Here is a 55,694-nt window from a genome sequence, read left to right as displayed (position 1 = left end):
CTCGGCAATCGCTTTCAGGTCGGCTTCGGCATAGGACTTGTCGCCCGGTTGCAGCGTGACTTCGATGGCCAGGGATTTCTGGCCTTCGGGCACGCCCTGACCGCGGAAGTCATCGAACAGGCGGACGGCGACGATGTTGGCCTTGTCCGCGCTCTTCACGGTGCGGACCAGATCACCGGCTGGCAGAGCCGCATCGACCAGGAACGCGAAGTCGCGCGTCACGGCCTGCAGCGCGGGGGGCGCATAGGCGCTGCGGGCGAACGTCGCCGCGCCGCGCTTGCCCGGAATGGCTTCCAGGAACAGTTCCACCGCCGCCACCGGCACACCGATGTCGAACTGCTTCAGCGTGGCCGGATGCAGCATCCCGAACCGCGCCAGCACCGTTTTCGGTCCCAGCCGCAGGGTGCCGGACTGGCCCGGATGGAACTGCGGACCGGCTTCGCCCATGACAGCCAGGTTATCGACCGGTGCGCCCGCTTCGGCCAGCAGCGCCAGCGCTTCGGCCTTGGCATCGAACGCGTCAAAGGCCTGCGCCTTGCCAGTTGCCCAGCCGCGCGGTGTCTTTTCCCCGGCCAGCACCGCGCCCAGCGTCAGGCGCTCGTCGCTCGCGCCGTTCGCTCCGCGCAAGTACCGGCGACCGAGTTCGAACAGGCGCAGGCTGGCGGCACCGCGATCGACGTTGCGGCGGACGGCCGACAGCAGGCCGGGCAGCAAGGATGGGCGCATCGCCTTCATGTCTTCGCTGATCGGGTTCGCCAGCACCCACAGTCCGTCGTTGCCCGTAGCGAAGGCCTCGGCTTCGGGCACCGGCAGGAAGGACCACGTCACAGCCTCGTTCAGGCCGCGCGCGGCAGCGGCGCGGCGGACGCGGCGTTCCAGCTTCTGCGCCGGGGTCGCGGTCGGACGGGCAACGCCATCAGCGCGCGGGAGAGCGACGCTGGCGACGTTGTCGATCCCGTGGATGCGGACCACTTCTTCGACGAGGTCGGCTGCGCCGTCCACGTCCGGACGCCAGGTTGGCACGGTCACGTTCCAGCTGTCGTCCGCGATAAAGCCCAGTGCCGCCAGCATCGCGCGCTGCGTATCGTCGGGGATCGTCACCCCGCCCAGCCAGAGCGAGCGGGCGGGGTCGTAGGCGATGACCCTGGGCGTGGCGGGCGGGGTGCCTGCGCGGACCACTTCGGACGGCTCACCGCCGCAGATCTCCAGGATCAGTCCGGTCAGCAGGTCCAGCCCGGTATCGAGGAACGCCGGATCGACCCCGCGTTCGAACCGCTGGCGCGCATCCGACGTCAGGTTCAGCTTGCGGCCCGTATCGCCGATCCGGACGGAATCGAAGTAAGCAACTTCCAGCAGCACATCGGTGGTCGATTCCGAACAGCCCGAATGCTCACCCCCCATGATCCCGGCAATGTCGTGGACGCCGGCATCATCTGCGATCACGGTCATGCTGCTGTCGAGCGCGTATTCCTTGCCGTTCAGCGCCAGCACGGATTCGCCGTCCGCCGCGCGGCGGGCGAAGATCGCGCCGGTCAGTTTGGCCAGGTCATAGGCGTGCGCAGGGCGACCAAAGGCGAGCATGACGTAGTTGGTGATGTCCACCAGCGCCGATATCGGGCGCTGACCGGCACTCAGCAGGCGGGCCTGCATCCAGTCGGGCGAGGTGCCGTTGCTGACGCCCTTGATCACGCGGCCATAGAAGGCCGGACAGCCCGCCGGATCGTCGGTGCGGATTTCGGTCGGGCAGGGGAAGCTGCCCACCACCGCCTTGGCCGCAACCGGCTTCATCGTGCCAAGGCCCGCCGCCGCCAGATCGCGGGCGATGCCGTACACGCCCATGCAGTCCGGGCGGTTGGGGGTGATCGCCACGTCGAACACCGGGTCGCTGCCGTGATAATCGGCAAAGGCCATGCCCAGCGGCGCGTCTTCGGGCAGTTCGATGATCCCGTCGTGATCCTCGCCCAGTTCCAGTTCACGGGTGGAGCACATCATGCCGTTGGATTCGACGCCCCGGATCGCGGACTTTTTCAGTTCCATGCCACCCGCCGGAACGATCGCACCGGGCAGGCCGAGCACGCCGATCATACCCGCCCGCGCGTTGGGCGCGCCGCAGACGACTTGCAGCGGGGTGCCATCGCCCACATCAACCGACAGCACTTGCAGCTTGTCGGCATCAGGGTGGCGGGCGGCGGTGAGGACCTTGGCAACGCGAAAGCCGGTCAGCTTTGCAGCGGGGTCTTCGACGCCTTCAACCTCAAGCCCGATGGCGTTGAGCTTCGCGGCGATTTCATCGGCCGTGGCAGTGGTTTCCAGATGATCCTGAAGCCAGGAGAGCGAGAATTTCATGGTCCGTCCCTCCTCTTATGCTGCCGTGCCGACGCCAGCCGACAGGGTCGGTGCGTCATGCGCGGAGAAGCCATAGTGGGCGAGCCAGCGGGCATCGCCATCGAAAAACGCACGCAAATCATCCATCCCGTATTTGAGCATCGCAATCCGGTCGACGCCGATGCCAAAGGCAAAGCCCTGCCATTCGTCCGGGTCCAGCCCGCCCGCACGGATCACGTGGTGGTTGACCATGCCGCTGCCCAGCAGCTCCATCCAGCCATGCCCCGGCGCATCGCCGCTGCCGCCCAGCACGCGCTTTCCATTCACAATCGCAAAGCCCACATCGACTTCAACCGAAGGCTCGGTGAACGGGAAATAGCTGGGGCGAAGACGCAGCACGATATCGTCACGCTCAAAGAACGCCTTCAGGAAGGTTTCCAGCGTCCACTTCAGGTGGCCCAGATGAATGCCCTTGTCGATCACCAGGCCTTCGACCTGGTGGAACATCGGGGTGTGGGTGGCGTCGGAGTCCGACCGGTAAACCCGGCCCGGTGCGATGATCCGGATCGGCGCGCCGCCGGGATTCGCCTTGACCACGTCCAGCATGGTGCGGATCTGCACCGGGCTGGTGTGGGTACGCAGCAGCATCGAGCGCCCTTCGGCGTCCTTGTCCGGGAAATAGAACGTGTCATGCATCGCGCGGGCCGGGTGGCTTTCCGGAATGTTGAGCGCGGTGAAATTGTGCCAGTCGTCCTCGATCTCCGGCCCGGTGGCGACGGCGAAGCCCATGTCGGCGAAGATTTCGGCCAGCTCGTCCAGCACCTGGCTGACCGGATGGACGGTGCCGCGCGGCGCGCTGGGGGCGGGCAGGGTCAGGTCGATGCTTTCGGTGGCGAGGCGCGCTTCGAGCGCGGCGCTTTCCATCGCGGCCTTGCGGGCGGTCAGTGCGCTTGTTGCGCCTTCGCGCAAGCCCTGGATTTGCGGGCCAACGGTCTGGCGGTCTTCGGGTGACATCCCGCCCAGCGTTTTCATCAGGCCGGAAATCGAACCCTGCTTGCCCAGCAGTTCGACCCGCAGCTGTTCCAGCGCGTCAAGGTCAGCCGCATTGGCAATGCGCGCCAGCGCCTGTTCAAGGGTTGCTGCGTAATCCACGTTTGATCGTCCCGCCCGAATACCAAGTCTGAACCCGCGCCTTTAGCCATGCAGCGCGGCGGGTCCAACTGGTTTTGCGTGCGGGCACCCGGTTTTGCCTCAGGCGGCGTTGGCAGGTGCGTCCACACTGCTGGGGCTGGTTCCCTCCGGACGGTCCATCGTCTGGACTGCCGCGCCGTGCATCCGCATGCGTTCCTGCATGAAGCGGTTCAGGATCGGATGCGGGCGCGCGGCATATTCACGCGGGTTGGTGCCCATGAATTCGTGGAAGTCGCGCACGAACTGGGCCTGATCGTGATACTGGCTGTCGATCGCACCGATCCATTTCAGCGAGGGGTCCAGCATATACTGGGTCAGGCTGCGCATGAACCGCTGGCGACGCAGCAGCACTTTGGGAGAAAACCCGAACGCGCGCGAACAAGTCCGCTCGATCGTCCGCTGTCCCATCCCGACTTTGTCGACCAGTTCCCTGACGTTGCCGATCGCGGGATCGACGATGGCGTTGTGAATCCGCAGGATGCGGTCCGTTTCCAGGCCCTTGGCGGGTGGAAAGCTGCGAAAGAACGCGATGATCCGGGCCAGTTCCGCTTCCTCGCAAGGTTCGCCCTGGAACACCTTGTCGGCCAGTACGCGGAACGGGGCGCAATCCGGGTGTTCATAGCCGCAGGTCAGGGAATTGGCGCAAAGTGCCGCCTCACGCGGCATGTACCGTGCCCAGCCTAGTGGCAGCAGGCCAATACCCCACATCCGCGTGGCGGGGATTTCGAAATTGATCGCTTTCGATGACGGCCCGGTCACAACCATCCGCGAACCAGTCAGCACCGGCCCGCCTTCGACCCAGGCAGTTGGCGTGCCGCCGGAAAACACCCGCAGGTTTGCCCATTCCGGTTGCAGGGCATCCTTCACGGTGGCGCCTTCCGGCAGGTCGATGGTGGTATGATAAAACGTGGTGAAATAGCGGCGGAGATCTTCCGGTGGGGAATAGAACCGCACTTTTACAGCGATTTGCGATGACACAGAAGCAAGTCCCTCATTCGCGTTCAGGCTTAGCATTGCCCAGCGCGCGGCGCTTGGCAAGCGGTGTGCCGGTCATAAATTATCAGGGGCGGTGCAGCGCCTGCACTGCCGCTCCGGCTGCTGCGGCGCGGGCGCGCGCTGCGGCGCGCAGGACGGGATGGTCAAGCGCGGCATAACGGCTGGGGCTCATTCCCATGAAACGTTTGAAATCACGCACGAAATGCGCCTGATCGACATACTGCCAATCCAGCGTGCTGATCCAGGTGAGCGAGGGATCGAGCATGAACTGCGCCAGACTGCGCAAAAACCGTTGGCGGCGCAGCAGCAGTTTCGGTGAAAAGCCGAATGCCCGCAGCGACAGCCGCTCCAGCGAGCGCGAAGACATTCCCAGTCGGCCGGCCAGTTCGCTGACGGAGCCGACTTCCTGATCGACCAGTGCGGTGTGGGCGGTGTGGATTCGCGCTTCATCATCGGCCGGGGGGCGCTGTTTCAGCAATGCCAGCAGGAAGGCGTCAATCCGCGCGGCTTCACCTGCCGGGTCCGGGATCCCCGCATAGATCTCGTCCAGCAGCGGCGCAAACGCTGCAAATGCTGCACAATCGGTGCCATCGCAGAACCGGTCAACGAGATCTGCGGCCGGACCATTGCAGAACCGTGACCAGCCCAGCGGCTGGATGCCGATGCCCCAGGTGCGAAACGGGCCGGACACGAAGTGCCCGGCCAGACTGGTCGGGCCGGTTGCGATCATGCGCGGTGCGGCGCGGAGCGGTTCATCCCCCACGGCGGCCCGCATGTTGGGGTTTTGGGCAAAGCGGATATTGGCCCATTCGGGATGCAGCCAGTCCTCCACCTCGTCCGTCTCTGAAACTTTGACTTCGGTCAGGTAAAAGGTTGTAAAATAGGGCGCGAGTTCGGGGGATGGCATGAAAAAGCGCACTGTAATGGCATCGCCGATTACCTGCTTCATCATGGAAATTGTCCCCTGGTGCCCAACCAGCCAGCTATTGGCCGCTACAGTCAAGAAACTAGACTGCCGCAGTTGCGAATAACGGGCAAGTGCCAATTGTCGGCCAAATGTTTGTGCAGGCAGGGCAAAAAGAAAAGGGCGCGGCAGGTTCTCCCGCCGCGCCCCGATCTTGTTATCGCAAGTGCGATGCTCAGGCAGCCGGCAATGCAGCCTTGGCCTGTGCGATCACGGCGCTGAACACGCCGCCTTCGTTCATGGCCAGATCGGCCATGGACTTGCGGTCCAGCTCGATCCCGGCCAGCTTGGTGCCGTGGATGAACTGCGAATAGGTCAGGCCTTCAGCGCGGACCGCCGCGTTGATGCGCTGGATCCACAGGGCGCGGAAGCTGCGCTTCTTAACCTTGCGGTCGCGATACGCATACTGGCCAGCCTTTTCGACGGCCTGCCGCGCGACGCGGATCGTGTTTTTCCGGCGGCCGCGGTAACCCTTGGCCTGTTCCAGAATATTCTTGTGCTTGGCGCGGGTGGTAACACCCCTTTTGACACGTGCCATACTTCAGTACTCCTCAGTTCAGCCCGTAGGGCGCCCACTTCTTGATCGTCTTCGCATCAGCGTCAGAGATCGTGTCGGTGCGGCGATGCTGGCGGATGTACTTGGCGTTGTGGCTGATCAAACGGTGCCGCTTGCCAACCGCACCGTGCTTGATCTTGCCGGTTGCGGTGAGCTTGAAGCGCTTTTTGACGCCGCTCTTCGTCTTGAGCTTGGGCATTTCAGTCTCCTTGTTCAGGGACACGTCCAATCCGCCCTGGCAGCCCTTGTTAGCCAGGCGGACCATCGAAATCGTGTCGTCGAAGAGCGCGCCCCTAGGGCCGAATCAGCAGGAAGGCAAGCGCTAACCGCCGTGCGAGCCCCGGAATTGCGGCATTCCCCGGCTTTCCAGCCAGTGCCGGAAATCGCCGTCCGCGATCGGCTCGGCCCCGGCAGGCAGCGGGCGGTTCCAGACATAGACCTGCGCCGAGCCGCCGCCGGTCAATTCCAGTTCCTGCCGGAGATAGAGCGAGGCGGCAGGATTGGCCGGATCGAAATCCTCATAGCGGTCCATTGCGGCAAGGTCGGCAGCCCCGAACCCGGCGCGCGCGGCATAGAGTTTGCCGTGCGCCAGCCCATCGCCGACCACCAGCGCCGGGAACCAGCCGAGCGCATCGGGAACGGCAAACAGCGCGCCGTGGACCGTGGCCGGGCCGACCGGTTCCAGCAGCGCATGGATCGCCGCTGCGACCGGATTGTCGCTGCCATCCAGCAGCGTGCCATAGAAGAAGAAGGGCATCACCGGCCCGGTCTAGCGTGAAGCGGCGTTCAGGCCCAATACGATTTGCAGCAGGCGTTCGGGTTCATCCGCCATCACGTCGTGCCCGCCGCCCACTTCGTGCAGTTCCCAGTTGCCTTGCCCGATCACCTGATTGCGGAACCGGGTGAACGGGGTGGGGTTGTAGCCGGTGGCATAAATGTAGACGCGGCGGCGGACCTTTGCCTCCTCACCGGTGAAATGGACCGGCTCGGTCAGGGTCAGCAATGGGTGACGGCCATAGCCCGGTTTCCCGCGTGAGGGCGGAAAGGGCAGCACCAGCCCCGGCGCATCCTTTTGCGCCTCGATGTAATAGTCGTGTTCCCACGTGCCGGTGATGTCCCACAGCGACTGGCCGTCGGCGGGCAGGAACGCGTCGATATAGCAGATTGCGTCGATCCGCCCGCCCAGCCGGGTGGCGACCCCGGTGATGACCATCCCGCCCCACGAATGGCCGCACAGCACGAACCGGTCGAACCCGGCATCGGCAATCTGCGCGGTCACATCGTCGATATGCGTGGTCAGCGTGATCGCGGGGTTCAATTCCGCCGCGCGGCCGCCCAGCCCGGTCAGCTGCGCCACCAGCACGCGGTGGCCGCGCGTCGTCAACTCACGCGCCAGCCGGTCATAGGCCCAGCCGCCGCCCCACGCCCCGTGGACCAGGACGTAATCGGTCATGCCCCGCGCTCCATCAGAGGCCGTGCTTCCGGTTATAGGCGGCGATCCATTCCACCGTCTTCACCATCCCCCCGAACGGATAGAAGTGCAGCCGCACCCGGCCATGTTCATCGCCCAGCCCGCGCGCGAACGCATCGACCAGCTTGTCCGGCCCGGCGCTGCCGATCAGGTTGGTGAGCGAGATGCCGTATTTCTTCAGTACGCTGGCTGACGCACCCACGCCGCAGCGCGTGGCAAAGCGGAGCAGCGCCTTGATGCTGGCGGGCCCCGGCACGCCGATCCGCACCGGCACGTCCAGTCCGTGCGCCCGCAATTGCCGGAGCCAGGCCAGAAACGCGTCCGGATCGAACCCGAACTGCGTAACCACCAGCGGCGCCATGCCGCGCGCTTCGATTGCGCGGACCTTGCTTTCCAGCACGGCCCAGCATTCCGCCTCGGTCATGTTGGGATGCCCTTCGGGGTGCCCGCCAACACCGATCGCCTTGATCCCCGCCCGCTCGAACGCGCCAGTGGCGATCAGGGCGGACGTATCGAAATAGGGGCCTTGCGGCTCAGGCGGATCGCCCGCCACGATGAAGCAGCGGGTCACGCCGGCGCGCTCGACCACCGCTTTCAGATAGCCTTCGAAATCGTCTTCAGAGGTGATCCGGCGGGCCGAAAAGTGCGGCATCGGTTCAAACCCCAGCTCGCGCACGGCCATGGTGGCGGCAACACGGGCTTCGGCGTCCTCACCGGGCAGGAACGTCACGGCCACAGGGGTGTCGACCGGGATCAGGTGCGCCGCTTCGCGCAGCGAATCGATGTCCTTGGCGGTCATTTCCAGGCTGAAGCCGTCAGTGATCCCTTCGGGCGTCTTGTCCCAGTTGGGGTGAATCAGCGGTTTGGCCATCGGTGCATCCTCTTGGACAGCCAGCGCAGCCCGCGCGCCATTGTGACGCTGCGGGCTGCCCGGCCCTGGTCAGGCTCAGCGGCCGGTGCGCCAGCCTTCTGCGTAGTTTTCACGGGCCACGCGGCTGTAGGGAATGCTGCTGACGATGGCGCGTACTTCGATCTGCTTGTGCGGTTCGACGGTGGTCTTTTTCGTGCCGCCGTTTTCTTCGCCCCAGACCACGCGCACTTCGGTGCCAACCGGGATTTCCGGATCGACCGTGGCAAGGCTGAGCGCCTGCTTTTCATTGTAGGAGAAGCCGGTGAACATCGACAGGCCGACCGTCTTGCCGTCCGCATCGACCACGCGGTCATAGTTGGACGAGGCATAGTTCGCTAGCGGCACGTCGAAGAACTTGTACTGATCACCGTCCGGATCGAACAGCGAAGCCATGATCTTGGCCATGTCTTCGGGGTTCCACGCCAGCGTCACCTTCTTGCGCTGCGCCGCCGGGTCCAGCGCTTCCAGCGCTTCGCGGCCGTGGAAGTCATGGTCGAACTTCACGAAGCCGCCGTAACCCAGTTCCCACGGGTTGAGGTAGTAATCCTCGATGTTGTCCGACACGAACGAACCGCCGATCGAACCGGTCGCTTCATACGAATCGGCACCCAGCCACTCACGGAAGCCCTTGAGCTTTTCGCCGGTGTAGATCGCCGGGAGCGGCGAGGGGATCCAGCCCGATTCGAGCGTGTTCGACGGATAAGCGCGGCTGCCGCACGGGATCAGGCCGAATTCCTTGCCCGCTTCCAGAATTGCGGCGCGGATTTCTTCCTGCTCCGCATAGGGACCCCAGATTTCAAGGCCCGGCGCGCCCGACATGCCGTGGCGCAGGGTGCGCACGGTCTTGCCGGCGATGTTCATCGTGCTCATGTTGAAGAACTTGAGCTGTTCCAGCGGCCCGCCGTGCAGCTTTTCGATCACGGCCCAGGCGTTCGGCCCCTGAATCTGGAAGCGCCATTCCTTGCGGGTGACCGGCTTGCCCATCGGGCGCATCGGCGAACGGTCGTCCAGCTCGATCTCGACGTCATAGCCGCCGGTCGCGCCGTGATAGCGCAGCCAGTTGCTGGCGGGCGCGCGGCCGACATAGGTGAAGCTTTCTTCTTCTTCCCAGAAGATGATCCCGTCACCGATCACGTGGCCATAGGGCGTGGTCGGCACGTATTGCTTGGCCTTGCCGACCGTCCAGCCCTTGGCGCTGTTGACCATGGTGTCGGACAGCAGCTTCAGCGCGTCCTTGCCGCGGATATACAGGTTCACCATGTGGTGCGACTGGTCGAACAGCACCGCGCTGTGCTGCCATGCCCACTGTTCGCTGCGCCAGTTGGAAAATTCAGGTGCGACGACCGGGTACACATAAGCCCCCAGCTGCGAATTGCGCAGCATGTCGACGATGTTGCCCTGTGCGTTCAGTACCTGCTCAAGATTGGTGATGGCCATTTTGCCCTGACTCCCGCTCCGGTTGAAAATTTTGCCGTTTGCAATTTTGTATGCACTGCATACTATATTTTGCTATCGGTGCAAATGAAAAGCGGAACCGCTAACCCGCTTCGTGATATTGGGAGACTTGCTGATGGCCGAGGTTCAGATCCTCACCCTGTCCTGCTGCGACCGTGCCGGGATCACCGCGCGCGTAACCGGCTATCTGTTTGAAAATGGTGCTAATATTCTGGAAGCGCAGCAGTTCAACGATCAGGGCAGCGGGGATTTCTTCATGCGCGTGGCGTTTGATCCGGGCAGCGCGGACGTCGCCGCGATTCGCGCCGGATTTCAGCCGCTGGCCGCCGAATATGCAATGCACTGGAACCTGCGGGCCAAGGGCGCACCGCGCAAGGTGGTGCTGATGGTCAGCAAGTTCGATCACTGCCTGGGCGATCTGCTCTATCGCAACCGGATCGGCGAACTGAACATGGATGTCGTCGCCGTGATCGGCAATCATCCCAAGGAAGCGCTGTCGATCTCGCTGCTGGGCGATGTGCCTTATTACCATTTCCCGATCACCAGGGACACCAAGCCCCAGCAGGAAGCGCAGATCAAGCAGGTTGTCACCGAAACCGGGGCCGAGCTGGTGGTGCTGGCGCGCTATATGCAGATCCTGTCGGATGATCTGGCCCGGTTCCTGTCGGGTCGCTGCATCAATATTCACCACAGCTTCCTGCCCGGCTTCAAGGGTGCCAAGCCCTATCACCAGGCCCATGCGCGCGGGGTGAAGATGATCGGCGCGACCGCGCATTATGTCACGGCCGACCTCGATGAAGGTCCGATCATCCATCAGGACGTCGAAACCGTCACCCATGCCGATTCGCCCGACGACATGGTCCGCAAGGGCCGCGATATCGAACGCCGCGTGCTGGCCGAAGCGGTGAGGATGCACCTTGATGACCGGGTGCTGCTGAACAAGGACAAGACGGTTGTGTTCCGCAGCTGAGTGGGCGGAACAGGTTTCGGCCCAAAGCTCGCTCGTGCTGAGCTTGTCGAAGCACCGCATTTGCCCTTTGCGTCGGCCTTGTGGCGCGCAGAAACAGGGCAGTGCTTCGACAGGCTCAGCACGAGCGGAGTTGGGGTGGTGAGTCCGTATTGAAAGGGATGGGGATATGCAGGTCAACGCGCTCGATCACGTCAACATCATCACCGACCGGCTGGACGAGACGGCGCGGTTTTACGCCGCGCTGCTCAGTCTGGAACGCCGCGACGGCCCGCCGCCGCTGACGCGCGACAACGCGCAGTGGATGGTTGACGCGGGCGGCAAGGCGATCATCCACATCAACAGCACCGATTGCCCCCGCGCCTATGACCGCGCGGTAGAGCCGGGTGCGCTGACCGGCGCGGTCCACCACGTGGCGCTCAACTGTTCCGGCTATGATGCGGTGATGGACCGGATCGCCGCCATGGGGCTGGACCACCAGGTCAATCTGGTCGAGGCTATCGGCCTGCGCCAGATCTTCACCGCCGATCCCAACAACGTGCTGCTGGAGCTGAACTTCTTCGGGGATTGAGCTGAGGATATTTCCATTTATTAATGTCCCTCAACTAACCGGATGGGGCTGATAAATGGAAAATGTTGGCGTATTGCAGCCGCACGTTGAGCGTATGATGCTTGTGTGCGGAGCACAGAATGATGGCAAAACTTGGCTCCTTCAAAACATGCTCAGCGATAGGCGCTTGGCTGGTATTGTTCGCCGCAGAAACACGACGCCAATTAGTCTTTCGAAAGAGAGGGGCCTTGTAGTTCGCTCGGCATCACCGCACGAGCGAGGACTTTCGACGACCAGTTTTCATGACGAAATTCGTCGAGCACTCCAGGATGGGAAAAAGCATGGTTGTCGACGGATGAACTTCGCTTACGCTGTTCAGCCTAGGCCGACGAAGAGGCGTGAAGGGAAGTTGGACAAAATCCAAGGGATTGTTTCAGTATGTAGTGATTTGATAAAAGCCTTTGCGCCTGAGCGGATAAGAGTAGTGCAATTATCCCCTAACCAATTTGGTTCATCTGGAAATTGCCTTACTGTGTTTGAAGTTGACGGCTTGCGGAATCTTGACGTTGAAGTCATTGCCATCGATGCCCGTAGGGGGGGTAACCCCATAGAAGCTGGGAATGTCAGGGTGTTGGCCGATTATTTCGACTTTTCCTGAAACCTGAATTTCCAGTACAAAATTCCTAAACCGGCCGCTCTCCAGCCAGCGTGGTGCGGTACATTTCGCGCCGGTAACCGTCGTAATCATTGGCGGCGAGGTGCAGGGCGGTGCGGTTGTCCCACAGCGCGACCATGCCTTCGTCCCAGCGCAGGCGGCAGGTGAAGTGGTGCTGGGTGATGTGCTGGATCAGGAATTCCAGCAGCGGGCGGGCCTCTGCGCTGGTTAGCCCGTCGATGCCGACTGCATAGACTTCGTCCAGATACAGCGCCTTCTCGCCCGTTACCGGATGGGTGCGGACCAGCGGGTGGCCGGTGCCTTCCAGCGCGGCGGCGCGGGCGGCGTCGCTGGCGAAGGACAGTTCCTTGCCGTCGGCCAGCTTTTGCGTGAAGGCGTTGTTGCGCGCGCTCATCCGCACTTTCAAAGGGGCGAGCATTGCCTGCATCGCGGGGCTGAGTGTGCGGTAGGCCAGCGCGCAGTTGGCCCAGACGGTATCGCCGCCATAGGGCGGGATCTGGACCGAGCGCAGGATGGTTACCCCCGGCGGTTCGGGCAGAAATGGTGAATCCGTATGCCAGCCGCTGCCGAACAGCCCCTTGCTGCGGTGGTCCGCTTCCTTGATCACCGGCTGGACATGGGGATGGCCGGGGACGCCGTGGGTATAGGCATCGGGCGCGAACTCGCCCCAGCGGCGGGCGAAGGCCTCATGCTCGGCATGGGTCAGGTGCTGGTGGCGCAGGAACACCAGCTTGTGCCGCCACAGCGCGTCCTGCAATTCAGCGAAGCCTTCATCCGACAAGTCCGTCAGCGACGTGCCGACCACTTCCGCGCCCATTGCCGCCGCAATCGGCTGCACGGTGATGTGGCGGTAATCGCGGGCCGAATTATCGAACCCGCCCGATGGGCTGAGGCGGACTTCACGCATGACTGGCTCTCTCCCGTGCTCAGCCCGGTATCGCAGCGATCAGCGCGTCCGCCAAGGCCTGCGCAGCGCACAGGTAGGGCGAATGATCGCTCTCCAGCGTGACCACGCGCGCGCCGGGGGATAGCTGCTGCATCAGCCGCTGGCTGGCGATGGGAATCGTCCGGTCCTGTGTGCATTCGACATAGGTGCGCGGAAGGCTGCCCCAGCGCGCATCCGTCAGGTGCAAAGGCTCGCTGCGCGGTCCGTGCGGTTCGGCCAGCAGGCGCGGCAGTGCGGCGGCGACCAGTTCGGGCGGGGAGAGTTGCGCGAATACCGGCCCGGCCAGCGCGGGATCGACCACGGTTCCGGCGCCGTGGTGGACCTTGGAAATCAGCGCGTCGAAGGCCGGGGTCGGCTCTTCCAGCGCCTTGAATTCGGCGCGGCTCATGCCATCGGGCAGCATCATTGCGCAGATATAGACCAGTGCGCCCATCGCCGAAGGATCGGCTTCGGCGGCCGTGCTCACCACGATCCCGCCGCGCGAATGGCCGCCCAGCACGACCGGCGCGCCGCCCAGTTGCTCCTGCAGCGCGCGGCACTGCGCGGCGGCGAAATCGCCCCAGCCTTGCAGGGTGGTGGCGCGCAGCTGCGCCTCGTTCCCGCCCATTCCGGGCAGGGTCGGGGCGATAACCGTGTGACCGGCAGCGCGCAGGCGGGCGGTGACTTCATCGAAGCACCAGCCGCCATGCCAGCTGCCGTGGATCAGAACGAAACCGGCCACGGTTTACCGGTCGCCCGACCAGGTGCGCAGGCCCGGCGTGGTGCGGTCTTCGCTTTTCAGCGCCTCGGCCACGGCGGGGCGGGCGGTGACACGGTCCCGCCAGTCGACCAGACGCGGATACTTCGCCGCGATTTCCAGTTCGGGGAACATCCGCTCCACCATCATCCCGCAGTGCGAGTAGAAATTGATGTCGGCCAGCGTGTAGGTATCGCCCGCCAGCCAGCGGGTCTGGCCCAGCTGATCCTCGATTTTGGCCAGAGCATAGACGATCTTGTCGGTCGCGTTGGCAAGGTCGCTTTCCGAAAAGCCCGAGCGCGCGGTCATCCACTTCTTGCGCTGGTCGGGCAGCGGGATGTTTTCCATCAGCTTTTCGAACTCGCCGCTGTCAATGCTGCGGGCGATCACGCCCACCATCCGGTGCCAGCCGTGCATCGACACGAAGTTCATCACGTGCTCGTCAACGAACTTGTTCCAATAGCGCATTCGCGCTGCGCCAACCGGATCGCGCGGGCGCAGCGGGGCATCAGCGGGCTGGGCATCGGGGAAGGCGTCTTCGAGGTATTCGTTGATCACCGTGGTGTGGGTGATGATGATGCCGTCATGGTCCAGCACCGGTACCTGGCCTTCGGGATTTACGCGCACGAACCAAGCCTGATGCTGCTCGAACTTGTGCAGATCGACATAGACGCTTTCGTAGGCCAGCCCCTTTTCCTTGAGCGGCACCATCGATTTCAGCGAGTTCGCCAGCGGTTCGGCGTGGTAGTATTTCAGGCTCATTCTGTTTCCCCTTCATCCGTTCGTGTCGAGCGAAGTCGAGACACGTTCGCGCAGATGTGTCTCGACTTCGCTCGACACGAACGGAGACTTTTCATTACAATCTCAATGTCCCCAGCACGCCGCCATCGACAGCCAGCGACTGGCCGGTGATGTGGCTGGCGCGGTCGGACAGCAGGAAAGCGGCGACGTCCGCCAGCTCGCAGGCCTTGCCGGTGCGGCCCTGCGGCGTGGCGGCGGCCATCGTCGTCAGCGCATCCGGCGGCAGCGTGTCCAGCATCGGGGTTTCGATGAAGCCGGGGATGATACAGTTGCAGCGCACGCCGTGCGGCGCAGCTTCCAGCGCGACCGCGCGGGCGAGGCCCAGTACGGCGTGCTTGGACGCGACATAGCCGACATTGCCCGCCATCCCGCGTTCCGACGCCAGACTGCCGGTCACCAGAATGCTGCCGCGCCCGCGCTCCACCATACCCGGCAGGACATTGGCAATGGCCCAGAACGGCGATTTCAGGTTCACCGCCAGCACGGCGTCGAGCACATCATCGGCATAGTCCTGCACGGGCGCGAAGGCGCCGCCTGTTCCGGCGTTGAGGAACAGCGCGTCAATCGGGCCATTCTGCGCGGCGGCGCTGTCCAGTGCGGCGATCAACTGGGCCTTGTCGCCGACATCGGCGGCGGCCCATTTCGCGCCTTCGCCCAGTTCCTTGCAGGCTTGCTCCAGCAGTGCCGCCCTCCGGGCGATCAGCGTGACCCGCCCGCCCAGCTCGGCGATCCGGTCCGCCGTCGCTCGCCCGATCCCGGTGGATGCGCCGGTGATGACGACATGGCGGCCGGTGAAGTCCACGCGGAGTGCCTCAGGCCAGACCCAGCAGGCGCGCGGCGTTGTCCTTCATGATGCCGGGCAGGACTTCGTCCTTGAAGCCAACCTGCCGCGCGGCATCGAGCCACTTTTGCGGGTGGATCAGCGGAAAATCGCTGCCGAACAGCATCTTTCCGCGCAGCTGCGTGTTGGCATACTGGATGATTTGCGGCTGGAAATACTTCGGCGACCAGCCCGACAGGTCGATGAACACGTTGTCCTTGTGCAGCGCCATCGACAGGCTTTCATCGACCCACGGCCAGCTGGGGTGGGCGAGGATCACCTTCATGTCGGGGAAATCGACCGCAACATCGTCGACCAGCATCGGCTGACCATACTTCAGCCGCACCCCGCCGCCGCCGCGCATCCCCGTGCCCATGCCCGAATGGCCGGTGTGGAAGATCGCGGGCAGCTTGTATTCGTTGATCACCTCGTAAATCGCGTAACCGACCTGCGCGGCGGGCTCGATGTTCTGCATGATGTGATGGAACTTGAAGCCCTTCACGCCGCAGTTTTCGACCAGATCGCGGGCCTCGCGTGCGCCCAGCTTGCCCTTGTGCGGGTCGATCGAGGCGAACGGGATGCAGATGTCGTCGTGCTTTGCGGCGAATTCGGCCACTTCGTAGTTCGACACGCGCTTGGCCCCGATGCCGCTTTCGCAGTCGACCGTGAACATGCAGAACGCGATCTGCTGTTCGCGGTAGATTTCGGCGATTTCCGGCATCTTGGGCCGTTCGCGCGGGGCCTTGAAATAGGCGCTGGCGGCATCGAAGAACTGGCCCATCACCGGGTCTTCGGGATCGTGGCAGCTGACTTCCGCATGGACGTGGACGTCGATGGCTTTGATCTTGGACAGGTCGATTGCCACGATTGTACTCCTTGAAAATTGGCAGCGGACGGGGCGGGGCGGCGCGTCGGCGCTTCCCCGCGCGCCGGATTACAGCTGGATGATGACCGTCTTGGTTTCCATATAGGCCTCGATGCCCTGACGGCCCTGTTCGCGGCCCAGGCCGGATTCCTTGAAGCCCCCGAACGGCAGCGCGGTATCGATCACGGCGTGGCAGTTGCCCCACACGGTGCCCGATTTGATCCTGGACGCCAGCTTGTGCATCGTTGCCACGTCCTTGGTCCAGATGCCCGCGCCCAGCCCGAAACAGGTGTCGTTGGCGGCCTTGGCGACTTCGTCGATGTCGTCGAAGCGCTGGGCGACCACGACCGGACCGAAGATTTCCTCGCGCACCACGCTCATTTGCGGGTTCACGTCGACCAGCACGGTCGGGTTGACGTAATAGCCGCCGTCGGATGCGGCGGCATCGCCGCCCACGGCGACGCTGGCACCGTCACGCTTGCCCGCCTCGATATAGCCCATCACGCGGTCGAACTGTTCCTTCGATACCAGCGGACCCATGTGGGCTTCGGGATCAAGGCTGGCGCGCGGCGCCCAGAACGGGGTGGTGGCGGCGATCCCTTCGATCACTTCGTCGAAGATCGAACGGTGCGCGTAAATGCGCGAACCGGCGACGCAGACCTGGCCCGAATTGAAGAAGATTGCGCCCGCCGCGCCGGGGGCCACAGCGGCCACATCGACATCGGGCATGATCACCACCGGCGACTTGCCGCCCAGTTCCAGCGTCACGCGCTTCAGGCTGTCGGTGGCGTTCTTGTTGATCAGCTTGCCGATTTCGGTCGACCCGGTGAAGGCGACCTTGTCGACGTCCGGGTGCTTGACCATGCGGTCCCCGGCGGTGTGGCCGTTGCCGGTGATGATATTGACGACGCCGGCCGGGAACCCCGCTTCGGCGATCAGGTCGGCCAGCCGCAGCGCGGTCAGGCTGGTCTGTTCGGCGGGTTTCAGCACCGTGGTGCAGCCAGCGGCCAGCGCCGGGGCAATCTTCAGGCAGGCCATCAGCAGCGGGAAATTCCACGGCACGATCTGCGCGCAAACCCCAACCGGTTCCTTGGTGGTGTAACCGAACACCGTGCCGCCGGGCATGGTATAGGGCGATACGACTTCGCCGTTCACCTTGCTGGCCCAGCCCGCCATGAAGCGGATGTGGCTGGCCGCGCCGGGGACGTCGACCGCGCCGGCCATCGTCTTGGGCTTGCCGTTGTCGATCGCTTCCAGTTCGGCCAGTTCATCGGCGTTGGCTTCGATCAGGTCGGCCAGCCGGATCATCGTGCGTTCGCGCACCATCGGCGGCAGGCCCGACCAGCGGCCATCGTCAAACGCGGCGCGGGCGGCGGCAACGGCGCGGTCCACATCCTTGTCCGAGGCATCGACGGCATGGCCGATGATCTTGCCGGACGAGGGATCTTCGACCGGGATGGTCTGGTCGTGGCTGGAGGAAACCCATTCATTGTTGATGAACAAGGCGGGCTTGCGCGCCAGGAAAGCCTGTGCGGCCGCCGAATAGGCGCGCTGGGTGCGGTCGATCGTGGTCATGTCGTTCATGATGATACCTCTCTCCAAAGGCGATTCTGGTTGCGCTCACATTACGTGATTTAGTAGGCAATGCATACAAATTATCGAGTCCGGCGCAAGTCCGTTCGTTGCTCAGGCTAACACAGTCATTGTTATTGACCATAGCATTTTTCCGGCTATGTCACGGTAACGGATAAAACGCCGAATTCCTGGGAGCAGCAAGCCAATGTCATCGATCATCATTGATCCGATCCGGACCCATGCGGCGGCCATGCCGGGTCGGCTGGCGGTGGGCTGCTGCGAAACCGGGCGGCGCTGGACTTGGGCGGAGCTGGACCGCGCGATTGACCGGGCGGCGGCATGGCTGGCCGATCAGCTGGGCGCGGGCAGCGGCAGCCGCGTGGCGACCCTGACCCGCAATCACCCCAATATGCTCGTGCTGCAACACGCCTGCACCCGCGCGGGTGCGGTGTTCGTGCCGTATAACTGGCGGCTGGCGACGGCGGAGATCGCCGTGTTGATGGCGGATGCCGCGCCCAGCCTGATTTTCCATGACCCTGAATTTGCCGTGCCAGACTATCCCGCGCCGCTTCACCTGCTGGCCGATCTGGAAACGCTGGGCACGGACGGCACCCGCGCACCGGCCACCGCCCGGCGCGGCTGGGATGAGCCGAGCACGCTGCTCTACACCTCTGGCACCAGCGGCCGCCCCAAAGGGGTGATGATCAGCGAAGCCAACGCGTTCTGGGGGCCGACCAATTTCCTCCATGGCAGCCTGGTCAGCTATGACAGCGTGTTTCTGTGCGACATGCCGCTGTTCCACACCGCCGGTCTGTTCGCGGCCGCGCGCGTGCCGATCCTGTGCGGCGGGACGGTGTGGATCAGTGCCGGGTTCGATCCGGCGAAGACCATCGCCCGGATGGCCGACCGCAACCTGGGCGTGACGCACTATTTCTCGGTCCCGCAGATGGCGACGGTGATCTGGCAGCATCCCGATTTCACGCCTGAAAAGCTGCACGGGCTGAAGCTTTACGTCACTGGCGGCGCGCCCAATCCCAAGGCGCAGGTTGAACGCTTTGCCAAGGCTGGCATCCGCTTTTCCGATGGCTTCGGGATGAGCGAGACGGGTTCGAATTTCGCCATGCCGGTGCTGGACGAAGCGCGCCTGCTGGAAAAGGCCGGCAGCTGCGGCCTGCCGCTGATCGGGGTGCAGACCCGGATTGTCGATGACGAAGGCAACGATGTGGCGCAGGGCGAAACCGGCGAGTTGTGGGTGCGCGGGCCGAGCGTGACGCAGGGCTACTGGAACCAGCCGGAACTGACCGCCAAGGCTTTTCACGAGGGCTGGTTCAAGACCGGCGACGCGGCCTGCCAGGACGCGGACGGCTTTTTCTTTCTCGTCGACCGCAAGAAGGACATGTACATTTCCGGCGGCGAGAACGTCTATCCGGCTGAGGTTGAGGCCGCGCTCGCGGAACTGCCGGAAGTGGCCGAAGCCGCCGTGATCGGCGTGCCGTCCGAACGGTGGGGCGAAGTGGGCCGCGCTTTCATCATCGTGAAAGCGGGCGAAACGCTGACGGCAGAGCAGATCATCGCGCACTGCACGGCGCGGCTGGCGAAGTTCAAGGTGCCCGCCAGCGTCGTGCTGACCGACACGATCCCGCGCACCGCATCGGGCAAAGTCCAGAAGCACCTGCTGCCCAGAGATTGAGGGCGGCGACCAGTCGCGGCGATTGCGCTTGGGCGACTCGTGCACGGCGCGGTAGTCTGCCGGGCATGATGGCACCCGAATATCTGGCCGGACGGCTGCTGCTGGCCATGCCCGGAATGGGCGATCCGCGGTTCGACCACGCGGTGATCGCGCTGTGCGTCCACGATGCGCAAGGCGCGCTGGGGATCGGCGTGGGCCGGATCAAGCATGGGCTGCGGCTGCATGAACTGCTGGAAGATGTCGGCATTGCCCCCGGCATGGCCCCCGACTGCGTGATCCACGATGGCGGCCCGGTCGAGCCGCAGCGCGGGTTCGTGCTGCATTCACCGGACTGGGACGGACCCGGCACGGTCCAGGCCGGTCCGCTGGGCGCGCTTTCCGCCTCGCTCGATGTGCTCACAGCCATTGCGGCGGGTGAAGGGCCAGAGCGCTGGATTGTGGCGTTGGGCTATGCCGGGTGGGCGCCGGGGCAACTCGACACGGAAATGCAGCGGCACGGCTGGTATGCTGCGATCGGCCATCCTGACATCGTGTTCGACACGCCCGTCACCGCGCGCTGGAAGGCGTCGTGGCAGGCCGAAGGTGTTGACCCTGCGCTGCTGTCCAGCACCACCGGGCACGCCTGATTTTTTCAGCATGCAGGCCTGATTTTTTCAACATGCAGGATTGCATTTCACCATTTTGAAAAATAGGAAGGGGTCATGCCCGGTCCCGTCCGCTCCATTTCACAGGCCTTCATGATCCTGCGTCTGCTGGCGCAGCACGGCGGTGCGTTGACGCTGTCCGAAATCACCCGCGCGACCGATCTGTCGCTGTCCAGTTGCCTGAACCTGCTGCGCACGCTGGTGGCCGAAGGCGCGCTGGAGGCCGAAAATGGCAAGCGCTATCGCCTCGCTGCCGGTTGGGCCGGACTGGCTGCCCTGCTCGATACCGCGCAGGCCCGCGTGATCGCCCGCGCCCAGCCGCTGCTCGACCGGTTCGCGCAAGGCCATGACGCCACCACCGGGCTGTGGCGGCTCGACCGGCGCGAGCGGCTGGAACTGGTCGCGCTGGGCGAAAGCACATCCAGCACGCGCATTCACATGGCCGTGGGTCAGCGCCAGCCGATTGGCGGCGGCAGCACAGGCCGCGCGCTGGCGGCGGCGCAGCGGATTGATGAGGGCGAACTGGCCCGCCGCTATGGCGCGCTGCGCTGGCAGCGCCCGCTCGATTTCCCGGCCTATGCGGTGCAGGTCGGTGCGGCGGTGGCATCGGGCTATGCGGTGGACGATGGTTTTGGCCACGCCGGCATCTGTTCGATCGCCTGCATCGTGCCGGGCGAACCGATTGCCTTTTGCCTGTCGACTTCAATTTTCGCCGGTTCGCGCGAGGGTGAACATATCCGCGCGCTGGGACGGGCTTTACGCGAACTGGCCGCCGCAATCGGCACCGAACCTTAAGAGGACTGACCTGATGAGCGACGAAACCTTTCCCGAAATCCGCGATGCCGTGCGCCGTCTCTGCGCCGATTTTCCCGGCAGCTACTGGCAGGGCCTCGACCGTGACCGGACCTATCCGACCGAATTCGTCCAGGCGCTGACCAAGGCCGGGTTCCTGTCGGTCCTGATCCCGGAAGAATTCGGCGGATCGGGGCTGGGGCTGGGCGCGGCGACCGCGATCCTTGAGGAAATCCACCGCTCTGGCTGCAATGGCGGCGCGTGCCATGCCCAGATGTATACGATGGGGACCGTGCTGAAGCACGGCAATGCGGAACAGAAGGCCAAGTACCTGCCCGCCGTCGCGGATGGCTCGCTGCGGCTCCAGGCCTTTGGCGTGACCGAACCGACGGCAGGAACCGACACCACCCGGATCCGCACCTTCGCCCGGCGCGAAGGCGATCACTATGTGGTCAGCGGGCAGAAGATCTGGATCAGCCGCGCGGAACATTCCGACCTGATGGTCCTGTTGTGCCGCACCACCGCGCGTGAGGAGTGCGAGCGTTCGTCCGACGGGATGAGCGTGCTGCTGGTCGACATGCGCGAAGCGGTCGGCAACGGGCTGACGATCCGCCCGATCCGCACCATGCTGAACCACGCGACGACCGAACTGTTCTTCGACGACCTGAAAGTGCCGGTGGAGAACCTGATCGGGGAAGAGGGCAAGGGGTTTCGCTATATCCTGTCCGGCATGAACGCCGAACGCATCCTGATCGCGGCGGAATGCATCGGCGACGCGAAGTTCTTTATCGACCGCGCCTCGGCCTATGCCAAGGATCGCAGCGTGTTTGGCCGTCCGATCGGGCAGAATCAGGGTGTGCAGTTCCCGATTGCGCGCGCCTATGTCCAGATGACCGCTGCCGATCTGGTGGTGGCCGATGCAGCGGCCAAGTTCGAAGCTGGTCAGCCTTGCGGCACGGAAGCCAACATGGCCAAGATGGTCGCGTCCGAGGCCAGCTGGTTCGCCGCCGATATGTGCATCCAGACCCACGGCGGATTCGGCTTTGCCGAGGAATACGACATCGAGCGCAAGTTCCGTGAAACCCGGCTTTATCAGGTTGCGCCGATTTCGACGAACCTGATCCTCAGCCATGTCGGCACCCATGTGCTGGGGATGCCGAAAAGCTTCTGATGACCGGGGGCGACAGGCGGCTTGGGCTTTGGCCGCGCACCTGCTAGGCGCGCGGCCATGTTGACGATCCAGAATGTTACCGTGCGCCTTGGTGGGCGCGAAATCATCGACCACGCGAGTGCGTCGATCCCCCCGCGCGGCAAAGTGGGCCTGATCGGCCGCAACGGCGCGGGCAAGTCCACGCTGGTCAAGGCGATCATCGGCGAGCTTGAGCTGGACGACGGCGATATCGACATGCCGCGCGGGATGCGGCTGGGCTATATCGCGCAGGAAGCCCCCAGCGGCACCTCGACCCCGTTCGACACGGTGCTGGCCGCCGATGCGGAGCGGCTGGCGCTGCTCGAAGAATCCGAAACCTGCCACGATCCGGACCGGCTGGGCGATGTCCATGAACGGCTGCTGGCGATCGATGCCTACAGCGCCCCGTCGCGCGCCGCGCGCATCCTGATCGGGCTGGGGTTTGACGAGGAGATGCAGGGCCAGCCGCTCGACAGCTTTTCGGGCGGCTGGAAAATGCGGGTCGCGCTGGCCGCGCTGCTGTTTTCCGCGCCCGATGTGCTGTTGCTCGACGAACCGTCGAACCACCTTGATCTGGAAGCGACGCTGTGGCTGGAAAACTTCCTGAAGTCCTACCCCGGCACGCTGATCGTGATCAGCCACGAACGCGACCTGCTGAACAACGTGGTCGATCATATCCTGCACCTGCAGGGCGGCAAGCTGACGCTCTATCCCGGTAGCTATGACAGCTTTGAACGGCAGCGCGCCGAACGCGCGGCGCAGCTGGCCGCCGCAAAGGTATCTCAGGATGCGCAGCGGGCGAAGTTACAGGATTATGTCGCGCGCAACAGCGCCCGCGCCTCTACCGCCAAGCAGGCCCAGTCCCGCGCGAAGATGCTGGCCAAGATGCAGCCGATCACCGCGCTGATCGAGGATCCGTCGCTGGCGTTCGATTTTCCCAATCCCAGCGAGCTGCGCCCGCCGCTGATAACGCTCGATCTGGCAGCGGTCGGCTATGCGGCGGATACGCCGATCCTGCGGCGGCTGAACCTGCGGATCGATCCGGATGACCGGATCGCGCTGCTGGGCCGCAACGGCAACGGCAAGACCACGCTCGCCCGCCTGCTGGCCGCGCAGCTGACCCCGATGGAAGGGGCAATGACCGCGACCGGCAAGATGCAGATCGGCTATTTCACGCAGTATCAGGTGGAAGAACTGGCCGGCGACGCGACCCCGCTGGAACACATGACCCGCGCGATGGACGGCAAGACCCCGGCCGCCGTGCGAGCGCAGCTGGGCCGGTTCGGCTTTTCCGGCAACCGCGCAACCGCGCAGGTCGGCACGCTTTCGGGCGGTGAACGCGCACGGCTGGCGCTGGCGCTGGTGACGCGCGACGCGCCGCACCTGCTGATCCTGGACGAACCGACCAACCACCTTGACGTCGATGCGCGTGAGGCGCTGGTGCAGGCGCTCAATACGTATACCGGCGCGGTGATCCTGATCAGCCATGACCGGCACATGGTCGAACTGACCGCTGACCGGCTGGTGCTGGTCGATGACGGGACGGCGAAGGAATATCCTGGCAGTATCGAGGATTACATCGACTTCGTGCTGGGCCGGAACCAGCCGCGCGACGGGAATGGTGACGGCAAGGGCAAGGGCGCGAAGAAAGATCGCCGCGCCACCGCCCAGGCGCGTGAGGAACTGCGCACGCTCAAGAAGCAGGTGACCGAGGCTGAGGCGCTTCTGACGAAGGCACAGACGCTGCTGAGCGAGCTTGACCGCGCCATGTTCGATCCTGCCAGCGCCCGCGCCGATCTGGCCAAACTGAAGATGAGCGAACTGTCCATCCGGCGCGGTCAGGTGGCGGCAGAACTGGAAGCGGCTGAACTCGCCTGGCTGGCTGCGGGCGAGGCGATGGAAACCGCGCAGGCCGCAGCGGCATGAGTGTTGCCTTTCGCCGCGACGGGGATGAGGAGCACCTTGAACCCAAGTTCGAAGTGCCGATCGCGCCGGGGCCGAACCTGGTAACGGCGCGCGGGCTGGATTTGCTGAAAGCGCGGGCCGGGGAACTGGCCGCGCTGGCGGTGACCCTGACCGAGGAAACCGCGCTGAACGCGGCGCGGCGGGACTTGCGCTATATCCAGCAGCGGCTGGTGACGGCGCAGTTGGCTCCGGTGCCGGACGGCGCGGTGGCCGCGTTCGGCTGCCGGGTCGACTTCACCCTGAACGGCGCGGCCCGCGCGCTGGAGATCGTCGGGCATGACGAGGCCGATGCGGGCGCCGGGCGGATTGCCTTTACCGCGCCGCTGGCCCGCGCCTTGCTGGGCTGCGAGCCGGGTGACCTGGCCGATTTCGGCGGCCAGCCGGATGCCATAGAAGTGACGGCGATCCGGCCGATCTGACGATCAGGCCACATTGACGTCAGGGACGCGGGCCTTTGCGCGGCGGCCCCTTGCGGAAGTTTCCGCCCGGACCGGCGCGACCTTTGCCGTGGGGCTTGGGACGATCGACATGCGGACGGTCGCCTTTCGGACGCGGAGCCAGTTGTTTGCGCGGTGCAGCCGGATCGCGCGGGGCCTGTTCGCGCGGGGTATATTCGCGCGGCGTGTATTCACGGGGGGCCTGCTCGCGCGGTGCGTGCTCACGCGGTGCGTGCTGTTCGCGCGGGGTGTATTCACGCGGGGTATGCTCGCGCGGTGCGCGATCCCGCGGAGTGTGTTCGCGCGGGGCGTGTTCACGGGCCGGATTGTCACGCGGCCAGGCGTCGCGGGCCGGGCGGTCGCGGCTGGTGCCTTCGCGCGGGCCAGCCTCGCGGTTGCCCCGCGCCATTTCGCGGGGGCTGTCATCCGACGCGATGATGCGGATGCCGCTTTCGTCCTCGCCATCCTGATCGGCGGTGCGGGCGACGGCTTGCAGGAAGCGGTCGGCGATTGCGCGCGGGATCTGGAAGTGGGTTTCGTTGGCGGCAATCCGGATCGCACCGATTTCGTTGCGGGTGATGTGCCCACGGCGGCACAGCACCGGCAGAATCCAGCGGGCATCGGCGTTCTGGCGGCGGCCCACGTCCATCTTGAACCAGATGATGTCATCAAAGCCGGGACGATGCTTGTCCATCTGCGCGGCGCGCTGGGCGTCGGGCGAACCGGCGATCAGTTCTTCCGGCTGCGGCAGCGAGGCGCGGTAGGACCGGACCAGCGCCACGGCGAGGTCTTCGGCGCTGCGCTGTTCCAGCAGGTTGCGGGCGATCTCCAGATCGTCCGGATCGTTTTCGACCTGTTCCAGCAGCTTTTCCATCAGCCGTTCACGGTCCGCCGCGCGGATCGATTCAGGCGTCGGTGCTTCAACCCATTCGGCCGGGATGCGCGCGCCGCGCAGCATCATTTCGACCCGGCGGCGGCGCGGGAACGGCACGATCAGCACGGCAGTGCCTTTCTTGCCGGCGCGGCCGGTGCGGCCCGAACGGTGCTGCAACGTTTCGGCATCGCGCGGAATTTCAACGTGCACGACCAGCGTGATCGACGGCAGATCGATCCCGCGTGCGGCCACGTCGGTTGCCACGCAGACGCGGGCGCGGCGATCGCGCAGCGCTTGCAGCGCGTTGTTGCGCTCGTTCTGGCTATGCTCACCCGACAGCGCGACGACCGCGAAGCCGCGTTCCTGCAGCGTGGCGTGGAGCCGGCGGACGTTGTCGCGCGTGGCGCAGAACAGGATCGCGGTTTCCGCTTCGTGCAGGCGCAGCAGGTTGACCACCGCGGATTCGATGTCCGCCGGAGCAACGGTCACGGCCTGATAGCTGATATCACCGTGGCCGCGATCTTCGCCGACGGTTGAAATGCGCAGCGCATCGTTCTGGTAACGGCGGGCCAGCGCGACAATCGGCTTGGGCATCGTCGCTGAGAACAGCAGCGTGCGGCGGCCTTCCGGCGTCGCATCGAGGATTTCTTCAAGGTCTTCGCGGAAGCCCATGTCGAGCATTTCGTCCGCTTCATCGAGCACGATGGTGCGCAGGCTCGACAGTTGCAGCGCGCCGCGTTCCAGGTGGTCGCGCAGGCGGCCCGGCGTGCCGATCACCAGATGCGCGCCATGGTTCAGCGTGCGGCGTTCGCGCTGCGGGTCCATCCCGCCAACGCAGGCGGCGATCTTGGCGCCGGTCCCGGCATAGAGCCAGTCCAGTTCGCGCGCGACCTGCAGCGCCAGTTCGCGCGTCGGCGCGATCACCAGCGCCAGCGGTGCGCCAGCCGGGGGCAATGCGCCGTTTTCGTCGAGCAGTTCGGTGGCCATCGCCAGCCCGAACGCGACGGTCTTGCCAGAGCCGGTCTGGGCGGAAACCACCATGTCGCGGCCGCGTGCTTCATCTTCGAGGACCGCCGACTGAACCGGGGTGAGGGCGGTATAGCCATGGCCGGACAATGCCTGGCTCAGAGCGTCGGGAATGCCAATAAAAGTCATATATCTCGCAAGTCAGCAGGCATGGCCTGCATAAGTCTGGAAGCTGTCGAATGGGGTTAGCATACAGCCTTGCACCGCGTTTGGCCTGCACTTTCGCGCAGGGCGGTCATACCGCAGGTGCGAACGCCGCCTAGCCGGGTTTCTCCGGCTTGGCGAGTCGTTTGTCCTGAGCCTAAGGAGCGCGCTGCGGGGCGGTGCGCAGCAGCGCATAGCCCAGCAGCGCGGACAGCAGCGATCCGGCCAATACGCCGATCTTGGCTTCCTCCACCAGCAGCGCGCTATTGGGGAACGCCAACTGGCCGATAAACAGGCTCATCGTGAAGCCGATCCCGCACAGCAGCGACATGCCCCACAGTTGCTGCCAGCTGGCCCCTGCGGGGCGCTGCGCCAGTCCGGTGCGGTCTGCCAGCACGATTGCGCCCATGATGCCAACCTGTTTGCCGACGAACAGCCCCAGCGCGACGCCGATCGGCAACGGGGCCAGAATCTCGTCCATCCCAAGGCCCGCGAAGGCGACCCCGGCATTGGCAAACCCGAACACCGGCACGATGAAGTAGGCGCTGATCGGCGCGAGCGCATGCTCCATCCGCAGCAACAGGCTGTCACCGCGGCTATCGAGCCGCATTGGCACGCACAGTGCGGCCAGCACGCCCGCGACTGTGGCATGGACGCCGGAATGGAGCACGGCATACCACAGCAGGCCGCCCAGCAGCAGATAAGGCCAGCCGCGCGTCACCCCTGTGCGGTTGAGCGCGATCAGCCCGGCCAGCGCCGCCGCTGCCCAGCCCAGCCAGACCAGCTTCAGCCCGGACGTATAGAACAGCGCGATGATCGTGACCGCCCCCAGATCATCGACAATCGCGACCGTCAGCAGGAACAACCGCAGCGATGCGGGCGCGCGTTTGCCCAGCAATCCCAGCACACCCAGCGCAAAGGCAATGTCGGTCGCGGCGGGAATGGCCCAGCCGCCTTGCAGTTCCTTGGTCCCGCCCGCAACCAGCAGATAGACCAGCGCGGGAACCGCCATCCCCGCGATTGCGGCCAGCACCGGCAGTCGGCGGCGCGCGGGGGAAGACAGTTCGCCGTCGATCACCTCGCGCTTGATTTCCAGCCCGACCACGAAGAAGAACATCGCCATCAGGGCATCGTTGATCCACAGATGCAGCGTGTTCAGCTTGGGCAGCGGGGTCCACGGCAGGGTGCCGTGGAACAGCGTGTGATACCCATCCGCCAGCGGCGAATTGGCCACGATCATCGCGGCAATCGCGATGACGATCAGGAGGATGCCGGCGCCGGCCTCACCGCCGAAGAGACGAGTGGCAAGCGTGGCGAGCGGTTCGAACGGGTGGCGGCGTGCAGTCATGCCGCCGGGATTCGCCGATGTGGCGCTGCGTTGCAACAAAAACCGCACAGCACCGTCACAGGGTCAGGCGCAGGTCGCTCATCGAGTTGGCGATTTTGGCGAACGCTTCGGTCAATTCATCGCTGTCGTTGGCCTGGAATGCTTTACCGGGACCGGCGCATTCTTCCATGATCGGGTTCAGCGCGGTGCCGAACGCCACGATCCAGACGGTGATGTTCTTTTTCTTGGCTTCCTTGCAGGCAAAGCTGAAGCGCTGTTCGATCGTCTGGGTCAGCGACAGCGCCGAGCCGGGTTGCCAGCGCCGCCGGTCGAGCGGTTCGAAGCCGTAACTGGAATAGCTGATGTCCAGCGCCGAGGTCTGGCCGTCGGTCAGGAACACGATGTTCCGGCTGGTCGGGCGACCGTCGGCCGGACCGGCGTTTTCAGTCGCGAACGGTCCGGTCGGCGACAGCATCCGCGCGCCCCAGATCATGCCGATATCGTGATAGGTGCTGCCGCCCGCTTTCAGTGTGGCGGCGTAATCCGACACGGCCTGGTCGTCCATTTCGGCCAGCGCGCGCGCCGGGGTCGGGCAGGCGGCGGTGTTGGCCACCCACGGGGCGATATATTCGGCGTTGGTCGCGGCGCTCGCCAGATCGAAGTTGCCGGTGTTGTCCCACTTTTTGGCGCGGCCAAAGATCAGTTTGGGATACTGCGGGCGCCATTGGGTCCGGCTGTCACCGGCCGTCGGGAGCAGGTCGATGTCCAGATCCAGCGCGCGGGTCAGATCGACATTGTCGTAATCGTCGATGATGTAGGTGTCGCGTTCCTCGATGCAGCCGTTGGAACCGGTACGCCACGCGCTGACATCGACGGTTTCCTGACTGTACTGCCAGTTGGTGCCGGTCAGCAGCGCCGGGGTCTGGAAATACTGATAGGTGTCGATGTAGCTGGAATAGGCTTCCTGGTTCACCGTGCAGGTGCTGCCCGATAACGACACATTGTACACGTTGCCGTTGCGGGTGCGCTGATAGGTATACCGATACAGCGTTCCGGCCGGAGGCCCGGCATAAGCTTCGGTGGTGCTGGAAACGAGCACGGTATTGGATGTCACCGTGTTCGCGGGCACTGTCGGGCAGGTATAGACCCCGCCCGACAACGTTGCGGCATAAGTCGATGCCACCGTCCGATTGACCGTCCCCGAAATCGGGGAAGAGGCGGTCCACGACGTATAATACCCGGACGTCTTGCCTGACCCCAGCATCCGCCGCGATTGATATTTCCACTGGGTGGTGACCCATTCGTCCTTCAGCAGGTGGCCAACATTGACGTTGGTCGAATAGGGCAGAAAGCCATAGCGGATGCGGGCGCTGGCCTGCCTGTTTTCTTCCAGCTGGGTATGAAATTCCTGAATCACGCCCTTCAGGATCTCAATCCGGGCGGTGGAATCGCCGGGGTTGGTTTCATTCATCGAACCTGTCACGTCCAGCACCAGCATGACATCGGTGTTCGATGAATCAAGCTTGGCCCCGCACGTCACGCGCAGTTCCAACCGGTCATAGCCGAACAGGTTCATGATCGTCGTCGGCACATCGACACTGGCCGCGCCATCGATCGTGGTATCGGGGTTGACCACCATCGTGAAGTCGCGGTTTTCGGTGCCATAGGCCCCGTCGGCGTAGTTCACGTCGAAAAAGCGCTGCCCGACATTGGTGACGTCGGGATTGCTTGTGCCCGCAATGACGGTGCCCGTGCCGAGCTTCTTGCGCGCGGCCAGAACGCCGGAATCGCAGGCCTGCTGCAATCGGGTTTCGGCCAGATAGCCGCGGCCCATGTCGATCGCCCCGCCAACCAGCGCCAGCAGCGGAAACACCCCCGCCGCGATCATCGCCAGCGTGTTCCCACGGCGGTCGCGCCGCAGCCGCCGCAGAATGCGGGGCAGCTTTGACACGGCTGCGGGAAAGGCGGGGTTCACGCGGGTTGGCGTCCTGTCTGGCGGAATAGCGCTCGGGGTATACGCCGTCCCGTCGTTAAAACCCGTGAATGGAAATGGTTTACAGTCCGTCACCCTGGTTCGCGCAGTTGCCCGGTTTAACTGTCGCCACCCCGCCCCCTTGCCCGCAATTATACAGGCAAACTCCGTTAACGAATGCGCGTTAACCTGTTGCCATGCGCCGGGCACCGAAAATTCCGCTGGTATCGGGAACGCTGTATCGCAAGGTCGCGATGCTGGCGGTGGGGCTGGCCGTGCTGGTCGCGCTGTTCGGCAGCGGCGACCGCGATGGCGCGGCGATCCAGCTGCCCGCATCCAGGGCGCCCGACCGCGCGGCAGCGGCAGCCGGGCCTGACCCGCAGCCGGGCGGGTTTGACGAAACTGCGGAACTGGCCGAACCGGCGCAACCGGCCCCGGCGAACACCGGCTCAGCCGATGCGCCGCCCTTGCCGCCGGGAACCAACCTGCCCGGACCGGCCGGGCAGACCGCCGCTGCGGCCAGGCCGACACCTGCGCAATTGCGCCATCTGGTCGAACAATCGCGGATCCGCTCTGGCGCCCCGGCTGGCGGCGATTGAACGCCTGGAAAGGCCGACCAATCAGCGCGCCAACGTGCGTTGCAACCGCTGTGGATAAGCTTTAGGCTGCCCTTCAGGCACAGGGCCGTGGGGGGATACACGCGCGGATGACGGGGGCAGAAGACTGGCTGCTGGCAGCGTTCAAGGCGCTGGCGCTGGTCGAACACGAATTGCTGGTCTTTGCAGCCTTCTGGTTCACGGTCGGACTGATCGACGAACTGGGGATGGATGCGTCCTATCTGTGGCTGCGGCTGACCGGGCGGGCGCGGACCATGCGGCTGGCGCGCGGGTATGGGGCGGATCGGCTGACCGGCCCGGTGGCCGTGATGATCCCGGCCTATCGCGAAGCGGCCGTGATCGGCACGACCATCACCCACGCGCTCGGCGTCTGGCCGCAACCGGAACTGCGGCTTTACATCGGGTGCTATCGCAACGATCCGGACACCGTGGCCGCCGCGATGGCCGCCGCTGCACAAGACCCGCGCGTGCGGCTGGTGATACACGGCGCGGCTGGGCCGACGACCAAGGCCGATTGCCTCAACCGCCTGTACCGCGCGCTGTGCGACGATGAACAGCGCCAGGGCCGCCGGTTTCGCGCGGTGGTGCTCCACGATGCCGAAGATATGGTCCATGCCGCAGCGCTTCAGGCGATTGACGCGGCGCTGGGTGCGGTCGATTTCGTGCAACTGCCGGTCCGCCCCGGCCTGCTGGCGCATTCGCGCTGGATCGCCGGGCATTATGCCGATGAGTTTACCGAAAGCCATGCCAAGGCGCTGGTCGTGCGCGGCGCGCTGGGCGCAGCGCTGCCCGCCGCCGGGGTGGGCTGCGGCTTTGCCCGCGCAGCGCTGGCCCGACTGGCGGAACGGCGCCGCGCCGGGGGAGAGGTTGATGCCGGGCCATTCGCGCCCGAATGCCTGACCGAAGATTACGAACTGGGCCTGCTGCTGTCCGCCGAAGGACGCGGCAGTGCGTTCCTGCGACTGCGCGATGTGAACGGGGATCTGGTCGCCACGTCCAGCTATTTCCCGGCCCAGCTGGATCAGGCGGTGCGGCAGAAGACCCGCTGGATCCACGGCATTGCCTTGCAGGGCTGGGAACGACTGGGCTGGTCGATGCAGCCGGTCGAACTGTGGATGGCGCTGCGCGACCGGCACGGGCCGCTGACCGCACTGGTGCTGGTCGCGGCCTATCTGCTGCTGCTGATCGACGGTGTTCTGCTGCTGGCTGAGGCGTGGAGCGGGCAGGCGTTGTTCGTGCCGCTGTCGGCCCCGGCACGGGCGATGGTCGCGCTCAGCCTGCTGGGGCTGGGCTGGCGGCTGGCGGCGCGGCTGGTGTTCACCACGCGCGAATACGGGCTGGCCGAAGGGATGCTGGCGGTGCTGCGCGTACCGGTGGGCAATGTGATTGCGATCATGGCTGCGCGCCGTGCGGTCGGATCCTATTTCCGCTCGCTGGGCGGGGGCGCGGTGGTCTGGGACAAGACTGAACATGCCGCTCATCCGGCGGCGACGGAGATGGCCAAGGTGCGGGCGTGAAGCGGCAGCGTCCCCCCAATCGCCTGCGCCGCGGCCACCCGCTGATTGCGCTGGGTCTGGTGATGACGGCATGGGTTGGTGCCCGCGCGGTGTTGCGCGATGATCCCGCGCCCGAGCCGGTGATCGCTGCGCGGGCAGCGCCAGCGGTCAGACCGGCGGCGCAAGCCATGACCGCGCCCGGCCCCGCGCCGGAACGGCAAGCGGCTGTGCGGCCAGCGCCTGTGCCGCAACGACCCTTTGTGGCGGCCCCGGCAGCGGCCCCCGATTATGAGCGGTTGCGGCTGGCCGAAGGGCACCAGTTGCTGTGGCAGGCGGCCGTCGCGCCGCCGCCGGTCCTGCCCGCTTTGCCAGAGCAGTCGGCAACCCCGGCGGCGAAGGCGGAATAATTACTGCAAAGCGGGCTTTTTCGCAGCTTTCTGGTGACGGCAGCCTTCCTTCCGGCGGCTGAAAGGGATAGGCCCGAACAGCACAATGGACGTCTATCTTCCCATCGCCAACCTCTCGGTTAACGGCCTGGTGATCGTCGCGCTGGGGGCGCTGACGGGGGTTCTGTCGGGCATGTTCGGGGTGGGCGGCGGGTTTCTGACCACGCCGCTGATGATCTTTTACGGCATCCCCCCCACCGTGGCCGCCGCTTCCGCTGCCAGCCAGGTTACCGGCGCCAGCGTTTCCGGCGTGTTCGCGCATTCACGCCGGGCCGGGGTGGATTACCAGATGGGCGGCGTGCTGGTGGCGGGCGGGATCGTCGGCACGCTGATCGGGGCCGGGCTGTTCAGCCTGCTGCAACGGCTGGGTCAGATCGACGTGGTCATCAACCTGCTGTACGTCGTGCTGCTGGGCGGGATCGGATCGATCATGGCGCGCGAAAGCTGGCAGACGCTGCGCGCGCAGCGCACCGGTGCGGCGCTGCCCGCGCGCAAGCGGCGCCATCATCCGATGGTGGCCAGCCTGCCGCTACGCTGGCGGTTCTACCGGTCCGGGCTGTACATCTCGCCGCTGGCGCCGCTGCTGCTGGGGGTGTTCACCGGTGTGCTGACCATGCTGATGGGGATCGGCGGCGGGTTCGTGCTGGTCCCGGCAATGCTCTACATCCTGGGGATGAGCGCGAACGTGGTGGTCGGGACATCGCTGTTCCAGATCCTGTTCGTGACGATGGCCACCACGATGATGCACGCGCTGACCACCAAGGCGGTCGACATCGTCCTGGCGGTGCTGCTGCTGATCGGTTCGGTATCGGGCGCGCAGATCGGGGCGCAGCTGGCCGAACGGCTGCCCGCCGCAAGGCTGCGGTTGGTGCTGGCATCGCTGGTCCTGCTGATCGCGCTGTCGATGGCGCTGGGGCTCGGCTGGCGTCCGGACGAGATCTATACAGTGGAAGCGCTGTGAGGATCTGGCTGGCCCTGCTCGCGCTGTTGGCGTTGACCGGCGCGCGCGATCCGATCCTGGTGCCCGAAGTGTCCCAGCATGAAATCCAGGTGCGGCAGGGCTTCACCGGGACCGAATTACTGCTGTTCGGCGCGATCCTGACCCCGGACGGCACCCGCGCAGGCCAGGATTACGATATCGTCGTGGTACTGAAAGGGCCGACCCGGTCGATCATCCTGCGCGAAAAGCGGCGGATCGCGGGCATCTGGGTCAACGCCGACAATACCGAGTTCCGCTCGGCCCCGACGTTCTTTGCCGTGGCCTCGTCACGCCCGATCAAGCAGATTGTCGATGACAAGACCGCCGCGATTTATGAACTCGGGCTGCCGTGGGTGCAACTGTCCCCGATCGGGGCTTACGATCCGGCGGAACAGGCGCGGTTTTCCGCCGGGCTGGTCGATCTGATGCAGCGCGAAGGGCTGTACCGGGAAAGCCCGCGCGGGGTCAGCGTCAGCGAACAGGTGCTGTATCAGGCCCGCATCGCGCTGCCCTCCAGCGTGCAGACCGGCAGCTATACCGCAGAAACGTTCGCCATTTCCAAAGGCCGGGTGGTGGCGTCCGCGATCAGCCGCGTCGAAGTGAAAAAGCTGGGTTTTGAACGCGCAACCGCCCAGTTTGCCGAGCTGTATGGGTTCTTTTACGGGCTGCTGGCAGTGGCGATCTCGATCCTGATGGGCTGGTTGGCCGGGCGGCTGTTTGCGCTGGTCTGATACCGTTCCCACCGGCTGTTTAGGTTAATCTTAACGCTCCAAACCTATGACCTTGAAGGCAACCGGGTCGGGTTGCCGAAAAAGAACAACGGACGGACGTTATGAACGATATGAGCCAGCGGGGATTTGGCGCAGCACAGCCGGCGCAGACCGGCGATATCCCGGCGGAAGCCATTCCGGGGCAGGATTTCGACAATGCCCGCGAACCCATTGGCATCGTGCTGGAAATCGCCGGGTCCGGTTCTGCGATCGCGCTCGATCTGCAACGCCTGCAGGAATGCTCGGCCGACAGCGACCCGTCGGTTGGGCTGGCCGGGCAAGTTGGCAGCCAGATCAAGATCCGGGTCGGCAAAAGCTGGCTGCTCGCCAGCGTCCGCACCCAGCGCCAGGATTCCAAGACCCCCGGCGGGATCATGGCCAACATCGATTTTCTGGGCGAGGGCGATGAAGAGCGCCTGACCGGCCGTATCCACAGTTTCCGCCGCGGGGTGACGCGCTACCCCATTCCCGGCGCGCTGATCTATCCCGCCACCAGCAGCGATCTGAGGCAGATCTATGCCAGCGACGGTCGCACCAGCATCCAGGTCGGCACGGTGTTTCCCACCCGCGATATCCGCGCGGGGCTGTATGTCGATTCCATGCTGGGCAAGCACTTCGCGCTGCTGGGTTCGACCGGCACCGGCAAATCGACCAGTGCCGCGCTGATCCTGCACCGGATTTGCGAACACGCGCCGGACGGGCATATCGTGATGATCGATCCGCACGGTGAATATGGCGCGGCGTTCAAGCAGACCGGCATGATCTTTGACGTGTCGAACCTGCAAATGCCCTATTGGATCATGAACTTCGAAGAACACTGCGAAGTGTTCCTGACCAGCAGCGGCAACGAACGGCAGGAAGATGCCGACATTCTGGCCAAGTGCCTGCTGGCCGCGCGGTCGAAGAACCGGCTGGCCGAAAGCATGGGCAAGATCACGGTAGATTCGCCGATCCCCTATCTGCTGTCCGATCTGACCAACATGATCCAGACCGAAATGGGCAAGCTGGACAAAGCGACGTCGTCCGCGCCGTTCATGCGGATCAAGAACAAGATCGACGAGATCAAGGCCGATCCGCGTTACCAGTTCATGTTCTCCGGCATGCTGGTGGGCGATACGATGGCCGATTTCATCGCCAAGATTTTCCGGATGCCCAGCCGGGGCAAGCCGATTTCGATCATCGACGTGTCGGGCGTGCCTTCGGACATTACCTCGACCGTGGTGGCCGTGCTCAGCCGGATGGTGTTCGATTTTGCGATCTGGTCGCGCGATGAAAAGACCCGGCCCGTGCTGCTGGTCTGCGAAGAAGCGCACCGCTATGTGCCGAACGAGAAGAACGCCGATGGCTCATCCGTTGGCCGCATCCTCAGCCGGATCGCCAAGGAAGGCCGCAAGTACGGCGTTTCGCTGGGCCTGATCACCCAGCGTCCGTCGGATCTGGCCGAAGGCGTGCTGTCGCAGTGCGGCACGATCATTTCGATGCGGCTCAACAATGATCGCGATCAGGCCTTCGTGAAAGCGGCGATGCCCGAAGGCGCGCGCGGGTTCCTCGATTCGATCCCGGCGCTGCGCAACCGCGAATGCATCATCTGCGGTGAAGGTGTGTCGATTCCGATCCGGGTCAGCTTTGACGATCTGGAAGAATCGAAGCGTCCGGCCAGCGCCGATCCGTCGATCACCCAGCTGTGGTCGAGCAGCGGAGGCGAGGAGGAAATGGTCCAGCGCACCGTTCAGCGCTGGCGCGCGCAGGGCCGCTGAGGGGGTTCAGCCAGCGATCCGCGCCAGCATCCGCTTGCGCCAGGGGGCCAGGAAGTAAATCGCCAGCGTCAGCAGCATCGACAGGATCGAGCTGATGACCAACGAATACCACAGCGCATCCGCGCCCAGGTGCGGATAGAGCAGCCAATAGGCGCCCAGCCGCACCGCATACATCGACACCAGCAGCACGGCGAGCTGGGCATAGATCACGCCGTAAGCGCGCAGCGTGCCGAACAGCACGATGGTCACGCCGAACGGCAGATAAGTCCAGATCGCCAGATCCTGAATATGCAGCGCTGCCGGAACTGCCGCGCTGGCGCTGCCCAGGAACAGTTCCAGCACCGGCCGGTCGAACTGCAACAGCACCGCGATCAGCGCCCCGGTCATCGCCAGGTTGGCGACTGACCCGGCCCAGCCGATCGCATCGACTCGTTCTTCGCGCGCGGCGCCGATGTGCTGGGCGACCATCGCGCTGACCGCGCCGCCGATCGCCATCGCAGGCATCCCGATATAATTCCACACTTGCAGCAGCGCGCCATAGGCCGCCGCCATCACGATCCCTTCGCGGTTGACCAGCCCGATCATGATCACCCCCGCGCCCGAAATCACCAGCATCTGCGCGCCCATCGGCAGGCCTTTGGCCAGGATGAAGCCCAGTTCGGCGCGGTGCGGTTTCAGCCAGCGTAGCTCGCTCCCGCGCAGGCGCAGCGGCAGGTCCTTGGCATAGATCCATGCCAGCAGTCCGATCAGGCCGACGGTCGATGCGATCACCGTGGCCCAGGCGGAACCTGCGATCCCCAGTGGCGGGACCGGGCCGAACCCCAGGATCAGCAGCGGGTTGAGGATCACGTCCAGCACCACTGTCAGGATCAGGAAGCGCAGCGGCGTGGCCGCATCGCCCGCGCCGCGCAGGCCCATCGCGATCATCGTGGTGAGGGTGGCCACCGGGTTGGCGATGAACACGACGCGCAAATAGGCCAGCGCCTCGCCCCGCGCATCGCCCGGCGTCGCCAGCAGATCGAGCAGCTGCGGCGCCAGCACCATGCCCCCCGCGGTCGTGACCAGCGCGATGGCTCCGGTCAGCCCCAGCGCGGTGCCCAGTGCGCGCCGTGCGCCGGGCACATCCTTGCGCCCCCAGGCCTGCCCGATTTTCACCGTGGCGGCCATGCCGAACCCGAACACCAGCGCGAACAGCAGGAACATGATGATGTTGGCATTGGCCGTCGCCGCCAGCGCCTTGTCGCCCAGCAACTGCCCGACCCAGATCGCGTTGATCGATCCGTTGAGCGATTGCAGCACGTTGCCCACCAGTTGCGGGAGCGCGAACAGCATCAGCGTGCGCAGCAGCGGCCCCTGCGTCAAATCTCCGCGCAGGGGGGCGGGTGGGACGGGCGCTTCACTCATGTGCCGCGCGTGTCACCATAGAGATGGATGTGCAACCGGTCCGAAAGGCGCATGCCGTGCGCCAGCGCCAGCGGCGCCAGCCAGCGCGACCGGTCGCGGATCACGGCGCTGGCGGTGCCTTCGGGCATCAGCATCACGCGTTCCGGCGGAATGGCGTGGGCGGCTTGCAGCGCCAGCACTTCGTCAAGGTCCGCCGGTTCCGCGATCACGAACTTGAACGTCGCGCGCGGATCGGCGGCCCAGGCGGCCAGCCGTTCGGGAATCAATGCGATTTGAGCGGGATTGCCCGAATGCTTCAGTTTTGGACTCACGTTGTACTGCGCGACCAGTGGATCGAGCGCGGGGTGCGGGGCGACCGTGCCGTTGGTTTCGATTTCCACCCGGTGGCCATCCAGCAGCGCGACCATCCGCGCCAGCGCCGCACCTTGCAGCAGCGGCTCGCCCCCGGTGATGACCAGCCGGTCCTGCCCCAGCGCCATGATCCGCGCGGCGACACCGGATTCGTCCAGCACGATCTGGTTGGCCTTGCGCGCGAATGCCAGATCGTCGCGGTGGGGGCGGTTATCGCCTTCGAACCGCCAGGTATAGGCGGTGTCGCACCAGGTGCAGGCCAGGTTGCAGCGTGATAGCCGCACGAACGTGCAGGGCCGCCCGGCGGACGGCCCTTCACCCTGCAGCGAGGCAAAGATCTCCGGCTCGCCGGGCGTGGTGGTGGCAAGGGTCAGCATACCTTCCTCCCCGGTACGGGGAGGGGGACCAGCGCAGCTGGTGGAGGGGCACAGGCCGCACCCGCAGCGGCGGGCAGGGGGCACGTGCCCCTCCACCATCCTGCGGATGGTCCCCCTCCCCCAAGGGGGAGGAAGGTGCGCTGCTTCATCACCCCAGCCGCGCCAGTGCTGCGGCCAGCCGCCCGGCCTCGGCGGCGTGGAGCGCATGGTCGGCGCGGGCTTTTTCGATGGCCTCGGGCTTGGCCTTTTCAACGAAAGCCGGGTTGCCCAGCCGCCCTTCAAGGCTCTTGGCTTCCTTTTGCGACACGGCCAGCGCCTTTTCGAGCCGGGCCTTTTCCGCCGCGATGTCGATCACGCCTTCCAGCGGCACAGTGATGTTGGCGTCACCTGCACCGATCTGCATCGCCGCCCCGGCGGGGGGCGCTTCGAACCGGATGCCGTTCAGGCGGGCCAGCCGCTCGATCACCGCCGGGTTGCGCTCGATGATCCCGCGCGTGGCCTCGGACGGCTGCGGCAGATAGGCGTCAAGCCGCGCGCCCGGCGCAATGCCGAGTTCGTTCTTGGCGGTGCGCAAGTTGCCGACCAGTGCGATCAGCCAGTCGACCTCCGCCTTCGCCTCGCCGTCCACCGCCGCACCCGGCTGGGGCCACTGCGCGGTGATCAGCGGGTAAGCCGCGCGATCCCCAAGCTTCGACCACAGTTCCTCGGTCACGAAGGGCATGAACGGGTGGAGCATGACCAGAATCTGGTCGAGCACCCAGCCGGCGACGGCCTTGGTTTCGGCGTCGAAGTTCCCTTTGATCAGTTCGATGTACCAATCGCAGAACTGGTCCCAGACGAAGTGATAGATCGTGTTGGCGGCGGCATCGAAGCGCAGGTCAGCCAGTGCCTGATCCAGTGCGGCGACGGTTTCAACGACTTCGCCGATGATCCACTTGTTGACCGCAGCTGTAGCCGCCGGGGCGGTGAGCGACTGGCTCGCGCCGATCCCGTTCGACTGGCAGAAGCGCGCCGCGTTCCACAGCTTGGTGGCGAAGTTGCGATAGCCCTCGACCCGGCGCTCATCCATCTTCACATCGCGGCCCTGGCTTTCCATCGCCGCCATGAAGAAGCGCAGCGCGTCCGCGCCGTACTGGTCAATTAGCAGCAGCGGATCGACCACGTTGCCCTTGGACTTGGACATTTTCTGGCCGTCGGCGGCGCGGACCAGCCCATGCAGATAGAGGCGCGGCCACGGGTTCTGCCCGGTCATCGCCTGACCCATCATCATCATGCGGGCATCCCAGAAGAACAGGATGTCAAAGCCGGAAACCAGAAGGTCGTTGGGGTAGTGCTTGGCGAGTAAGCCCCTCCCCGTGGGGGAGGGGTTGGGGTGGGGGTGCGACGCTGGCGGGGAACCCCCATCCCAACCCTTCCCCAATGGGGAAGGGCTTTCATCCGGCCAGCCGAGCGTGGCGAACGGCCACAGCGCCGAGGAGAACCACGTGTCGAGGACGTCTTCCTCGCGATAAAGATGAATCTTGTCGCGTTGGAGGAGTGCATCAGGACCACCGCTTGTTAGCGCAGAGTCCCATTCCAGATAAGATTCCATCGTATCGTGAATGAACAACTCGCCATCCGTGACACCATAATATTCGCGAACCTTCGGGAGTAGTTCCGCCTCGTCTTCGGCCACGAACACGACTTCTTCTAGTGACAGTTCGAGTTCCGATTTGCCGATGTCGCTTGGGCCTTCCGGCTTGATCTTCGGCCCATACCAAGCCGGAATCCGGTGCCCCCACCACAGCTGGCGGCTCACACACCACGGCTGGATGTTTTCCATCCAGTTGAAGAAGGTCTTTTCCCACGTCTTGGGGACGATCTCGATCGCGCCCGAACGCACGGCTTCCAGCGGCGCCTTGGCGAGTTCGGCGGCGTTCACATACCACTGGTCGGTCAGCCACGGTTCGATCACCACGCCGCCACGGTCCCCGAACGGGGTCTGGATCGTGCGCGGTTCGGCGTCGTGGAGTTCTTCCTCGCCGTCCTTGGTCTTCGTGACGTGCGGGATCAGGTAGCCCGCTTCCTTCATCCGGCTGACCACCAGCGCGCGGGCATCGAAGCGGCCCATACCGACGAATTCAGCCGGCACCAGCCCATCGCCGGTCTGCACCACCTTCGCTTCGGCATCGAACATGTTGAGCATGTCCGACGCCTTGATCCCGGCGCGCTTGCCCACTTCGAAGTCGTTGAAGTCATGCCCCGGCGTGATCTTCACCGCGCCGCTGCCCAGTTCCGGGTCGGCGTGTTCATCCGCCACCACCTTGAACCGGCGCCCGGTCAGCGGCTGGAGGATGTCCTTGCCGATCACTGACTGATAGCGCGCGTCGTCCGGGTGGACGGCCACGCACATGTCGGCCAGCATCGTTTCGGGGCGTGTGGTCGCGACCTCGATATAGTCGAGGCCATCGGCGCGCTTCACGCCGTCGGCCAGCGGATACCTGAAGTGCCAGAAGCCGCCCTTCACCTCGCGCGTTTCCACCTCAAGGTCGGAAATCGCGGTCTTCAGCTTGGGGTCCCAGTTCACCAGCCGCTTGTCGCGGTAGATCAGGCCCTTGTTATAGAGGTCCACGAACACTTTCACCACGGCGCGGGTGAAGTGCGGGTCCATGGTGAACTGTTCGCGGGACCAGTCCATCGAGCAGCCCAGACGGCGCAGCTGGCCGGTGATCGTGCCGCCACTTTCGGCCTTCCATTCCCAGACCTTGGCGATGAAATCTTCGCGGGAATAGTTGGTGCGCTTGTCCTGTTTCGCTTCCAGCTGGCGCTCAACCACCATCTGCGTAGCGATGCCCGCGTGGTCCGTGCCGACCACCCACAGCGCATCCTTGCCGCGTAGCCGTTCATACCGGATCATCACGTCCTGCAACGTGTTGTCCAGCGCGTGGCCGATGTGCAGGCTGCCGGTTACGTTCGGCGGCGGATTGACGATGGTATAGGGCACCGCATCGGGGCGATCCGGGCGGAACAGGCCGCCTTGTTCCCAATGGGCATACCACTTCGCTTCAATCGCGGCGGGGTCGAAAGTCTTGTCGAGCGCTGTGTCTGTCATCGTTCCGGGCCTTTGCCAGCGCCCCGCCGTCTAGGCAAGCGTTCGGCGCGGGTGGCAGCCAAGCAGCGCGCGGCGCTTGTCGGCACCCGCATTTTCCCGCATGACTGCGGTGATGCGGGAATGGGCAGACTTTACCGAGCAGACGGACGAGAGCGGGGGGCTGACAATCGCCTTTTCCGGGCCGCTGGTGGTTGCCACGGCCGGACCGCTGGACCGGCGGCTGCGGGCGCTGGCCGCGCCGGTGGTGCGGATCGATCTGACCGCCGTTCCGGAGATCGATACCGTTGGCGCGTGGATCGTCTGGCGGCTGATCCGTGACCACGACGCCGAACTGACCGGCGCGAGCGAGGAGGCCGAGCGGCTGATCGCCACCGTCCAGCGCGGCCCCAGCGACATCCCGATCGCGCCGGAGCGGCTGCCCATGCTGGAGCGCGTGCCCGAAGCGACCGGTGGGTTTGTCTTTGCGCTGGCGCGCGGCACGGTCGGCATACTGGGGTTTGTCGGGGCGATGCTGGTGGCGATGGGCAACCTCATCCGCAATCCGTCCACTTTCCGGATCAAGGCGCTGGTCCGCCAGATGGAGCTGGTGGGCGTGAACGCGCTGGGTATCATCGGGTTGATGAGCTTTCTGATCGGAATCGTGATCGCGCAGCAGGGCGCGGAACAGCTGCGCCAGTTCGGGGCCGAAATCTATACCGTCAACCTGACCGGGCGCTTGTCCTTGCGCGAACTGGGTATCCTGATGACCGCGATCATGGTCGCGGGCCGGTCCGGATCGGCCTTTGCCGCGCAGATCGGGACGATGAAACTGACCGAGGAAGTGGACGCGATGCGGACCATCGGCGTATCCCCGATGGAAGCGCTGGTGATCCCGCGCGTGCTGGCCGCGGTGCTGGTGATGCCGCTGCTGGGGTTCTATGCCGCGCTGATGTCGATCCTGGGCGGGGCGTTCATTTCCACGCTGACGCTGGAAATCCCGTTCTTCACGTTCCTGGCGCGCATTCAGGAAGTCGTGCCGATGCACGATCTGTGGGTCGGGCTGATCAAGGCCCCGGTGTTCGGGCTGATCGTGGCGCTGACGGGCTGCTATCAGGGGATGCAGGTGGCCGGCAATTCGGAAGAAGTCGGCCTGCGCACGACCATCGCGGTGGTGCAGGCGATCTTTACCGTGATCGTGCTCGACGCGTTCTTTGCGGTATTCTTCAGTGAAGTGGGCTGGGGATGAACTCGCACCAGACCGAAAGTCACATGCACTTCACCGGCGATTTCCCGATCATCGTGGAAGGCGTGCGCAACGCCTTTGGTGAGCATGTCATTCATGACAACCTGTCGCTGACCGTGCGGCGCGGGGAAATCATCGGCGTCGTTGGCGGGTCCGGCACGGGCAAGTCGGTGCTGATGCGATCGATCATCGGGTTGCAGGTGCCGACCGAGGGCGAAATCACCGTGCTGGGCCAGTCGATCACCGATGCCCGAGACGATGACGATATCGACATCCGCAGCCGCTGGGGCGTGCTGTTTCAGGGCGGGGCGCTGTTTTCCACGCTGACCGTGGCGGAAAACGTCGAAGTGCCGTTGAAAGAGTTCTACCCCGAAATCAGCGCGGAACTGCGCCACGAAATCGCGCGGTTCAAGGTCATGCTGTCAGGCTTGCCGCCGGAAGCCGCGGCGAAATATCCGTCCGAACTGTCTGGCGGGATGCGCAAGCGCGCAGGCCTGGCGCGGGCGCTGGCGCTCGATCCCGAACTGCTGTTCCTCGATGAGCCGACCGCCGGGCTGGACCCGATCGGCGCGGCGGCGTTCGATGCGCTGACCAAGGAATTGCAGGACACGCTGGGGCTGACGGTGTTCCTGATCACGCACGACCTCGATACGCTGCACGAAATCTGTGATCGGGTGGCGGTGATCGCCGACCGGCAGGTGATTGCCGTGGGGACGATCCCGGAATTGCTGGCGCTGGACCATCCGTGGATCCAGGAGTATTTCAACGGTCCGCGCGGCCGGGCGGCGGATGCCGCACAGCACCGGGCGAAAGCCATCGACAAGTCAGACGGGCAGGGGGCATAAGGCACGGCGATGGAGACACGGGCCAATCACGTCTGGGTGGGAGCAGTTACGCTGCTGCTGATCGCGCTGCTGGCGGCGTTTGTCATCTGGATTGCGCGGCTGGGTCAGACCAACCAGCAGGAATACGACGTGTTCTTCAAGCAATCGGTCGATGGCCTGTCCAAGGGATCGGCGGTGAACTTTTCCGGCGTGCCTGTGGGGCAGGTGAAAACGATCGAGTTGTGGAAAAAGGACCCCAGTTTCGTGCGGGTCCGGATCAGTCTGGGCAACGATGTTCCGGTTCTGCTGGGCACCACGGCTTCGATCCAGAGCGGGTTTACCGGCGTGTCCAACATTCAGTTGGAAGGTGCGGTGCGCGGCGCGCCGCCGCTGACTGAAAAAGGCCCGGAAGGCGTGCCGGTCATCCCGACCAAGCGTGGCGGGCTGGGTGAACTGCTGAACAGCGCACCGGTCCTGCTGGAACGGCTGGCGACGCTGACGGAGCGGATGACCATGGTGTTTTCCGACAAGAACCAGGAATCGATCGAGAATATTCTGGCCAACACCGACCGGGTGACCGGGCAGCTGGCCAACGCCTCGCCCGAATTGCAGCGCACGCTGGTGGAACTGCAAGGGACTTTGCAGGATGCCCGGGTCGCGCTGAAAAGCTTTGAGCAGGTAGCCGCCAATACCGACGCCACGATCAACGGGGATGGCAAGCAGATGCTGCAACAGTTCCGCGTTTCGCTGAAATCGATCGAGAAGACATCGGAAACGCTGAATGCCACGCTGGGCGATGTGCGGCCCGCCGCGCGCCAGCTCAATGATACCACGCTGCCGCAGGCCGAAGCGGCGATCCGCGATCTGCGCGCCACCACCCGCGCGCTGCGCGACCTGACTGAAAAGGTCAACGATCAGGGCGCGGCCGCGCTGCTGGGCGGGGACAAGCTGCCGGAATACAAGCCATGACCCAGACCGCAAAACTGCTGCGCCTTGCCGCGGCCACTGCCGCCGCGCTCGCGCTGACCGGCTGTCTCGGGCTGGGCGGGGGCAAACCGCCGCCCTCACTGCTCAGCCTGACCCCGACCATGGTCGCGCCCGCCGGGGCGCTGGCATCGGGCACCGGCGCAACCGCGATCATGGTGATGGAGCCGGAAACGGACAAGCGCCTGGCCGTGCAGCGCGTGCCGGTGCAGGTCAGCGCTACGAGCGTGGCCTATCTGAAGGACGCGCTGTGGGTGGAGCGTCCGGCCCGGCTGTTCCGCGGGCTGCTGGCCGAAACGCTGCGCGCCTATACCCAGCAGGCGGGGGCCGCCCGGCTGGTGCTGGAAGACGATCAGGCTTCCCCGCTGGTCACCACGCGGTTGTCAGGCCGGTTGCTCGACATGGGCTATGATGCCCAGGCGATGACAGCGGTCGTGCGGTTCGACGCGTTCCGCACCGGACCAAAGGGTGAGGTTACCACCCGGCGGTTCGAAAGCGTGGTCCCCGGCGTCGCGGCCGAATCCGGCGCGGTTGGCGTGGCGCTCAACCGGGCTGCCAACGATGTCGCCGGGCAGGTGGCAGAGTGGATGGTGCGTTGAGCGCCTGACCGCGCCCTAACCGCGCACGGCCCGGACAAATTCCATCGCGGCTGCGAACGTGCGCAGGCGGCGGGCGCGGTGGTCGAGGTATTCCTGTTCCTTGCCCCACAGCTCGGCCTGCCAGTCCTCTTCAAGGTTGGCGATGTCCCACAGCGCGCCGGCATCGGCATCGGGGGCCAGCGCCGCGAGGCCAATCACCAGCGATGCGGCCAGCGTGGTCAGCGTGTTGAGCGCGGCCAGCGTGAAATCGGTTTCGACCTGCACTACCGCTTCCAGCCGCTTCAGCGTGGCGGCAGGCTGGGGGCAGTGGATCACGCCGCCGATCCGTTCGAACTGAATGTCCCAGCGCGCTTCGGCCGCTTTCAGCAGCGGTTCCCACGCTTCGATCTGGCGCGCTTCCAGCGGCTCACCCGCTTCGGCGCGGTAGCACAGCGTGTCGGTTTCGGCGTAGCGCAGCAGCGTGGCGATCACGTCGGCTCGGTCCCCCGCGACCACGTCCAGCGCATAATCGGCCAGATCGCGCAGCACGAACCGGCTTGCGTCGATGTCCTCGCCCTGCTCGGCCCATTCGCGGGCCAGCAGCGTGACGGCGGCTTCGGTCGGCACCAGCTGCGGACGTCCGCCAGCGGTCTTGATCCCGCGGCCATCCAGCGTAACCTGCCAGCCGCCCGCCACCGGGGCAGCACCAGCTTCCTTGTAAAAGCGCTTCATGCGTCGGGACTTTTCCAGCGTTTGGCGAGGGTGATCGGGCCAAGATAGGCCACGATCATGCCGATCAGGGTCAGCACCAGTCCGGCGGGCGGCGGGATTTGCGCTTTGCCTGCCAGCGCGACCATCCCATAGACCGCTGCCGCCACTCCAGCAGCGCGCACGGCCTGAATGATGAAGAACCGCGCCATCGCGGGATCCTGGCTCATCGCAGCAACTCCAGCAGCTCGGCGGGCGATTGGACCACCGTTTCGGCCCCGGAATCGAGCAGTTCGTAGGGTGTGTGATAGCCCCAGTCGACCCCGATGGCGCGCACCCCGGCGTTGACCGCCATGACGATGTCATACTGGGTGTCGCCGATCATCACCGCCTGCGCCGCATCCGCGCCTGCATCCGTCAACGCGGCTTCCAGCATCGCCGGGTGGGGCTTGGACGGGTGCCGGTCCGCCGTTTGCAGGGTAACGAAGTGGCCGGTAATGCCGTGGGTGGCCAGGCAGTGTTCCAGCCCGCGATCCGACTTGCCGGTCGCAACGCCCAATGTCCAGCCGCCCGCGCGCAGACCGTCCAGACAGTCGCGGATGCCCGGAAACAACGGTTCGGCCAGTTGCCCGGCCTCACGCGCGGCGCGGAAGATCTCGCGGTAGGCGCGGTCCACTTCCACGCGCACCGCTTCGGTCACATCGGGGGCGAGCAGGCGGATCGCCTGCGGCAGGCTGAGGCCGACGATCCGGCGGACCTGATGGTGATCCGGCGCGGCCAGCCCGACGGCCGCGAACGCCGCATCCATCGACGCGCAGACGCCGCCCTGGCCATCGACCAGCGTGCCATCGCAATCGAACACCGCCAGCTTCACCGTCATGGCGCCAGCGTCCGCATCAGCTGGGCGATCGCGGGCGATCCTTCGGATTCCAGCCCGTCGGCCACGCGGGCGCGTTCGTCGGCGGGCTTGTTCTGGGACAGTTTCAGCGTTTCGCGCCAGGCCTGGATTTCCATCTCGAACCCCACGATGCCTGCCAGCAAACCGCGCAGCTTGTCAGCCGGGAGCTTGTCCAGCGACCAGTAATCGCCCTCGACAATCCGTTCCTCATGCCGGTCGGACACCGCTTCGAGGTGCGCCAGCAGGCCATCGGCATCCATCCGCCGGACCCGCCCTTCCAGTTCGACCGCGACATAGTTCCAGGTCGGCACCTGGCTCGGATCGGCATACCAGCGCGGCGAAACATAGCCGTCCGGACCGTTGACGACGATCAGCGCGGTCATGCCGTTCAGGTGCCTGGTCAGGGCATTGCCGCGCGCCAGATGGAACTGGATCGCGCCGTCACCGGTGGACTGCACCACTGCGTGCGCCACGCGCGGGCCATCGGGGGTGCCTGCAAACACCATCCCGAACCCGATTTCCTCAATCAGCGCCTCGCACAGCGCACGGTCGGGATGACGGAAAGCGGCGGCGGGATGCATCAGCGCTTGCCCGTGCGGGGTGCTGCCCCCGTGCCTGCAGGGCGGCTGGCCGGGCGGCTGGCCGGGCGACTGGCCGGGTTGCCGGTTGGTCGTTTGGCGCGCACCGTCGGCTTGGCGGGGGCTTTGGCCGGCGCAGGCTTGGGTGCGGCCGGCTTGGGCGAGCCCTTGCCTTTGGTCGGGCCGCGCTTCTTTGGCGGCGCGTCGTCAAACCCGGGGCCATCGACGCGGGTCCGGCGGTCGCTGCGGCGTTCGCCCCGGCGTTCCTTGCGATACTGCTTGGCATGGGCCTTGGCGGCGACCTTGCGGGCTTCGCGTTCGGGCAGGCGCGGTGCTTCGGGAAGGTCCGCGCCATCGGCCTCGCTGAACCCCAGCTGTTCCATGCTGGCCGCAAAGTGCTCGGGCAGTTCGGCGACCACATCCAGCGGCGCGCCGTCCGGATGCTCGATGATCAGGCGGCGGGCGTGGAGGTGCATCTTGCGGCTGATGCTGCCTGACAGGAACGCTTCCGGCCCGCCATATTTGCCATCGCCCACGATCGGATGGCCGATGGCCGCCATGTGGACGCGGAGCTGGTGGGTGCGCCCGGTCAGCGGTTGCAGCTCCACCCAGCACGCGCGGTTACCCGCCCGGTCGATCACGCGGTAGCGGGTGCGGGCGGACTGGCCCTGCTCGCTTTCGTCGACCATCATTTTTTCGCCGCCGGTGCCCGGCTGCTTGGCCAGCGGCAGTTCGATCAACCCATCCTCGATCGATGGCACGCCGGTAATCAGCGCCCAATAGATCTTGCGCGCGGTCCGGCCCGAAAAGCGCTTTGAAAAGAACGCCGCGCTGCCCGGCGTTCGGGCAATCAGCAGGACGCCGGAGGTATCCTTGTCGAGCCGGTGCACCAGCCGGGGCCGGGGGCCTTCGGCGGCGAACGCATCGAGCAATCCATCGACGTGCTCAAACGTGCCGCTGCCGCCTTGCGTGGCAAGGCCGGGCGGCTTGTTCAGCACGATCGCGGCGCGGTCCTGGGTGATGACCATGCGGTCGGCCAGCTCGATCTGCGCCTCGGTCAGCGGCTTGCGGGCGCGGACCTTGGATTCCGGCGCATCGCCGCCGGGCGGCACGCGCACGACCTGACCCGTCGACACGCGGTCAGCCGGATCGGCGCGCTTGCCATCGACCCGGACCTGCCCGGTCCGCGCCCAGCGGCTGACCGTGGCAAAGCCGACTTGCGGCAGATGGCGCTTGAACCAGCGGTCCAGCCGCACCCCGTCATCATCGGCGCGGACGGTGAACTGGCGGACAGTGGTGCTGTCGTTCGGATCGGTCATGCCAGCCCCCGCACTACGGCCAGGCCAGCCAGCAGACCGGCGATTCCGCCGATCAGCGACAGCGCGATATAGCTGCCCGCCGCGCCCCAGGCACCGCGGTTGATCATGTTCACCAGTTCCAGACTGAACGCCGAAAACGTGGTGAAGCCGCCCAGCAGGCCGACGCCCAGCAGCAATCGCCAGCCTTCGCCGTGCGATCCGAAGCGGGCCAGCCATCCGGCCAGCAGGCCCATGGCGAAACTGCCGACGACATTGACCGTCAGCGTGGCAAAGGGAAACGTGGCGATCCCGCCGGACGCGCCCCACAGGCGGCCGACCAGATAGCGCAGCCATGCGCCCAGGCCGCCGCCTGCAACGACATAGAGCGAAGACATCGCAAAAGAAGAAGGGTTGTTCATCGGCCCCGCCTTAGCGTGTTGCCCTGCTTCTGGCCACACCCTTGCCCGAAGGCCTGCCGGAAGCCAGCGCGCAGACCGCAGCGGCGACCATCGTTCCGGCCACCAGCTGCCATGGAAACGCGATGCCGCGCAGCGCTTCGGGCAGACCGGTCAGGTCGATGATATAAGGCTGGAACGCCAGCACGGTCAGAAACCCGGCGGCGAACGCGGCGATTACGCTGGCGGAGGAACCGCGCTGCGTGAACAGCGCGATGGCATAGACCCCGATCAGCCCGGAATAGGCAAACGCTATCACCCCCAGCACGAACTCCAGCAGCGAACTGTCGGCATAGCGCTGCCAGTAATATGACAGGATCGCCATGCCGAACAGCGCAAGGCCCAGCGCGATGGTCGCGATCCGCCCGGCCCGCACGTAGTGGACATCGCCCCTTGGACCGCTGCGTTCTGCAAACGGGCGGTAAAGGTCATTCACCAGCACCGACGCCATCGAGATCAGCCCTGAATTGATCGCCGCCGCCGCGATCACGCCCACCGTCACCAGTCCGCGCAGGCCGGGGGGCAGCTCGGTCAGGATGAAGTGCATGAATACTGTCACCTGCTCGCCATTGAAGCTGCCGGTCGGGGCTGCGCCGCTGGCGTAATAAAGGTGCAGCAGCGCGCCGATCAGCAGGAACAGCGCGATCACCGGCAGCGACACCCAGTTGGCGAGATAGAGCGCGCGGTTGCCCTGTTTGGCGTCGCGGCAGGCAATCAGGCGCTGGGTGATATCCTGATCGAGCCCGGACGAGCCGATGTTGAGCAGGGTGACCCCGGTCAGTACCGCGAAGATGCCGAATGGTGCCGTCAGGTTCAGCGAGGTGTCGATCAGGACCAGTTTGTCCGTTCCATCCGGCGCGTTGCGGAGCGCGTCCACCGCCGCTGCGAAATCCAGCGGAATCAGGCTCCACAGGTAAACCGCAACCACCAGCGCGGCCCCGACATAGAGCACGACCTGGACCAGATCGCTCCAGATGATCGAATGCAGCCCGCCCATGAAGGTGAAGACCAGTCCGAACAGCAGCAGGATAAATGCTGATATCGCAATATGTTGCGGGGAAACATCGAGAAACAGGATCATCGAGACCGCAATCGCCGCGAGATAGAGCCGCGCCCCGCTGGCAAGGATGCGGCCCAGCAGATACATCAGTGCCGCAGCCCTCCGTGCCGTAGCGTCAAAGCGGGTTTCGAGCAGTTCGTAAACGGTCGTCACCCCCAGCGCGTAGAAGCGCGGGATGAGCACTTGCGCCACGATCCACGCGGCCAGCAGGGCACCGATCACGCCTGACAGGTAGGTGAAGTTGCCACGATAGCTGGAATCGGGCGCACCCAGGAACGTCGCCGCCGACTGGACGGTCGACAGGACGGAAATCGCCACCAGCCAGGTCGGCGCGTGGTGCCCGGCCAGGAAATAGTCGTCCCGGCTGGCGAGGCCGCGCCGCGTGGAAAACCACCCCGCCGCCGCCAGCAGCAGGACATAGCCTGCCAGCACGGCCCAGTCGGCCATAGTGAAACTGGTCTGCATGGAACCGCGCCCCCATCAACAGCGGGCCAGACACCACAGAACAGGGGCTGGCGCAATCGCGGCGAACGGGCTAAACAGCACGTGTTCCGGGATTCGCCATGCAGGTGTTGATCCGGGTTCAGGGTGCTTTCCCGGCTTGCGTTACCAGCGCGACTCTGCTAGCCGCCCGCCGGTTCAAGCCGATCCTTACGGATTCGGTCCGTTTTTCTTTTGCTAATTCGCAAAGGTGCATACCCCGCGCTATAGACCAGCGGGGTTCCTGCCTTTCGTATGTTGAGGTGTGTCGGTTTATGCAAATTCTCGTCCGGGACAATAATGTCGAACAGGCTCTGCGCGCGCTCAAGAAGAAGCTGCAGCGTGAGGGCGTGTACCGCGAGATGAAGCTGCGCCGTCACTTTGAAAAGCCGTCGGAAAAGCGCGCCCGTGAAAAGGCTGCCGCTGTCCGTCGCGCTCGCAAGATGGACCGCAAGCGCGCTGAACGCGACGGCGTCAAGTAAGACGCCGCTTGCGGCCTTGAACGCTGCAACGCGATAAGCCATGAGGGCGCGGACGAATCCGCGCCCTTTTGTGTTTGTGCGCCCGAAGGAAGGCCCAGAATGACCGAGATCACCCGCGTTCCGCTTCAGCCCATCGCCAAGGGCGCCTTGTCCAAGCTGTGGATCGGCGTTGCCGCCGCCGCGCTGGCCGCTGCTGGTCTGGCTTATGCCACGCTGCCGGGTTCGATCGCGATCGACACGCTGAAGGTTGGCACCGGTCCGTCGCCGACGGTCAACGACGTGGTGCTGATCAAGTACAAGGGCACGCTGCCCGACGGCAAGGTGTTCGATCAGCAGGAACAGGCCGCGTTCCCGGTCGAAGGCGTGATCCCCGGCTTTACCCAGGCCCTGCAAAAGATGCAGCGCGGCGGCAAGTACAAGGTCGAGATTCCGGCTGCGCTCGCATATGGCGACAAGGCCGCGGGCGACATTCCGCCCAATACCGACCTGACGTTCGAGATCGAACTGCTCGACTTCAAGGACCGCGCCGAAATCGAAGCCGCGCAGCGCGCGATGCAGGCGCAGATGCAGCAGATGCAAGGCGGCGCTCCGGGTGGCCCGCAAGGGATGCCGCAGGGGATGCCGGAAGGCATGCCACAGGGGATGCCGGGACCGGGCGGCCAATAAGCCGCTGAAATCGGGGCGCATCGGAATCGTTTTTCAAGGAACTGCACAATGTCGGTTGATACCGCCACCGTGGCCAAGATCGCCTCGCTGGCCCGCCTGAAAGTGAGCGCGGGCGAGCTTGAGGCGATGGTGCCCGAACTCAACGGGATTCTCGCCTGGGTCGAACAACTGGGTGAAGTCGATGTCACCGGGGTTGAACCGATGACCGCCGTGATCCCCAACACCCTGCGCCTGCGCGCCGATGTCATCAACGCCGATCCGCTGACCGGCGGCGATGTGCGCGATGCCGTGCTGGCCAACGCCCCGGCCGCCGAACACGGGTTCTTTGGCGTGCCCAAGGTGATCGAATGAAAATGCATGCATTTTCGTTCGATCATCCTGAACAGCGGATCGAACTTGCTTCGATCCGCGACAGTTTCAGGATCCAGAATCAAGGACTCAGTGTTACCATGCCCGTTCCGAGCAACACCGATGGATGGACCCTGAAACAAGTTCAGGGTGACGCAGCATGACCAATATTACCGATCTGACCGTTGCCGCGATCCGCGATGGCGTGGCCGCCGGCACCTTTTCCGCCGTCGAAGTGGCCGAGGCGTTCAACGCGCGCGTTGCCGCCGCGCAGGCGCTGAACGCGTTCATCGTCACCACGCCTGACGCTGCGCTGGACGCCGCCCGCAAGGTCGATGGGATGCGCGCCGCCGGTAACGCGCTGGGCAAGCTGGCGGGCGTGCCGATCGGCATGAAGGACCTGTTCGCCACCAGGGGCGTTCAGACCACCGCCGCCAGCCACATCCTCGAAGGTTTCACGCCGCAGTATGAAAGCACTGTCAGCCAGAAGCTGTGGGATGCCGGTGCGGGGATGCTGGGCAAGCTGAACCTCGATCAGTTCGCGATGGGTTCGTCGAACGAGACGAGCTATTTCGGCAATGTCATTTCGCCCTGGCGCCGGAGCGACGGCGGCAACACCGCGATGGCGCCGGGCGGTTCGTCCGGCGGCAGCTCAGCGGCGATTGCCGCGCGGCTCTGCCCGGCGGCGACCGGCACCGACACCGGCGGCTCGATCCGCCAGCCCGCCGCGTTCACCGGCATTTCCGGGATCAAGCCGACGTATGGCCGCTGCTCGCGCTGGGGCATCGTCGCCTTCGCCAGCAGCCTTGATCAGGCCGGGCCGATGGCGCGCGATGTGCGCGACTGCGCGATCATGCTGGAAGTGATGGCCGGGTTCGATCCGAAGGATTCGACCAGCCTCGACCTGGCCGTTCCCGCCTGGGAAGCGGGCCTGAACGGCGACATGAAGGGCAAGAAGGTCGGCATTCCCAAGGAATACCGGGTCGACGGACTTGATGCCGATGTTGCCAAGAGCTGGGATGACGGGATCGCCTGGCTGAAGGACGCCGGGGCCGAGATCGTCGAAATCAGCCTGCCGCACACCAAGTATGCGCTGCCCGCGTATTACATCATCGCCCCGGCCGAAGCCTCGTCCAACCTCGCCCGTTATGACGGCGTGCGGTACGGGCTGCGCGATCTGCCGGACGGTGCGAACCTGCAGGACATGTACGCCGCCACCCGCGCCGCCGGGTTCGGGGCAGAGGTGAAGCGCCGCATCCTGATCGGCACCTATGTGCTGTCGGCGGGCTTCTATGACGCCTATTATACGCAGGCGCAGAAGGTCCGCACGCTGATCGCCCGCGATTTCGAACTCGCGTTCCAGCACTGCGACGTGATCCTCGCCCCGACCGCGCCGACGGCGGCGTTCGGGCTGGGCGAAAAGTCCGCCGATCCGCTGGCGATGTATCTGAACGACGTGTTCGCCGTGCCAGCCAGCCTCGCTGGTCTGCCCGCGATGTCGGTCCCGGCGGGCCTCAACCGCGAAGGGCTGCCGCTGGGCCTCCAGATCGTCGGTCGGCCGTTCGACGAGCAGGGCGTGCTCAACGCTGGTCTGGCAATCGAAGCGCGGGCCGGGTTCACGGCCAAGCCGGAGCAGTGGTGGTAAGATGAGCCAGCATCCGGTTGTCCGGCCCAACCAATCTGTCCATTTCAGCGATCTGGACGGTTTGCGGGGTTTGCTGGCACTGGCCGTGGTGTTGCTGCATGTCGGATTTAACAGCTTTACGACACGCACCCTCGGCTGGAAGGGCTTTCAGTTTGAACTGTCCGTCGATGTGTTCTTCCTGCTCAGTGGTTTCGTGCTGACTTATGCTGCGCGAAAAGGCGTCAATCTCGGGACGTTCGCGGTGCGCCGGTTCCTGCGGCTGGCGCCAGTATTCTATGCCAGCACACTGATCCTGATTGCTGTTACTCGTGAGAGTGTCAGCCCACTGGAACTGATCATGGCCGTTCCTTTTACGGGGCGCGATCCGGTCAACTTCCCGGCGTGGAGCGTGTGCTGGGAGCTCTACTTGCCGGTCTTCGCGGCAATGGCGTGGCGGGCCGGGCTGCGTATTCCGGACCAAGCGGTCCGCCCGTTGTTGATCGCTGCGCTGCTGGCGCTGGGGTACTTTGATATGGGGATGGCGCAGGGCGAATCGAACTATCCCCAGCGGGCGTTGTTTGGGCTGCTCGCCGGGCACCTGCTGTATCGCGCGGACATTTCCCTGCCGGTTCGGCTTGAGTGGCCGTTCGCGGCGCTGGTGCTGGTCATGGGGCTGGCAACATACTGGCCGGTGATGGCCGTCACATTGCCGTTCATTGCCATCCTTTGTATCGCCGCCGGACGGAATGGTGGATCGCTGTTTGCCAGCGCACCGATGCAACTGCTGGGCACGCTGTCCTATACACTCTATCTGGCGCACATTCCGGTGCTTCGGATGGTGCAGGCCGCGCTGGGCGAGGGAGCAGACGCCAATCCGGCGGCAAAAGTTGTGGTGCTGATCGGCAGTTTCGCACTTGCGTGGCTGCTGACTATCGTGATTGAGCGTCCGGCAATGCGGATCAGCGCGCAATTGGTGCGAGCGCCGGTCGCGGCCAAGTAATGCATTTCTTCTAAGGCACGAACAATGAGCGAATATCGTATCCAGGGCATGACGGGTGAATGGGAGGTCGTTGTCGGCCTTGAGGTTCACGCGCAGGTCACGTCGAATTCCAAGCTGTTTTCCGGCGCGGCGACCGCGTTCGGGGCGGAGCCGAACACGCAGGTCAGTCTGGTCGATGCGGCCATGCCGGGGATGCTGCCGGTGCCGAACGCCGAATGCATCCGGCAGGCGGTCCGCACGGGTCTGGCGGTGGGCGCGCAGATCAACAAGTGGTCGCGGTTCGACCGCAAGAACTACTTCTATGCCGATTTGCCGCAGGGCTATCAGATCAGCCAGCTGTACCACCCGCTGGTGGGCGAGGGCGAGATCGAGATCAGCCTGGATGACAAGAACCCCGAAGCCGATGTGAAGCGGATCGGGATCGAGCGCATTCACGTGGAGCAGGACGCGGGCAAGCTGATGCACGATCAGCACCCGACAATGTCCTATGTCGACCTCAACCGGTCGGGCGTGGCGCTGATGGAAATCGTCAGCCGTCCGGACATTCGCTCGCCCGTCGAAGCCGGGGCCTACCTCGCCAAGCTGCGCACAATTCTGCGCTATGTCGGGTCGTGCGATGGCAACATGGATCAGGGCTCAATGCGCGCCGACGTCAACGTCTCGGTCCGCCGTCCGGGCGAGGAACTGGGCACGCGCACCGAAACCAAGAACGTCAACTCGGTCCGCTTCGTGATGGCCGTGGTGGAAAGCGAAGCGCGCCGCCAGGTCGATCTGATCGAGGACGGCGGCAGGGTGGTGCAGGAAACCCGGCTCTACGATCCGGACAAGAACGAAACCCGCTCGATGCGCAGCAAGGAAGACGCGCACGATTACCGCTATTTCCCCGATCCGGACCTGCTGCCGCTGGTGCTGGAGGATGCGTTCATCGAGGAATGCCGCGCGTCGCTGCCCGAATTGCCGGACGCCAAGCGCCACCGGTACGAGAACGCGCTGGGTTTGACGCCTTATGCGGCGGGCGTGCTGACGGCGGACGTGGAAACCGCGCGCTGGTTTGAAGTGCTGGTCGCCGCTGCTGCCGAAAAGGCCGGCAAGCCTGAGGCGGACCTTGCCAAGCAGGCATCGAACTGGCTGATTTCCGAATTGTTCGGCGCGCTCAACAAGCTCGGCCGCAGTCTGGAAGATTCGCCGGTCAGCCCGGCGGGCGGGGCAGAGCTGCTGGCACTGATCGCGGACGGCACGATTTCGGGTTCCATCGCCAAGCAGGTGCTGGAAAAGATGCTCGAAACCGGGGACAGCGCGGCGGTGATCGTTGAGCGTGAAGGCCTGAAGCAGACCAG

Annotated in this window: 55 protein-coding genes (2 of these 55 running past the window's edge); 26 read left to right on the top strand and 29 right to left on the bottom strand. The window is 65.1% G+C overall.

Translation table 11 applies throughout. The features are described 5' to 3' along the window. From pheT to Q8Q53_RS01400, 10 genes are all read right to left on the bottom strand, one after another. Window positions 1-2,346: the 5' portion of a phenylalanine--tRNA ligase subunit beta gene (gene pheT / locus Q8Q53_RS01445; protein ID WP_305699965.1), read on the bottom strand. The gene continues 48 nt to the left of window position 1, outside the view; only the first 2,346 of its 2,394 coding nucleotides appear in the window; it begins with the start codon at window positions 2,344-2,346; its stop codon lies beyond the left edge, outside the window. A gap of 15 nt (window positions 2,347-2,361) precedes the next feature. Continuing rightward, entirely contained in the window at window positions 2,362-3,477 is a 1,116-nt protein-coding gene (pheS, locus tag Q8Q53_RS01440; RefSeq protein ID WP_305699964.1) for a phenylalanine--tRNA ligase subunit alpha, read from the bottom strand. 99 nt (window positions 3,478-3,576) lie between these two features. Further along, entirely contained in the window at window positions 3,577-4,494 is a 918-nt protein-coding gene (locus Q8Q53_RS01435) for a helix-turn-helix domain-containing protein (protein WP_305699963.1), read from the bottom strand. 82 nt (window positions 4,495-4,576) lie between these two features. Continuing rightward, the gene (locus tag Q8Q53_RS01430; RefSeq protein ID WP_305699962.1) at window positions 4,577-5,464 is read right to left on the bottom strand and encodes an AraC family transcriptional regulator; all 888 of its coding nucleotides are present in this window, start codon (window positions 5,462-5,464) and stop codon (window positions 4,577-4,579) included. Window positions 5,465-5,651: 187 nt separating this feature from the next. Then, the gene (gene rplT / locus Q8Q53_RS01425; RefSeq protein WP_305699961.1) at window positions 5,652-6,014 is read right to left on the bottom strand and encodes a 50S ribosomal protein L20; all 363 of its coding nucleotides are present in this window, start codon (window positions 6,012-6,014) and stop codon (window positions 5,652-5,654) included. A 13-nt stretch (window positions 6,015-6,027) separates the two neighbouring features. Continuing rightward, window positions 6,028-6,231 (bottom strand): 50S ribosomal protein L35, encoded by a 204-nt coding sequence (gene rpmI, locus Q8Q53_RS01420; protein WP_189539454.1) that lies wholly within the window; start codon window positions 6,229-6,231, stop codon window positions 6,028-6,030. 123 nt (window positions 6,232-6,354) lie between these two features. Continuing rightward, complete coding sequence (locus tag Q8Q53_RS01415) at window positions 6,355-6,789, bottom strand: gamma-glutamylcyclotransferase (protein WP_305699960.1); 435 nt, start codon at window positions 6,787-6,789, stop codon at window positions 6,355-6,357. A 12-nt stretch (window positions 6,790-6,801) separates the two neighbouring features. Beyond that, a complete protein-coding gene (locus Q8Q53_RS01410; protein ID WP_305699959.1) occupies window positions 6,802-7,485 on the bottom strand; it encodes an alpha/beta fold hydrolase in 684 nt (227 codons plus the stop codon). Between the two features lie 13 nt (window positions 7,486-7,498). Next, a complete protein-coding gene (locus tag Q8Q53_RS01405; RefSeq protein ID WP_305699958.1) occupies window positions 7,499-8,374 on the bottom strand; it encodes a methylenetetrahydrofolate reductase in 876 nt (291 codons plus the stop codon). A 75-nt stretch (window positions 8,375-8,449) separates the two neighbouring features. Beyond that, on the bottom strand, window positions 8,450-9,850 hold the full coding sequence (locus Q8Q53_RS01400; protein WP_305699957.1) for an aminomethyl transferase family protein: 1,401 nt from the start codon (window positions 9,848-9,850) through the stop codon (window positions 8,450-8,452). Between the two features lie 133 nt (window positions 9,851-9,983). Here Q8Q53_RS01400 and purU point away from each other — a divergent pair, with 133 nt between their 5' ends. The 3 genes from purU (at window position 9,984) to Q8Q53_RS01385 (ending at window position 12,043) form a co-directional block, all read left to right on the top strand. Then, on the top strand, window positions 9,984-10,838 hold the full coding sequence (gene purU / locus Q8Q53_RS01395) for a formyltetrahydrofolate deformylase (protein WP_305699956.1): 855 nt from the start codon (window positions 9,984-9,986) through the stop codon (window positions 10,836-10,838). A gap of 166 nt (window positions 10,839-11,004) precedes the next feature. Then, a complete protein-coding gene (locus Q8Q53_RS01390) occupies window positions 11,005-11,406 on the top strand; it encodes a VOC family protein (RefSeq protein ID WP_305699955.1) in 402 nt (133 codons plus the stop codon). A 55-nt stretch (window positions 11,407-11,461) separates the two neighbouring features. Continuing rightward, entirely contained in the window at window positions 11,462-12,043 is a 582-nt protein-coding gene (locus Q8Q53_RS01385) for a hypothetical protein (RefSeq protein ID WP_305699954.1), read from the top strand. A 25-nt stretch (window positions 12,044-12,068) separates the two neighbouring features. On the opposite strand, the gene Q8Q53_RS01380 is transcribed toward Q8Q53_RS01385, so the two are convergent. The 6 genes from Q8Q53_RS01380 to Q8Q53_RS01355 all read right to left on the bottom strand — a co-directional run bounded on the left by Q8Q53_RS01380 (window position 12,069) and on the right by Q8Q53_RS01355 (window position 17,813). Beyond that, the gene (locus tag Q8Q53_RS01380; RefSeq protein WP_305699953.1) at window positions 12,069-12,968 is read right to left on the bottom strand and encodes a TauD/TfdA family dioxygenase; all 900 of its coding nucleotides are present in this window, start codon (window positions 12,966-12,968) and stop codon (window positions 12,069-12,071) included. A 19-nt stretch (window positions 12,969-12,987) separates the two neighbouring features. Further along, window positions 12,988-13,728 (bottom strand): alpha/beta fold hydrolase, encoded by a 741-nt coding sequence (locus Q8Q53_RS01375; RefSeq protein ID WP_305699952.1) that lies wholly within the window; start codon window positions 13,726-13,728, stop codon window positions 12,988-12,990. Between the two features lie 3 nt (window positions 13,729-13,731). Continuing rightward, window positions 13,732-14,505 (bottom strand): glutathione S-transferase family protein, encoded by a 774-nt coding sequence (locus Q8Q53_RS01370; protein ID WP_305699951.1) that lies wholly within the window; start codon window positions 14,503-14,505, stop codon window positions 13,732-13,734. A 94-nt stretch (window positions 14,506-14,599) separates the two neighbouring features. Beyond that, a complete protein-coding gene (locus tag Q8Q53_RS01365; protein ID WP_305699950.1) occupies window positions 14,600-15,346 on the bottom strand; it encodes an SDR family NAD(P)-dependent oxidoreductase in 747 nt (248 codons plus the stop codon). A gap of 10 nt (window positions 15,347-15,356) precedes the next feature. Beyond that, window positions 15,357-16,229: an amidohydrolase family protein gene (locus tag Q8Q53_RS01360; RefSeq protein WP_305699949.1), complete on the bottom strand. Its 873-nt coding sequence runs from the start codon at window positions 16,227-16,229 to the stop codon at window positions 15,357-15,359. A 69-nt stretch (window positions 16,230-16,298) separates the two neighbouring features. Then, entirely contained in the window at window positions 16,299-17,813 is a 1,515-nt protein-coding gene (locus Q8Q53_RS01355) for an aldehyde dehydrogenase family protein (RefSeq protein WP_305699948.1), read from the bottom strand. 196 nt (window positions 17,814-18,009) lie between these two features. Between Q8Q53_RS01355 and Q8Q53_RS01350 the strand changes: the two genes are divergently transcribed. From Q8Q53_RS01350 to Q8Q53_RS01325, 6 genes are all read left to right on the top strand, one after another. After that, window positions 18,010-19,494: an AMP-binding protein gene (locus tag Q8Q53_RS01350; protein ID WP_305699947.1), complete on the top strand. Its 1,485-nt coding sequence runs from the start codon at window positions 18,010-18,012 to the stop codon at window positions 19,492-19,494. A gap of 65 nt (window positions 19,495-19,559) precedes the next feature. Further along, on the top strand, window positions 19,560-20,120 hold the full coding sequence (locus Q8Q53_RS01345; protein ID WP_305699946.1) for a YqgE/AlgH family protein: 561 nt from the start codon (window positions 19,560-19,562) through the stop codon (window positions 20,118-20,120). A 75-nt stretch (window positions 20,121-20,195) separates the two neighbouring features. Next, window positions 20,196-20,933 (top strand): helix-turn-helix domain-containing protein, encoded by a 738-nt coding sequence (locus tag Q8Q53_RS01340; RefSeq protein ID WP_305699945.1) that lies wholly within the window; start codon window positions 20,196-20,198, stop codon window positions 20,931-20,933. A 13-nt stretch (window positions 20,934-20,946) separates the two neighbouring features. Next, entirely contained in the window at window positions 20,947-22,101 is a 1,155-nt protein-coding gene (locus tag Q8Q53_RS01335; protein WP_305699944.1) for an acyl-CoA dehydrogenase family protein, read from the top strand. Window positions 22,102-22,158: 57 nt separating this feature from the next. Next, window positions 22,159-24,045 (top strand): ABC-F family ATP-binding cassette domain-containing protein, encoded by a 1,887-nt coding sequence (locus tag Q8Q53_RS01330; RefSeq protein ID WP_305699943.1) that lies wholly within the window; start codon window positions 22,159-22,161, stop codon window positions 24,043-24,045. Then, the gene (locus tag Q8Q53_RS01325) at window positions 24,042-24,503 is read left to right on the top strand and encodes a GreA/GreB family elongation factor (RefSeq protein ID WP_305699942.1); all 462 of its coding nucleotides are present in this window, start codon (window positions 24,042-24,044) and stop codon (window positions 24,501-24,503) included. Before Q8Q53_RS01330 ends, Q8Q53_RS01325 begins: the two co-directional genes overlap by 4 nt. 19 nt (window positions 24,504-24,522) lie before the next feature. Here Q8Q53_RS01325 and Q8Q53_RS01320 read toward each other — a convergent pair whose 3' ends face one another. The 3 genes from Q8Q53_RS01320 to Q8Q53_RS01310 all read right to left on the bottom strand — a co-directional run bounded on the left by Q8Q53_RS01320 (window position 24,523) and on the right by Q8Q53_RS01310 (window position 29,843). Then, complete coding sequence (locus Q8Q53_RS01320) at window positions 24,523-26,550, bottom strand: DEAD/DEAH box helicase (protein WP_305699941.1); 2,028 nt, start codon at window positions 26,548-26,550, stop codon at window positions 24,523-24,525. Between the two features lie 172 nt (window positions 26,551-26,722). After that, entirely contained in the window at window positions 26,723-27,913 is a 1,191-nt protein-coding gene (nhaA, locus tag Q8Q53_RS01315) for a Na+/H+ antiporter NhaA (protein ID WP_305699940.1), read from the bottom strand. A gap of 55 nt (window positions 27,914-27,968) precedes the next feature. Beyond that, window positions 27,969-29,843 (bottom strand): TadE/TadG family type IV pilus assembly protein, encoded by a 1,875-nt coding sequence (locus Q8Q53_RS01310; protein WP_305699939.1) that lies wholly within the window; start codon window positions 29,841-29,843, stop codon window positions 27,969-27,971. Window positions 29,844-30,061: 218 nt separating this feature from the next. Here Q8Q53_RS01310 and Q8Q53_RS01305 point away from each other — a divergent pair, with 218 nt between their 5' ends. The 6 genes from Q8Q53_RS01305 (at window position 30,062) to Q8Q53_RS01280 (ending at window position 35,929) form a co-directional block, all read left to right on the top strand. Further along, window positions 30,062-30,463 (top strand): hypothetical protein, encoded by a 402-nt coding sequence (locus Q8Q53_RS01305; protein WP_305699938.1) that lies wholly within the window; start codon window positions 30,062-30,064, stop codon window positions 30,461-30,463. 107 nt (window positions 30,464-30,570) lie between these two features. Continuing rightward, a complete protein-coding gene (locus Q8Q53_RS01300; RefSeq protein WP_305699937.1) occupies window positions 30,571-31,998 on the top strand; it encodes a glycosyl transferase family protein in 1,428 nt (475 codons plus the stop codon). Further along, a complete protein-coding gene (locus Q8Q53_RS01295; RefSeq protein WP_305699936.1) occupies window positions 31,995-32,384 on the top strand; it encodes a hypothetical protein in 390 nt (129 codons plus the stop codon). Before Q8Q53_RS01300 ends, Q8Q53_RS01295 begins: the two co-directional genes overlap by 4 nt. A gap of 85 nt (window positions 32,385-32,469) precedes the next feature. Further along, window positions 32,470-33,384, top strand: a complete 915-nt coding sequence (locus Q8Q53_RS01290) for a sulfite exporter TauE/SafE family protein (RefSeq protein ID WP_305699935.1) — start codon at window positions 32,470-32,472, stop codon at window positions 33,382-33,384. Continuing rightward, window positions 33,381-34,133 (top strand): TIGR02186 family protein, encoded by a 753-nt coding sequence (locus tag Q8Q53_RS01285; RefSeq protein ID WP_305699934.1) that lies wholly within the window; start codon window positions 33,381-33,383, stop codon window positions 34,131-34,133. The genes Q8Q53_RS01290 and Q8Q53_RS01285 overlap by 4 nt, the downstream gene beginning before the upstream one ends. Before the next feature lie 101 nt (window positions 34,134-34,234). Next, the gene (locus Q8Q53_RS01280) at window positions 34,235-35,929 is read left to right on the top strand and encodes an ATP-binding protein (RefSeq protein ID WP_305699933.1); all 1,695 of its coding nucleotides are present in this window, start codon (window positions 34,235-34,237) and stop codon (window positions 35,927-35,929) included. Between the two features lie 6 nt (window positions 35,930-35,935). Here the strand turns inward: Q8Q53_RS01280 and Q8Q53_RS01275 are convergent, their stop codons facing one another. The 3 genes from Q8Q53_RS01275 to Q8Q53_RS01265 all read right to left on the bottom strand — a co-directional run bounded on the left by Q8Q53_RS01275 (window position 35,936) and on the right by Q8Q53_RS01265 (window position 41,152). After that, a complete protein-coding gene (locus tag Q8Q53_RS01275) occupies window positions 35,936-37,333 on the bottom strand; it encodes an MATE family efflux transporter (protein WP_305699932.1) in 1,398 nt (465 codons plus the stop codon). Further along, window positions 37,330-38,061, bottom strand: coding sequence for a 7-carboxy-7-deazaguanine synthase QueE (locus tag Q8Q53_RS01270; protein ID WP_305699931.1), 732 nt, complete (start codon window positions 38,059-38,061; stop codon window positions 37,330-37,332). Before Q8Q53_RS01270 ends, Q8Q53_RS01275 begins: the two co-directional genes overlap by 4 nt. Window positions 38,062-38,209: 148 nt before the next feature. Continuing rightward, the gene (locus Q8Q53_RS01265; RefSeq protein ID WP_305699930.1) at window positions 38,210-41,152 is read right to left on the bottom strand and encodes a valine--tRNA ligase; all 2,943 of its coding nucleotides are present in this window, start codon (window positions 41,150-41,152) and stop codon (window positions 38,210-38,212) included. A gap of 112 nt (window positions 41,153-41,264) precedes the next feature. Here Q8Q53_RS01265 and Q8Q53_RS01260 point away from each other — a divergent pair, with 112 nt between their 5' ends. The 4 genes from Q8Q53_RS01260 to Q8Q53_RS01245 are packed head-to-tail and all read left to right on the top strand — an operon-like array spanning window position 41,265 to window position 44,781. Next, the gene (locus Q8Q53_RS01260) at window positions 41,265-42,377 is read left to right on the top strand and encodes an ABC transporter permease (protein WP_305699929.1); all 1,113 of its coding nucleotides are present in this window, start codon (window positions 41,265-41,267) and stop codon (window positions 42,375-42,377) included. Beyond that, window positions 42,374-43,219 carry an ABC transporter ATP-binding protein gene (locus Q8Q53_RS01255; RefSeq protein ID WP_371136479.1) on the top strand — a complete coding sequence of 282 codons (846 nt, stop codon included), beginning with the start codon at window positions 42,374-42,376 and terminating at the stop codon, window positions 43,217-43,219. The genes Q8Q53_RS01260 and Q8Q53_RS01255 overlap by 4 nt, the downstream gene beginning before the upstream one ends. Window positions 43,220-43,228: 9 nt before the next feature. Continuing rightward, the gene (locus Q8Q53_RS01250; protein WP_305699928.1) at window positions 43,229-44,167 is read left to right on the top strand and encodes an MlaD family protein; all 939 of its coding nucleotides are present in this window, start codon (window positions 43,229-43,231) and stop codon (window positions 44,165-44,167) included. Beyond that, window positions 44,164-44,781 carry an ABC-type transport auxiliary lipoprotein family protein gene (locus tag Q8Q53_RS01245; RefSeq protein ID WP_305699927.1) on the top strand — a complete coding sequence of 206 codons (618 nt, stop codon included), beginning with the start codon at window positions 44,164-44,166 and terminating at the stop codon, window positions 44,779-44,781. Before Q8Q53_RS01250 ends, Q8Q53_RS01245 begins: the two co-directional genes overlap by 4 nt. Window positions 44,782-44,796: 15 nt before the next feature. Here the strand turns inward: Q8Q53_RS01245 and Q8Q53_RS01240 are convergent, their stop codons facing one another. From Q8Q53_RS01240 to Q8Q53_RS01210, 7 genes are read right to left on the bottom strand one after another with little or no spacing between them, the layout of a single operon-like run. Continuing rightward, a complete protein-coding gene (locus tag Q8Q53_RS01240; protein WP_305699926.1) occupies window positions 44,797-45,492 on the bottom strand; it encodes an ATP12 family chaperone protein in 696 nt (231 codons plus the stop codon). Further along, entirely contained in the window at window positions 45,489-45,698 is a 210-nt protein-coding gene (locus Q8Q53_RS01235) for a hypothetical protein (RefSeq protein ID WP_305699925.1), read from the bottom strand. The genes Q8Q53_RS01240 and Q8Q53_RS01235 overlap by 4 nt, the downstream gene beginning before the upstream one ends. Next, complete coding sequence (locus Q8Q53_RS01230) at window positions 45,695-46,348, bottom strand: HAD-IA family hydrolase (RefSeq protein WP_305699924.1); 654 nt, start codon at window positions 46,346-46,348, stop codon at window positions 45,695-45,697. The genes Q8Q53_RS01235 and Q8Q53_RS01230 overlap by 4 nt, the downstream gene beginning before the upstream one ends. After that, window positions 46,345-46,947: an FMN-binding negative transcriptional regulator gene (locus Q8Q53_RS01225; RefSeq protein WP_305699923.1), complete on the bottom strand. Its 603-nt coding sequence runs from the start codon at window positions 46,945-46,947 to the stop codon at window positions 46,345-46,347. Before Q8Q53_RS01225 ends, Q8Q53_RS01230 begins: the two co-directional genes overlap by 4 nt. After that, complete coding sequence (locus tag Q8Q53_RS01220; RefSeq protein WP_305699922.1) at window positions 46,947-48,263, bottom strand: RluA family pseudouridine synthase; 1,317 nt, start codon at window positions 48,261-48,263, stop codon at window positions 46,947-46,949. Before Q8Q53_RS01220 ends, Q8Q53_RS01225 begins: the two co-directional genes overlap by 1 nt. Beyond that, window positions 48,260-48,661: a fluoride efflux transporter CrcB gene (gene crcB, locus Q8Q53_RS01215; protein ID WP_305699921.1), complete on the bottom strand. Its 402-nt coding sequence runs from the start codon at window positions 48,659-48,661 to the stop codon at window positions 48,260-48,262. Before crcB ends, Q8Q53_RS01220 begins: the two co-directional genes overlap by 4 nt. 10 nt (window positions 48,662-48,671) lie before the next feature. Next, window positions 48,672-50,222, bottom strand: a complete 1,551-nt coding sequence (locus tag Q8Q53_RS01210) for a sodium:solute symporter (protein ID WP_305699920.1) — start codon at window positions 50,220-50,222, stop codon at window positions 48,672-48,674. Window positions 50,223-50,512: 290 nt separating this feature from the next. Between Q8Q53_RS01210 and rpsU the strand changes: the two genes are divergently transcribed. From rpsU to gatB, 7 genes are all read left to right on the top strand, one after another. Further along, window positions 50,513-50,719 (top strand): 30S ribosomal protein S21, encoded by a 207-nt coding sequence (gene rpsU / locus Q8Q53_RS01205; protein WP_305699919.1) that lies wholly within the window; start codon window positions 50,513-50,515, stop codon window positions 50,717-50,719. A gap of 99 nt (window positions 50,720-50,818) precedes the next feature. Beyond that, the gene (locus Q8Q53_RS01200; RefSeq protein ID WP_305699918.1) at window positions 50,819-51,385 is read left to right on the top strand and encodes an FKBP-type peptidyl-prolyl cis-trans isomerase; all 567 of its coding nucleotides are present in this window, start codon (window positions 50,819-50,821) and stop codon (window positions 51,383-51,385) included. A gap of 48 nt (window positions 51,386-51,433) precedes the next feature. Next, window positions 51,434-51,736 carry an Asp-tRNA(Asn)/Glu-tRNA(Gln) amidotransferase subunit GatC gene (gene gatC, locus Q8Q53_RS01195; RefSeq protein WP_305699917.1) on the top strand — a complete coding sequence of 101 codons (303 nt, stop codon included), beginning with the start codon at window positions 51,434-51,436 and terminating at the stop codon, window positions 51,734-51,736. After that, entirely contained in the window at window positions 51,733-51,897 is a 165-nt protein-coding gene (locus Q8Q53_RS01190; RefSeq protein ID WP_305699916.1) for a hypothetical protein, read from the top strand. Before gatC ends, Q8Q53_RS01190 begins: the two co-directional genes overlap by 4 nt. Continuing rightward, the gene (gatA, locus tag Q8Q53_RS01185; RefSeq protein ID WP_305699915.1) at window positions 51,894-53,378 is read left to right on the top strand and encodes an Asp-tRNA(Asn)/Glu-tRNA(Gln) amidotransferase subunit GatA; all 1,485 of its coding nucleotides are present in this window, start codon (window positions 51,894-51,896) and stop codon (window positions 53,376-53,378) included. Before Q8Q53_RS01190 ends, gatA begins: the two co-directional genes overlap by 4 nt. A 1-nt stretch (window position 53,379) precedes the next feature. Next, window positions 53,380-54,357 (top strand): acyltransferase, encoded by a 978-nt coding sequence (locus Q8Q53_RS01180; RefSeq protein WP_305699914.1) that lies wholly within the window; start codon window positions 53,380-53,382, stop codon window positions 54,355-54,357. A 24-nt stretch (window positions 54,358-54,381) separates the two neighbouring features. Continuing rightward, window positions 54,382-55,694, top strand: the 5' portion of a protein-coding gene (gene gatB, locus Q8Q53_RS01175) for an Asp-tRNA(Asn)/Glu-tRNA(Gln) amidotransferase subunit GatB (protein WP_305699913.1). The gene runs 184 nt beyond the window's last position; the window shows 1,313 of its 1,497 coding nt (coding positions 1-1,313); the start codon lies at window positions 54,382-54,384; its stop codon lies beyond the right edge, outside the window.

It is taken from the genome of Novosphingobium sp., assembly GCF_030699305.1.
Taxonomy (GTDB): domain Bacteria; phylum Pseudomonadota; class Alphaproteobacteria; order Sphingomonadales; family Sphingomonadaceae; genus Novosphingobium.
Note: the sequence above shows the minus strand (reverse complement) of the source record. Positions and strands in the feature narration are given on the sequence as shown.

Bases quoted from the DNA above. Each gene is read 5' to 3' on its own strand.
- Q8Q53_RS01430 (WP_305699962.1), bottom strand. From the start codon at position 5,464: ATGATGAAGCAGGTAATCGGCGATGCCATTACAGTGCGCTTTTTCATG.
- rplT (WP_305699961.1), bottom strand. From the start codon at position 6,014: ATGGCACGTGTCAAAAGGGGTGTTACCACCCGCGCCAAGCACAAGAAT.
- rpmI (WP_189539454.1), bottom strand. From the start codon at position 6,231: ATGCCCAAGCTCAAGACGAAGAGCGGCGTCAAAAAGCGCTTCAAGCTC.
- Q8Q53_RS01415 (WP_305699960.1), bottom strand. From the start codon at position 6,789: ATGCCCTTCTTCTTCTATGGCACGCTGCTGGATGGCAGCGACAATCCG.
- Q8Q53_RS01410 (WP_305699959.1), bottom strand. From the start codon at position 7,485: ATGACCGATTACGTCCTGGTCCACGGGGCGTGGGGCGGCGGCTGGGCC.
- Q8Q53_RS01405 (WP_305699958.1), bottom strand. From the start codon at position 8,374: ATGGCCAAACCGCTGATTCACCCCAACTGGGACAAGACGCCCGAAGGG.
- Q8Q53_RS01400 (WP_305699957.1), bottom strand. From the start codon at position 9,850: ATGGCCATCACCAATCTTGAGCAGGTACTGAACGCACAGGGCAACATC.
- purU (WP_305699956.1), top strand. From the start codon at position 9,984: ATGGCCGAGGTTCAGATCCTCACCCTGTCCTGCTGCGACCGTGCCGGG.
- Q8Q53_RS01390 (WP_305699955.1), top strand. From the start codon at position 11,005: ATGCAGGTCAACGCGCTCGATCACGTCAACATCATCACCGACCGGCTG.
- Q8Q53_RS01385 (WP_305699954.1), top strand. From the start codon at position 11,462: ATGGAAAATGTTGGCGTATTGCAGCCGCACGTTGAGCGTATGATGCTT.
- Q8Q53_RS01380 (WP_305699953.1), bottom strand. From the start codon at position 12,968: ATGCGTGAAGTCCGCCTCAGCCCATCGGGCGGGTTCGATAATTCGGCC.
- Q8Q53_RS01370 (WP_305699951.1), bottom strand. From the start codon at position 14,505: ATGAGCCTGAAATACTACCACGCCGAACCGCTGGCGAACTCGCTGAAA.
- Q8Q53_RS01355 (WP_305699948.1), bottom strand. From the start codon at position 17,813: ATGAACGACATGACCACGATCGACCGCACCCAGCGCGCCTATTCGGCG.
- Q8Q53_RS01350 (WP_305699947.1), top strand. From the start codon at position 18,010: ATGTCATCGATCATCATTGATCCGATCCGGACCCATGCGGCGGCCATG.
- Q8Q53_RS01345 (WP_305699946.1), top strand. From the start codon at position 19,560: ATGATGGCACCCGAATATCTGGCCGGACGGCTGCTGCTGGCCATGCCC.
- Q8Q53_RS01340 (WP_305699945.1), top strand. From the start codon at position 20,196: ATGCCCGGTCCCGTCCGCTCCATTTCACAGGCCTTCATGATCCTGCGT.
- Q8Q53_RS01335 (WP_305699944.1), top strand. From the start codon at position 20,947: ATGAGCGACGAAACCTTTCCCGAAATCCGCGATGCCGTGCGCCGTCTC.
- Q8Q53_RS01330 (WP_305699943.1), top strand. From the start codon at position 22,159: ATGTTGACGATCCAGAATGTTACCGTGCGCCTTGGTGGGCGCGAAATC.
- Q8Q53_RS01325 (WP_305699942.1), top strand. From the start codon at position 24,042: ATGAGTGTTGCCTTTCGCCGCGACGGGGATGAGGAGCACCTTGAACCC.
- Q8Q53_RS01320 (WP_305699941.1), bottom strand. From the start codon at position 26,550: ATGACTTTTATTGGCATTCCCGACGCTCTGAGCCAGGCATTGTCCGGC.
- nhaA (WP_305699940.1), bottom strand. From the start codon at position 27,913: ATGACTGCACGCCGCCACCCGTTCGAACCGCTCGCCACGCTTGCCACT.
- Q8Q53_RS01305 (WP_305699938.1), top strand. From the start codon at position 30,062: ATGCGCCGGGCACCGAAAATTCCGCTGGTATCGGGAACGCTGTATCGC.
- Q8Q53_RS01300 (WP_305699937.1), top strand. From the start codon at position 30,571: ATGACGGGGGCAGAAGACTGGCTGCTGGCAGCGTTCAAGGCGCTGGCG.
- Q8Q53_RS01290 (WP_305699935.1), top strand. From the start codon at position 32,470: ATGGACGTCTATCTTCCCATCGCCAACCTCTCGGTTAACGGCCTGGTG.
- Q8Q53_RS01280 (WP_305699933.1), top strand. From the start codon at position 34,235: ATGAACGATATGAGCCAGCGGGGATTTGGCGCAGCACAGCCGGCGCAG.
- Q8Q53_RS01275 (WP_305699932.1), bottom strand. From the start codon at position 37,333: ATGAGTGAAGCGCCCGTCCCACCCGCCCCCCTGCGCGGAGATTTGACG.
- Q8Q53_RS01270 (WP_305699931.1), bottom strand. From the start codon at position 38,061: ATGCTGACCCTTGCCACCACCACGCCCGGCGAGCCGGAGATCTTTGCC.
- Q8Q53_RS01265 (WP_305699930.1), bottom strand. From the start codon at position 41,152: ATGACAGACACAGCGCTCGACAAGACTTTCGACCCCGCCGCGATTGAA.
- Q8Q53_RS01260 (WP_305699929.1), top strand. From the start codon at position 41,265: ATGCGGGAATGGGCAGACTTTACCGAGCAGACGGACGAGAGCGGGGGG.
- Q8Q53_RS01255 (WP_371136479.1), top strand. From the start codon at position 42,374: ATGAACTCGCACCAGACCGAAAGTCACATGCACTTCACCGGCGATTTC.
- Q8Q53_RS01250 (WP_305699928.1), top strand. From the start codon at position 43,229: ATGGAGACACGGGCCAATCACGTCTGGGTGGGAGCAGTTACGCTGCTG.
- Q8Q53_RS01245 (WP_305699927.1), top strand. From the start codon at position 44,164: ATGACCCAGACCGCAAAACTGCTGCGCCTTGCCGCGGCCACTGCCGCC.
- Q8Q53_RS01240 (WP_305699926.1), bottom strand. From the start codon at position 45,492: ATGAAGCGCTTTTACAAGGAAGCTGGTGCTGCCCCGGTGGCGGGCGGC.
- Q8Q53_RS01235 (WP_305699925.1), bottom strand. From the start codon at position 45,698: ATGAGCCAGGATCCCGCGATGGCGCGGTTCTTCATCATTCAGGCCGTG.
- Q8Q53_RS01230 (WP_305699924.1), bottom strand. From the start codon at position 46,348: ATGACGGTGAAGCTGGCGGTGTTCGATTGCGATGGCACGCTGGTCGAT.
- Q8Q53_RS01225 (WP_305699923.1), bottom strand. From the start codon at position 46,947: ATGCATCCCGCCGCCGCTTTCCGTCATCCCGACCGTGCGCTGTGCGAG.
- Q8Q53_RS01220 (WP_305699922.1), bottom strand. From the start codon at position 48,263: ATGACCGATCCGAACGACAGCACCACTGTCCGCCAGTTCACCGTCCGC.
- crcB (WP_305699921.1), bottom strand. From the start codon at position 48,661: ATGAACAACCCTTCTTCTTTTGCGATGTCTTCGCTCTATGTCGTTGCA.
- Q8Q53_RS01210 (WP_305699920.1), bottom strand. From the start codon at position 50,222: ATGCAGACCAGTTTCACTATGGCCGACTGGGCCGTGCTGGCAGGCTAT.
- rpsU (WP_305699919.1), top strand. From the start codon at position 50,513: ATGCAAATTCTCGTCCGGGACAATAATGTCGAACAGGCTCTGCGCGCG.
- Q8Q53_RS01200 (WP_305699918.1), top strand. From the start codon at position 50,819: ATGACCGAGATCACCCGCGTTCCGCTTCAGCCCATCGCCAAGGGCGCC.
- gatC (WP_305699917.1), top strand. From the start codon at position 51,434: ATGTCGGTTGATACCGCCACCGTGGCCAAGATCGCCTCGCTGGCCCGC.
- Q8Q53_RS01190 (WP_305699916.1), top strand. From the start codon at position 51,733: ATGAAAATGCATGCATTTTCGTTCGATCATCCTGAACAGCGGATCGAA.
- gatA (WP_305699915.1), top strand. From the start codon at position 51,894: ATGACCAATATTACCGATCTGACCGTTGCCGCGATCCGCGATGGCGTG.
- Q8Q53_RS01180 (WP_305699914.1), top strand. From the start codon at position 53,380: ATGAGCCAGCATCCGGTTGTCCGGCCCAACCAATCTGTCCATTTCAGC.